Origin of the sequence: Phormidium sp. FACHB-1136, from assembly GCF_014697375.1 — a bacterium.
In the GTDB taxonomy this organism is placed as follows: Bacteria; Cyanobacteriota; Cyanobacteriia; order Phormidesmidales; family Phormidesmidaceae; genus Nodosilinea.
Genome location: NZ_JACJRS010000003.1, coordinates 1 through 57671, shown reverse-complemented (window position 1 = coordinate 57671; position 57671 = coordinate 1). Strand labels below are relative to the sequence as shown.

At 56.7% G+C, this 57671-nt stretch carries 51 protein-coding genes (1 of these 51 running past the window's edge); 21 read left to right on the top strand and 30 right to left on the bottom strand.

Going from position 1 to position 57671, the window contains the following annotated elements; genetic code table 11:
• Positions 1 to 1272, bottom strand: partial view of a class I SAM-dependent DNA methyltransferase gene (locus tag H6G62_RS01875; protein WP_190492416.1) — the 5' portion only. It extends 882 nt beyond the left edge of the window; only the first 1272 of its 2154 coding nucleotides appear in the window; its start codon is at positions 1270 to 1272; its stop codon lies off the left edge, out of view.
• 296 nt (positions 1273 to 1568) lie between these two features.
• On the opposite strand from H6G62_RS01875, the gene ftsH4 reads away from it, so the two are divergent.
• Complete coding sequence (gene ftsH4 / locus H6G62_RS01870; protein ID WP_190492415.1) at positions 1569 to 3467, top strand: ATP-dependent zinc metalloprotease FtsH4; 1899 nt, start codon at positions 1569 to 1571, stop codon at positions 3465 to 3467.
• 166 nt (positions 3468 to 3633) lie between these two features.
• Here the strand turns inward: ftsH4 and H6G62_RS01865 are convergent, their stop codons facing one another.
• Complete coding sequence (locus H6G62_RS01865) at positions 3634 to 4314, bottom strand: Uma2 family endonuclease (RefSeq protein WP_190492414.1); 681 nt, start codon at positions 4312 to 4314, stop codon at positions 3634 to 3636.
• Positions 4315 to 4602: 288 nt separating this feature from the next.
• On the opposite strand from H6G62_RS01865, the gene gatA reads away from it, so the two are divergent.
• Positions 4603 to 6054, top strand: coding sequence for an Asp-tRNA(Asn)/Glu-tRNA(Gln) amidotransferase subunit GatA (gene gatA, locus H6G62_RS01860; RefSeq protein ID WP_190492413.1), 1452 nt, complete (start codon positions 4603 to 4605; stop codon positions 6052 to 6054).
• Between the two features lie 36 nt (positions 6055 to 6090).
• Here the strand turns inward: gatA and H6G62_RS01855 are convergent, their stop codons facing one another.
• The gene (locus tag H6G62_RS01855) at positions 6091 to 7233 is read right to left on the bottom strand and encodes a radical SAM protein (protein WP_190492412.1); all 1143 of its coding nucleotides are present in this window, start codon (positions 7231 to 7233) and stop codon (positions 6091 to 6093) included.
• Between the two features lie 254 nt (positions 7234 to 7487).
• Positions 7488 to 9428, bottom strand: a complete 1941-nt coding sequence (gene sir, locus H6G62_RS01850) for a sulfite reductase, ferredoxin dependent (RefSeq protein WP_190492411.1) — start codon at positions 9426 to 9428, stop codon at positions 7488 to 7490.
• A 317-nt stretch (positions 9429 to 9745) separates the two neighbouring features.
• Between sir and H6G62_RS01845 the strand changes: the two genes are divergently transcribed.
• From H6G62_RS01845 to H6G62_RS01835, 3 genes are all read left to right on the top strand, one after another.
• Complete coding sequence (locus tag H6G62_RS01845; protein ID WP_190492410.1) at positions 9746 to 10315, top strand: Uma2 family endonuclease; 570 nt, start codon at positions 9746 to 9748, stop codon at positions 10313 to 10315.
• Between the two features lie 73 nt (positions 10316 to 10388).
• On the top strand, positions 10389 to 10733 hold the full coding sequence (locus H6G62_RS01840; RefSeq protein WP_190492409.1) for a nucleotidyltransferase domain-containing protein: 345 nt from the start codon (positions 10389 to 10391) through the stop codon (positions 10731 to 10733).
• Positions 10730 to 10909: a hypothetical protein gene (locus H6G62_RS01835; protein WP_190492408.1), complete on the top strand. Its 180-nt coding sequence runs from the start codon at positions 10730 to 10732 to the stop codon at positions 10907 to 10909. Before H6G62_RS01840 ends, H6G62_RS01835 begins: the two co-directional genes overlap by 4 nt.
• Positions 10910 to 11579: 670 nt before the next feature.
• On the opposite strand, the gene H6G62_RS01830 is transcribed toward H6G62_RS01835, so the two are convergent.
• The 8 genes from H6G62_RS01830 to H6G62_RS01795 form a co-directional block, all read right to left on the bottom strand.
• Positions 11580 to 12449, bottom strand: coding sequence for an ABC transporter permease (locus H6G62_RS01830; RefSeq protein WP_242051783.1), 870 nt, complete (start codon positions 12447 to 12449; stop codon positions 11580 to 11582).
• 107 nt (positions 12450 to 12556) lie between these two features.
• Positions 12557 to 13405, bottom strand: coding sequence for an ABC transporter permease (locus tag H6G62_RS01825; RefSeq protein WP_190492407.1), 849 nt, complete (start codon positions 13403 to 13405; stop codon positions 12557 to 12559).
• Between the two features lie 386 nt (positions 13406 to 13791).
• Positions 13792 to 14931 carry an ABC transporter ATP-binding protein gene (locus H6G62_RS01820; RefSeq protein WP_190492406.1) on the bottom strand — a complete coding sequence of 380 codons (1140 nt, stop codon included), beginning with the start codon at positions 14929 to 14931 and terminating at the stop codon, positions 13792 to 13794.
• A gap of 62 nt (positions 14932 to 14993) precedes the next feature.
• Positions 14994 to 15641: a flavin reductase family protein gene (locus tag H6G62_RS01815; RefSeq protein ID WP_190492405.1), complete on the bottom strand. Its 648-nt coding sequence runs from the start codon at positions 15639 to 15641 to the stop codon at positions 14994 to 14996.
• A gap of 93 nt (positions 15642 to 15734) precedes the next feature.
• On the bottom strand, positions 15735 to 16847 hold the full coding sequence (locus H6G62_RS01810) for an extracellular solute-binding protein (RefSeq protein ID WP_347239267.1): 1113 nt from the start codon (positions 16845 to 16847) through the stop codon (positions 15735 to 15737).
• A gap of 126 nt (positions 16848 to 16973) precedes the next feature.
• Positions 16974 to 17441 (bottom strand): nuclear transport factor 2 family protein, encoded by a 468-nt coding sequence (locus tag H6G62_RS01805; protein WP_190492404.1) that lies wholly within the window; start codon positions 17439 to 17441, stop codon positions 16974 to 16976.
• Between the two features lie 103 nt (positions 17442 to 17544).
• A complete protein-coding gene (locus H6G62_RS01800; protein WP_199324676.1) occupies positions 17545 to 18678 on the bottom strand; it encodes an acyl-CoA dehydrogenase family protein in 1134 nt (377 codons plus the stop codon).
• Between the two features lie 264 nt (positions 18679 to 18942).
• Positions 18943 to 19464 (bottom strand): OsmC family protein, encoded by a 522-nt coding sequence (locus H6G62_RS01795; protein ID WP_190492402.1) that lies wholly within the window; start codon positions 19462 to 19464, stop codon positions 18943 to 18945.
• A 396-nt stretch (positions 19465 to 19860) separates the two neighbouring features.
• Between H6G62_RS01795 and H6G62_RS01790 the strand changes: the two genes are divergently transcribed.
• The 4 genes from H6G62_RS01790 to H6G62_RS01775 all read left to right on the top strand — a co-directional run bounded on the left by H6G62_RS01790 (position 19861) and on the right by H6G62_RS01775 (position 23674).
• On the top strand, positions 19861 to 20901 hold the full coding sequence (locus H6G62_RS01790; RefSeq protein ID WP_190492401.1) for a Nit6803 family nitrilase: 1041 nt from the start codon (positions 19861 to 19863) through the stop codon (positions 20899 to 20901).
• Between the two features lie 155 nt (positions 20902 to 21056).
• The gene (locus H6G62_RS01785; protein WP_190492400.1) at positions 21057 to 22145 is read left to right on the top strand and encodes an MSMEG_0568 family radical SAM protein; all 1089 of its coding nucleotides are present in this window, start codon (positions 21057 to 21059) and stop codon (positions 22143 to 22145) included.
• A gap of 200 nt (positions 22146 to 22345) precedes the next feature.
• Positions 22346 to 22954: a TetR family transcriptional regulator C-terminal domain-containing protein gene (locus H6G62_RS01780; RefSeq protein WP_190492399.1), complete on the top strand. Its 609-nt coding sequence runs from the start codon at positions 22346 to 22348 to the stop codon at positions 22952 to 22954.
• Positions 22955 to 23005: 51 nt separating this feature from the next.
• Positions 23006 to 23674: a DUF3782 domain-containing protein gene (locus H6G62_RS01775; RefSeq protein ID WP_190492398.1), complete on the top strand. Its 669-nt coding sequence runs from the start codon at positions 23006 to 23008 to the stop codon at positions 23672 to 23674.
• 111 nt (positions 23675 to 23785) lie between these two features.
• Here the strand turns inward: H6G62_RS01775 and H6G62_RS01770 are convergent, their stop codons facing one another.
• The 9 genes from H6G62_RS01770 to H6G62_RS01730 all read right to left on the bottom strand — a co-directional run bounded on the left by H6G62_RS01770 (position 23786) and on the right by H6G62_RS01730 (position 33331).
• Entirely contained in the window at positions 23786 to 24175 is a 390-nt protein-coding gene (locus tag H6G62_RS01770; protein ID WP_190492397.1) for a glycosyltransferase, read from the bottom strand.
• A gap of 124 nt (positions 24176 to 24299) precedes the next feature.
• Positions 24300 to 25289, bottom strand: coding sequence for a sll0787 family AIR synthase-like protein (locus H6G62_RS01765; protein ID WP_190492396.1), 990 nt, complete (start codon positions 25287 to 25289; stop codon positions 24300 to 24302).
• 13 nt (positions 25290 to 25302) lie between these two features.
• On the bottom strand, positions 25303 to 25821 hold the full coding sequence (locus tag H6G62_RS01760; RefSeq protein ID WP_190492395.1) for an MSMEG_0567/Sll0786 family nitrogen starvation N-acetyltransferase: 519 nt from the start codon (positions 25819 to 25821) through the stop codon (positions 25303 to 25305).
• A gap of 102 nt (positions 25822 to 25923) precedes the next feature.
• Positions 25924 to 27405 (bottom strand): CmpA/NrtA family ABC transporter substrate-binding protein, encoded by a 1482-nt coding sequence (locus tag H6G62_RS01755; protein ID WP_199324675.1) that lies wholly within the window; start codon positions 27403 to 27405, stop codon positions 25924 to 25926.
• Positions 27406 to 27933: 528 nt separating this feature from the next.
• The gene (gene cynS, locus H6G62_RS01750; protein WP_190492393.1) at positions 27934 to 28377 is read right to left on the bottom strand and encodes a cyanase; all 444 of its coding nucleotides are present in this window, start codon (positions 28375 to 28377) and stop codon (positions 27934 to 27936) included.
• Between the two features lie 141 nt (positions 28378 to 28518).
• Positions 28519 to 29403 carry an ABC transporter ATP-binding protein gene (locus H6G62_RS01745; protein WP_190492392.1) on the bottom strand — a complete coding sequence of 295 codons (885 nt, stop codon included), beginning with the start codon at positions 29401 to 29403 and terminating at the stop codon, positions 28519 to 28521.
• Complete coding sequence (gene ntrB / locus H6G62_RS01740; RefSeq protein WP_190492391.1) at positions 29400 to 30242, bottom strand: nitrate ABC transporter permease; 843 nt, start codon at positions 30240 to 30242, stop codon at positions 29400 to 29402. The genes H6G62_RS01745 and ntrB overlap by 4 nt, the downstream gene beginning before the upstream one ends.
• A 216-nt stretch (positions 30243 to 30458) precedes the next feature.
• Complete coding sequence (locus H6G62_RS01735; protein WP_190492390.1) at positions 30459 to 32096, bottom strand: CmpA/NrtA family ABC transporter substrate-binding protein; 1638 nt, start codon at positions 32094 to 32096, stop codon at positions 30459 to 30461.
• Between the two features lie 392 nt (positions 32097 to 32488).
• Positions 32489 to 33331 (bottom strand): response regulator, encoded by an 843-nt coding sequence (locus H6G62_RS01730; protein ID WP_190492389.1) that lies wholly within the window; start codon positions 33329 to 33331, stop codon positions 32489 to 32491.
• Between the two features lie 456 nt (positions 33332 to 33787).
• Here H6G62_RS01730 and H6G62_RS01725 point away from each other — a divergent pair, with 456 nt between their 5' ends.
• The 9 genes from H6G62_RS01725 to H6G62_RS01685 all read left to right on the top strand — a co-directional run bounded on the left by H6G62_RS01725 (position 33788) and on the right by H6G62_RS01685 (position 42382).
• Positions 33788 to 35056, top strand: a complete 1269-nt coding sequence (locus H6G62_RS01725; protein WP_190492388.1) for an ATP-binding protein — start codon at positions 33788 to 33790, stop codon at positions 35054 to 35056.
• Positions 35057 to 35271: 215 nt separating this feature from the next.
• A complete protein-coding gene (gene rdgB, locus H6G62_RS01720; protein WP_190492387.1) occupies positions 35272 to 35850 on the top strand; it encodes an RdgB/HAM1 family non-canonical purine NTP pyrophosphatase in 579 nt (192 codons plus the stop codon).
• A 363-nt stretch (positions 35851 to 36213) separates the two neighbouring features.
• Positions 36214 to 36669, top strand: coding sequence for an NUDIX hydrolase (locus H6G62_RS01715; RefSeq protein ID WP_190492386.1), 456 nt, complete (start codon positions 36214 to 36216; stop codon positions 36667 to 36669).
• Between the two features lie 27 nt (positions 36670 to 36696).
• Positions 36697 to 37455, top strand: a complete 759-nt coding sequence (locus tag H6G62_RS01710) for a SprT family zinc-dependent metalloprotease (protein WP_190492385.1) — start codon at positions 36697 to 36699, stop codon at positions 37453 to 37455.
• A complete protein-coding gene (locus tag H6G62_RS01705; RefSeq protein ID WP_190492384.1) occupies positions 37455 to 38711 on the top strand; it encodes a tocopherol cyclase family protein in 1257 nt (418 codons plus the stop codon). The genes H6G62_RS01710 and H6G62_RS01705 overlap by 1 nt, the downstream gene beginning before the upstream one ends.
• 302 nt (positions 38712 to 39013) lie before the next feature.
• Positions 39014 to 39205 (top strand): DUF2949 domain-containing protein, encoded by a 192-nt coding sequence (locus H6G62_RS01700; RefSeq protein ID WP_190492383.1) that lies wholly within the window; start codon positions 39014 to 39016, stop codon positions 39203 to 39205.
• A 503-nt stretch (positions 39206 to 39708) separates the two neighbouring features.
• Positions 39709 to 39888 carry a hypothetical protein gene (locus H6G62_RS01695; protein WP_190492382.1) on the top strand — a complete coding sequence of 60 codons (180 nt, stop codon included), beginning with the start codon at positions 39709 to 39711 and terminating at the stop codon, positions 39886 to 39888.
• A 77-nt stretch (positions 39889 to 39965) separates the two neighbouring features.
• Positions 39966 to 40901 (top strand): methyltransferase domain-containing protein, encoded by a 936-nt coding sequence (locus H6G62_RS01690; RefSeq protein ID WP_190492381.1) that lies wholly within the window; start codon positions 39966 to 39968, stop codon positions 40899 to 40901.
• Positions 40902 to 40996: 95 nt separating this feature from the next.
• Positions 40997 to 42382, top strand: coding sequence for an alkaline phosphatase family protein (locus tag H6G62_RS01685; RefSeq protein WP_190492380.1), 1386 nt, complete (start codon positions 40997 to 40999; stop codon positions 42380 to 42382).
• Positions 42383 to 42788: 406 nt separating this feature from the next.
• Here H6G62_RS01685 and H6G62_RS01680 read toward each other — a convergent pair whose 3' ends face one another.
• The 8 genes from H6G62_RS01680 to ychF form a co-directional block, all read right to left on the bottom strand.
• The gene (locus tag H6G62_RS01680) at positions 42789 to 43280 is read right to left on the bottom strand and encodes a hypothetical protein (RefSeq protein ID WP_190492379.1); all 492 of its coding nucleotides are present in this window, start codon (positions 43278 to 43280) and stop codon (positions 42789 to 42791) included.
• Positions 43281 to 43586: 306 nt separating this feature from the next.
• The gene (locus H6G62_RS01675; RefSeq protein ID WP_242051782.1) at positions 43587 to 44762 is read right to left on the bottom strand and encodes an LptF/LptG family permease; all 1176 of its coding nucleotides are present in this window, start codon (positions 44760 to 44762) and stop codon (positions 43587 to 43589) included.
• Between the two features lie 114 nt (positions 44763 to 44876).
• On the bottom strand, positions 44877 to 45605 hold the full coding sequence (gene lptB / locus H6G62_RS01670; RefSeq protein WP_190492378.1) for an LPS export ABC transporter ATP-binding protein: 729 nt from the start codon (positions 45603 to 45605) through the stop codon (positions 44877 to 44879).
• A 96-nt stretch (positions 45606 to 45701) separates the two neighbouring features.
• Positions 45702 to 46277: an LptA/OstA family protein gene (locus tag H6G62_RS01665; protein ID WP_190492377.1), complete on the bottom strand. Its 576-nt coding sequence runs from the start codon at positions 46275 to 46277 to the stop codon at positions 45702 to 45704.
• A gap of 105 nt (positions 46278 to 46382) precedes the next feature.
• Positions 46383 to 47774 carry a trypsin-like peptidase domain-containing protein gene (locus H6G62_RS01660; RefSeq protein ID WP_242051781.1) on the bottom strand — a complete coding sequence of 464 codons (1392 nt, stop codon included), beginning with the start codon at positions 47772 to 47774 and terminating at the stop codon, positions 46383 to 46385.
• 369 nt (positions 47775 to 48143) lie between these two features.
• Positions 48144 to 51158, bottom strand: coding sequence for a diguanylate cyclase (locus tag H6G62_RS27620; RefSeq protein ID WP_190492376.1), 3015 nt, complete (start codon positions 51156 to 51158; stop codon positions 48144 to 48146).
• Positions 51159 to 51774: 616 nt separating this feature from the next.
• The gene (locus H6G62_RS01650) at positions 51775 to 52881 is read right to left on the bottom strand and encodes a metallophosphoesterase (RefSeq protein WP_190492375.1); all 1107 of its coding nucleotides are present in this window, start codon (positions 52879 to 52881) and stop codon (positions 51775 to 51777) included.
• A 77-nt stretch (positions 52882 to 52958) separates the two neighbouring features.
• Positions 52959 to 54050 (bottom strand): redox-regulated ATPase YchF, encoded by a 1092-nt coding sequence (ychF, locus tag H6G62_RS01645; RefSeq protein ID WP_190492374.1) that lies wholly within the window; start codon positions 54048 to 54050, stop codon positions 52959 to 52961.
• A gap of 174 nt (positions 54051 to 54224) precedes the next feature.
• Here ychF and H6G62_RS01640 point away from each other — a divergent pair, with 174 nt between their 5' ends.
• A complete protein-coding gene (locus tag H6G62_RS01640) occupies positions 54225 to 54833 on the top strand; it encodes a hypothetical protein (protein WP_190492373.1) in 609 nt (202 codons plus the stop codon).
• Between the two features lie 276 nt (positions 54834 to 55109).
• Positions 55110 to 56171 carry a class 1 fructose-bisphosphatase gene (gene fbp / locus H6G62_RS01635; protein WP_199324673.1) on the top strand — a complete coding sequence of 354 codons (1062 nt, stop codon included), beginning with the start codon at positions 55110 to 55112 and terminating at the stop codon, positions 56169 to 56171.
• 114 nt (positions 56172 to 56285) lie between these two features.
• On the opposite strand, the gene H6G62_RS01630 is transcribed toward fbp, so the two are convergent.
• Positions 56286 to 56846, bottom strand: a complete 561-nt coding sequence (locus tag H6G62_RS01630) for a hypothetical protein (RefSeq protein WP_190492372.1) — start codon at positions 56844 to 56846, stop codon at positions 56286 to 56288.
• Between the two features lie 457 nt (positions 56847 to 57303).
• Here H6G62_RS01630 and H6G62_RS01625 point away from each other — a divergent pair.
• On the top strand, positions 57304 to 57671 hold a 368-nt coding region (locus tag H6G62_RS01625), incomplete at its 3' end, for a helix-turn-helix domain-containing protein (RefSeq protein ID WP_190492371.1).

Here is a 57671-nt window from a genome sequence, read left to right as displayed (position 1 = left end):
TTTACCCTGGCGTTCTGGCGTTTTGCGGTTCGTTACCACCCAAATAAACGTGCCAATGCCCGTGTTGTAAAACATCTGCTCTGGCAGGGCCACAATGGCCTCTAGCCAGTCGTTTTCAATAATCCAGCGACGAATCTCGCTTTCGCCCGATCCCGCCCCGCCCGTAAATAGCGGTGACCCATTAAACACAATGGCAATGCGGGTGCCGCGCTGGTTTTGCTGGGGGTCATCCGAGGGTTGAAACGCCTGCCGCTTCGAGAGCATATAGAGCAAAAACAACAGCGCCCCATCATTCACGCGGGGCAGCTTGCCCGTGTAGCCATTGAAACCCTTCCAGCGGCTAATCTCCTTTTGTTCCGCCTTCCAGTCCACCCCAAAGGGCGGATTCGCCAACAGATAGTCAAACCCTTCAATATCCTCAAAGGGGGGCGCGGTGAGGGTATTGCCAAACTCAATGCGGCTGTCTTTGTGGCCTTTAATTAATAGATCCGAGGCCGCCACGGCGTAGGAGCGAGGGTTGTAGTCTTGGCCAAACACCTTCACAATGGCGTTTTCATTGTGGGATTGAATCCAGTTTTGGGCTTCCGCCAGCATCCCCCCGGTGCCACAGGCCGGGTCGCAGACGGTGACAATAGGGCGACCCCCGGTCAGCACCTCCCCATCCGGCTCCATTAGCAAATTCACCATCAGGTGAATCACCTCGCGGGGGGTGAAGTGATCCCCGGCAGTTTCGTTGGCCAATTCATTAAACCGCCGAATTAGATCCTCAAACACCAGGCCCATGGTGATGTTATCGACCCGGCTGGGGTGTAGGTCGATTTCGGCAAAGCTGGAGACCACCAGGTAGAGTCGGTTGGCCTCCTCCAGTTTTTCGATCTCTTTGTCAAACTCGAAGCGCTCAAAAATTTTGCGGATATTCTCCGAGAAGCCGTTGATATAGTCTTGCAGGTGCCGCCCCACATTGTCGGGGTCGCCCTTTAGCGCCTTAAAATCGAGCTTGCTGTGGTTGTGGAATCCCAGGGAATTGCCGTTCTCGTCCTTGGCAACGGCATTCAGCGTGGCATCGACGTTTTTAATTTTGCCGCTGGCCTCAAGCAGCTCGTGTTTCTTCAGCACTTGGGCCTTAGAAAACGCTAGCACACCGTCAAACCGCCGCAGTACCGTCATCGGCAGCATCACCCGCTCGTACTGGGGCGGACGATAGGGGCCGCGCAGCAGATCGGCCACCGACCAAATGAAATTGGCTAGGGATTGGAAGTTGGCAGGGCTCATACAATCCTTCGGCGGCTACAGACGGCGATTGTTCCCTATTGTGGCAGCGATGGCCCGCAAAAGGACAGCCGATTCACCTTCTTGTAACGGATCAACGCCATCAACCCAAAGGAGGCTGTCAACAAAACCCTGGCTGAGGTGAAGCGCCCCGGCCTGCAAAACGCCAACGTGAAGCGGGTGCTTCAGTAAGCCCCCGGCCATCGTCTACGCGTTCCCTAAGGATGGGTGGGTTAGCTAGTCTAGCCCACCCATTTTTTGCGTTGTATCATTTTTCTAGTACGTTTTCCTTGTGTACCATGCCTGTTAACAAAGATCCCCAACCTAGCCGTGCCCGAATCGTGGCCAATGTGGTGCTGTGGGTAGCCACGGGGCTGCTGTTTCTCAACCTAGTGTCGCCCTTTTTATTTGGTAGCCAAATTGCCAAAGAACCCTACAGTATGTTCATTCATCGAGTGCAGGATCAGGAAGTGCTGCGGGTCTCGGTGGGGCAAAATGAAATTCGCTATCAGTTAAAGGACGCCGAGGGCCAGCCCGGTGAGGTGTATGTCACCACGCCTATTTTTGACCTGCAACTGCCCCAGCGATTGGAGGATAACGGGGTGGAATTTGCCGCCGTGCCGCCGCCCAAGGGTCAATGGTTTGGCAGTGTGCTGAGTTGGGTGATTCCGCCGCTTATCTTCATTGCGGTGTGGCGATTTTTCTTGGCGCGGGGCAATGGTGGCCCCCAGGGAGCGCTGTCCATCGGCAAGAGCAAGGCCAAGGTCTATGTGGAAGGGGAGGACGGCAAAATCACCTTCGACGATGTGGCCGGGGTGGAAGAGGCTAAGGCCGAACTGGTGGAAATTGTGGACTTTTTGAAAACTCCCAAGCGCTTCACCGACCTAGGCGCAAAAATTCCCAAGGGGGTGCTGTTGGTTGGCCCACCGGGAACGGGCAAAACCCTAATGGCCAAGGCCGTGGCCGGGGAGGCCGGGGTGCCCTTCTTTAGCATTTCCGGCTCGGAGTTTGTGGAGTTGTTTGTGGGGGTGGGTTCCTCCCGCGTGCGCGACCTGTTTGACCAGGCCAAAAAGCAAGCCCCCTGCATTATTTTCATCGACGAATTGGACGCCATCGGCAAATCCCGTGCCTCCAGCAGTTTCTATGGCGGCAACGACGAACGGGAGCAAACCCTCAACCAGTTGCTGACAGAAATGGACGGCTTTGAGGCCGGAGATACCACGGTGATTGTCCTCGCCGCCACCAACCGCCCGGAAACCCTCGACCCCGCCCTGCTGCGTCCGGGCCGTTTCGACCGTCAGGTGTTGGTAGATCGTCCCGATTTGAAAGGGCGTGAGGCGATTCTGAATATCCACGCCAAGGATGTAAAACTGGCGGACACGGTAGATCTCAAGCAAATTGCCACCCGTACTCCCGGCTTTGCCGGAGCCGACTTGGCCAACCTGGTCAACGAAGCCGCTCTCCTCGCCGCCCGCCGCAATAGTACCCAGGTGGAGCAGCAGGATTTTGCGGAGGCCATCGAGCGGGTCGTCGCCGGACTAGAGAAAAAGAGCCGCGTCCTCAACGACAAGGAAAAGGAAATCGTTGCCTACCACGAAGTGGGCCATGCCCTGGTGGGGTCAGTGGTGCCGGGAACGGATGAGGTGGAAAAAATCTCCATCGTGCCTCGCGGTATGGCGGCTTTGGGCTACACCCTGCAACTGCCCACCGAAGATCGCTTCCTGCGCGATGAGACCGAGCTGAAGGGCCAGATTGCCACCCTGCTGGGGGGGCGTTCCGCTGAGGAAATCATCTTTGGCCACATCACCACCGGAGCCGCCAACGACCTGCAACGGGCCACGGACTTGGCCGAACAAATGGTGACCTCCTACGGTATGAGCCAGGTACTTGGCCCCCTGGCCTACGACCGCGCCCAGCGGAACGCCTTCCTCGACAACGGCATGGGTAGCGCCCGCCGCCCGATCAGCGAAGACACCGCCAAGGCCATCGACGAGGAGGTGAAAGCCCTGGTGGAAGCGGGCCACCAGTACGCCCTCAGTGTGCTGCGCCACAACCGCGACCTGCTGGAAACCCTCTCCAAGCAACTGCTGGAATCCGAGGTGATTGAAGGGGAAGCCCTACGGGAACAACTCAGACAGGTGCAAATCCCCGCCAGCGAGGCCCAGTTCCTCAACGGCGCAGAACTGACTACGGTATAGCCCGCCCGGTTCTGGTTGTTGGCCCCCATCACTCCTAGGCATCCTGGGGGTGATGGGGGTGCTAAATCTCAATGGGACAACATCCCGTCCCAGGGATTGTCCACCTGTCTATCCTGCCGAAACAAGTCCAGGATTAGCTTTGGTCGCAGGCGGTGGTGGGGCTAGGTTAGGGTTGAAAGGTTTGGATGAGCCAGCGGGCAATGGTTCCATCGTCCTCAGTTTGGCTGCGGGCCATGGCGGCCTCCACGGTATCGAGAACCAACCCCGGCAGCACCAAGGACTCGCGAATTTCTCGACTGCCGCCATTCTCCACCGCAAAGGCCAGCACGGTTTGGGCTGCAACGTTGACGACCCAATATTCCTGAACGCCCAGCCGTTCGTAGAGCAGCCGCTTTTGGCCCAGATCATCGCTGAGGGTGGTTGACGCTATTTCTACCACCAGATGGGGGACGCCGTAGCGCTGAACATCCACAGGCTGGTTACTTTGGGGCGGCAGGGTAAAGCGGCTTCCCAGGTAAAAGGCGATATCGGGCTGGCCCTCTCGCTCACCCGGTTTGCGAAAGGAGGTATTCGTCAGTTCCACCATGCGAATCATGCGAAGGGTGGCAAATAGCGAGATCACCTTAGAGACAATGGAATTGCTGCGACCGTGCCCAGGGCCTAGTGCTGCCATTTCAATGCGCATCCATCCGTTGTCGTAGTAGTAGCGGGCTTTTTCCAGGTCAAGGCCCTCTCCGTTAGGATCGTGCTGTCGATCACAGATCGCCCCATAGTCCTCCCACCGGGCGGGCACCCAGACATCCGTTTCCATGTCCTGGGGCCGGGGTCGTAACGCTGTATTGACCATGCCAGAACCCAAATTCCTGCCCCTATCCTAACGGCTCAGGCCATAACGGCGGTAGCCCAGAACGACCCAGCCAAATCATTGATCCCAATTGCCTCTGGTTCTGATCGCCCCACCCTCGTTCTGTGGAGTAAGGCCGCAAAGCCACCGTGAACAACGAATTGGGAGCGAGGGATCAGTCAACCTGTGGCCGTTCAGGCAACGGTTGCCCTGGCGAAGTTCCGGGCAGAGATTGGGCCAGAACCCGCCTATACTGGTACTTTAGTGTTTGTGGCAAATCCGAGGAATTCCATGTCTGTCATCCGCGAACTGCATCAACAGTTAGTCAGCAAAGAGCGCTCTGCGGTGGAGATCGCCCAGGGCTACCTCGACCGGATGACCGCCCTAGAGCCCCAACTTCGTAGCTATTTGACGGTGACGGCGGATGTGGCCCTGGCCCAGGCGGCGGCGGTGGATGCCAAAATTGCCGCTGGAGAAGCGCTTAGCCCCCTGGCGGGGATTCCCATCGGCCTCAAGGACAACCTCTGTACCGAGGGCATTCGCACCACCTGCGGATCGAAGGTGCTGGAAAATTTTGTGCCCCCCTACGAGTCCACCGTTACCCAAAAGCTGAAAGAGGCCGGGATGGTAGCCCTGGGCAAAACGAACTTGGACGAGTTTGCCATGGGTAGCTCCACGGAAAATTCCGCCTACCAGATCACGGGTAACCCCTGGGATGTGGAACGGGTGCCCGGTGGATCCTCTGGCGGGTCGGCGGCGGCGGTGGCAGCGGGGGAATGCGCCGTGGCCCTAGGCTCGGATACGGGCGGTTCCATTCGTCAGCCCGCTTCTTTTTGCGGCGTGGTGGGCCTAAAGCCGACCTACGGCCTGGTGTCTCGGTTTGGGCTGGTGGCCTATGCGTCGTCGCTGGATCAAATTGGGCCGCTGACCCCCACCGTGGAGGATGCCGCCCTGCTGCTGGGGGCGATTGCGGGCCATGATCGGCGCGATTCCACCAGTTTGGATGTGCCCGTACCGGACTACACCCAGTTCCTCAAAACTGACCTGAAGGGCCGCAAAATCGGCATCATCACCGAAACCTTTGCCGCCGAGGGCATCGACCCCGCCGTGAAGGCCGCCACGGAAAAGGCCATCCAGCAACTCAAAGACCTGGGGGCCGAGATCCAGGAAATCTCCTGCCCGCAGTTTCCCTACGGCCTGCCCACTTACTACATCATTGCCCCCTCGGAGGCCTCCTCCAACCTGGCCCGCTACGACGGTGTGAAATACGGTGCCCGTAAGGACAACGACAGCCTGATGACCATGTACACCAAAACCCGCGCCGAGGGCTTTGGGGACGAGGTGAAGCGGCGGATTATGATTGGCACCTACGCCCTATCGGCGGGCTACTACGATGCCTACTACCTGAAGGCCCAAAAGGTGCGTACCCTGATCAAGCAGGACTTCGAGAAAGCCTTTGCCAGCGTGGATGTGCTGGTGTGCCCCACCGCCCCCACCACCGCCTTCAAAGCCGGGGACAAGGTGGACGATCCCCTCAGCATGTACCTCTCTGACCTGATGACGATTCCTGTAAACCTGGCGGGTCTGCCGGGGATGAGCCTGCCCTGCGGCTTTGATGACCTGGGCCTGCCCATCGGTCTACAACTGATCGGCAACGTGCTGCGGGAAGACCTGCTGTTTGAGGTAGGCTACGCCTACGAACAGGCCACCGACTGGCACAAACAGCGTCCCTCCTTGTCGTAAATGTCCTGGGTCGGTCGGTCGGCAGTGTAGGTCGTCTTAATGCCCTACTTGCACGGTTTCTTTTTGGAGAAATGCTGAATCCTTGACCTTGCAGCCGCCCCATTTAGCCTGGGCAAAATCGGGATTACTACTCAGTCGTTGCCACACTTTCCACAGCGGTTCTTCTAACACGTTGCCAAAGGTGGCGTGGTTAAAGTCGCAGGACATCACATCGCCGTAGGGGGAGAGGTAAAAATAGCTGGTACCGCAGGAACACCCCACACTGCGATGGCTGCTCATGTAGGCGAAAAAGACCACGCCAGGGTAGCTGGCATCTTGGTTATAGGGCACGGCGGATTGGATCATCGCCTCCACCCAATCGCCATTGTCGATGAGGTCGTCTCGGTGCTGAAGGCGTCCGCTGGGCAGGGCATCGAACACCAGCACTTCGTGAATCCCAAGGGACTTGCCCAGTTCCACTAGGCGCTTCAGTTCGCCGGATTGGTAGGCTTCTGGGGTAATCGTAGCCGAAATGCCAACGGAGAAACCCAGCTTTTTCGCTGTTTTCACCCCCGCCACGGCCCGATCAAACAGTCCCGGCGTTTGTCGTAGGCTATCGTGGCGACGGGGATCCGCTGCATCCAAGCTGACGTAGACACTATCCAACCCAGCCCGCCGCAGTTCCGCTGCCCGTTCTGCCAAGTGCCAGCCATTGGTAAACAGCAACACCGTGGATCGATCCTTATCCACAGCGCGAATAATCCCCGCCAAGTCAGGCCGCAGCAGGGGTTCGCCGCCCACGATATTGATCACCGAAACCCCCAAATCCTGGGCCGCACCAATCGCCTGCTCAAACTGAGGTAGCGTCATGGGCTGGCGGTGGGGATTGTCCACGCCCTCGTAAAAACTACAGTGGCCACAGTGGGCATTGCAGGCATCGTTCACCGCAAGGCTCATCAAATTCGGCAAATTGCGATTTTGGATGCCTCGATACAGGGTGCGGGCGATGAAGTGGGCGGCAGGTTTGCTAAAGAGGGCTGGCGTAGACAGGGAATAGACCGGATAGCCATCCCGAAAGTGAATAATTTTGCTGTGGTTGAGGTAGATGCGGTACAGCACCTCCACAAAATCTGTGCCGTAGCCCAGAGCCTTGGTGGCCATAAACCAGCGAAGCCGCAGTTGGTTCAGCCAAGAGTCCATACGCCCATCCCGCTAGCTAAGGTTGAGCCCCATTGTAGGTAGCACCACCGAGCTAGCGGCAAAACTTCAATAAGTCTTCGCGTTTACCAGGCATTGGAAGATGTTTGAAACGCTCGATTGACGATAGTAAAAGTGGGAGTTCTCCTACCCGTTTCACCCTGCGGGAATTGGCAAGTGTCCATAGATAAGGCGTCCTTTTAGAGGCCAGCGCCCTCTAGCATCAGTGAGCGTTGCACCGATGCATTGATGACGCCTTATTCCGCCGTTTGTTGCAGATACAGCGCCAAGGCATCGCCAATTACTTGCCCCATGGATCGGCCTTCCTTATCCGCCGTCGCTTGCAGGGTAAGGAAGAAATCGTGGGACACACTGAGGCGATGGCGGCCTTCCTTGGTGTGGCTGGGGGTATAGCGCAGGGGGTCGTAGGTTTCGGCAAACTGGCGCAGGGCTTCAAACCCCACCCGGTCGCAGAAATCCCCGAAGCTTTCGCCCTTCTTGCGGCCATCCCGGAAGAACACAAACAGCGGTTCTAGGGTGGTTTCTAGGTCGTTGTCGTGCAGCCGCTCCAGGTAGGGACGGGCCAGCCGAGTTTGGTCGGGGGAACCGCCCAGCCACAGTTGGTAGGATTCGGGCGCACTGCCCACAAAGCCCAGTTCCGCCATGTAGGGACGGGCGCAGCCGTTGGGGCATCCGGTCATCCGCACCACAAAGTGTTCGTCGGGCAGGCCCAGTTTGGTCAGCAGGGAGCGAACTCGGCCCAGGATGGTGGGCATGATCCGCTCGGATTCGGTAATCGCCAAGCCGCAGAGGGGCAGGGCGGGGCAGGCCATGGCGTAGCGCACCAGGGGATCGAGGTCGGTTTCCTTTTGGATGCCGCAGCGGGTCAGGATTCCTTGCACCGCCTCCTTGTCTTCGGGCTTGATGTCGTAGAACAGAACGCTTTGGTTGGGCGTCACCAGCATGGGCAGGTTGAACGTCTGCACAATTTCCCGCAGGGCGGTTTTGAGTTGGAGACCGTTACAGTCGAGGATGCGGCCATTTTCAATAGGCACCCCCACAAACCAGTTGCCGTCGCCCTGTTCGTACCAGCCCAGGTAATCGTAGAACGTCCACTTGGGCAGCTTTTTGAAGGGCTTGAGGGGCTTGCCAAAGTAGGTTTCCACCTGCTGTCGGAAGCGCTCCACACCCCAATCGTGGATCAGGTACTTCATGCGGGAATGGCGGCGATTGACACGGTCGCCGTAGTCCCGCTGGGTGGCGACGATGGCCTTCATCAGGTCGAACACGTCGTCCTTATCCACATAGCCAATCTCATCGGCCACACGGGCAAAGGTTTCTTCCTTATTATGAGTGCGGCCCAGACCGCCCCCGGCCAGCACGTTAAAGCCCTTCAGCTTGCCCGCCTTGTCGGTGATCACCACCAGGGTCACGTCATGGGTGTAGGCATCAATGGAGTTGTCCCCCGGCACCGTGACGGCGCACTTAAACTTGCGGGGCATGTAGTGGGTGCCGTAGATCGGCTCCGGGCTATCGGGGAACAGGGTGTTGTTGACGTTGCGCTGCCGAGCTTCCACCACCTCCGGGTGCTCCTCAGAAGTGAGGAACTTCTCCCCATCCAGCCAAATTTCGTAGTAGGCCTCGGTTTGGGGCCGCAGCAGGTCGGCGATGTGGTTGGCGTAGTCGCGGGCGATCTGGTACTCAGGCCGATTTTTGAACGGGGCCGGAGGGGCCATCACATTCCGGTTCAAATCGCCGCAGGCCCCCAGGGTCGATCCTAGGTTTTTCACAATCGCCGCAATGGTGGCCTTCAGGTTTTTCTTGAGAACGCCATGGAGCTGAATGCCCTGACGGGTGGTGGCCCGCAGGGTATGGTTCCCGTATTCATCCGACAGCTTATCCAGAGTCAGATACAACTCTGGCGCAATGAAGCCCCCCGGATTGCGGGTACGCAACATCATCTGATAATCCTTCTCCTGGCCCTTGGTGCGGGTATCGCGGTTGTCCTGCTGATAAGACCCGTGGAACTTGAGGATTTGAATCGCCGCTTCCGAGAAGAAATTGGTATCGGTCAACAGCTCGCTGGCCAAAGGCTCGCGCAGAAAGTTGCTGTTTTCCTTGATGTCTTCAACCTTAGAACGCTTGGCCGAAGCAGGATTGGGGCCGGATTGGGCGGGCTTGAGAGGAGTCTGAACCATGGCAGCAGAAAAGGTAAACCGTGATGAGCAGGGCCGTAGGCCGAGGGACATAACCTAAATCCACCAAACTTCAGGGAGAATCGAGCTTGCATACCCCGGTAAGTCGGTCGGGATTTAGGTGAATCTCTCTGTATCCTACCATCGGATCCAACCAATCCGGTACCCAGGCTATAGAAGTTCACGCGGCGTTACGGTGCTAGCTTGGCGGCAGTAATGGTTACTTAGGGAAGCTACCTAACTGAATGGTTACCCCCCTAGGATGAACTGGGCCTGGTTTTCGCTATGGTAAAAACAGCCCAATCATTGAGGCTTCCGCAATGACTCCTGCAACGAACCGCGTTCGATGGACAACGGCAGATCTAGAGCTGTTCCCCGACGATGACAGGCGCTACGAGATTATTGATGGAGAACTCATCGTGACCAGAGCACCCAGATGGAGTCATCAGGAAGTGACTGGCCGAATCTTTGCGGCCCTCGATAACTGGTGCCAAGATACTGGGCTGGGGCGAACGGCCATCAACCCCGGCATTATTTTCACCGATGAAGACAATGTGATTCCCGATGTGGTGTGGGTCAGCAATGCACGATTAGATGCCCTGATGGATGAGGCGGAACACCTTACCGGAGCACCAGAACTGGTGGTGGAAGTGCTCTCCCTCGGCAAAAAAGATGAGCAGCGAGATCGCCAGCTCAAACTCAAGCTGTATTCTCAGCAGGGGGTGCAGGAATATTGGATTGTGGACAACACCCTCGGAGAAGTGCAGGTCTATCGTCGCGATCAGGCGGTGCTGACCCTGGCCATGACCCTACAATCGACCGATAGCCTCACCTCGCCGCTGTTGCCGGATTTTTCCTACCCCCTCAGTCGTATTTTTGTGAAGCGTTAGTGGGCTGTGAGTCCATCTCCTTACCTACCCTAGGAGGGCTGAAATCCCTGTGCAACCCATAAGCCCGAAGGAAATGGCGGTGTTCAGACACCATCTGGCCCTGCGCCAGCAAGCGGATCAACAGCGCCTTGCCCAACGGTTTGAGGCGGCGATGCAGGTCGTTCAAGCGGCCAATACCCTACTCAAGCAAGACTTTCAGGCCCAGGAAGTGGTTCTGTTCGGGTCGCTACTACACCGGGAGCGGTTTCATCTGTCCTCAGATGTTGATCTGGCGGTGCGGGGACTGGATTCGCTGGAGTACTTTACCGCTGTGGCTCAACTACAAGATCTATCCCCCTTCAAAATCGATTTGGTGCGGCTGGAACGGTGCAAACCCAGCTTGGCGGCGGTGATCGCCATGGAGGGGCAACCGCTATGAACGGGACTTATCTGGCCACGGCGGGCCGCATTTGGCAAGAACTGGCTGAACTGGATCAGGTTGTGGCGCGGATTGAAAACATTTGGACTCGTCGCCGTCAGGAGCCTTTACCCGCCGATCAGGCTTATGGGTTGGTTGGTAGCACGGTTGCCCTGAGGGGAAAACTAAATTGCTAGTGCCAAGGCTAAGCAGCGTTAGGAGAGTCAGGATGCTAATCAATCTAGTTTTCGTGTTTTTGTTCGGCTTTTTGCTCCTAGCGCTAGTGTTCTTATGGCAGAAGCAGCGCCTTTCTCGGCCAGTCCAGTCCCCACCCCGGCCCACGTATCCAACGAGACAACCAGCCTATCCCAAGGCACAATCCGTTCAGCCACGCCCCCGATCCGTCCAGGCAGAACCCCGTCCCAAGATTGATCTGCGTCGGAAGCCTACTCCTCAAGCGGCGGCAGACGGTATACCAGAGGCAGCTATCAAAGCGGTAACGGTTTACACCCACGACCGGGCAACAGCGAAACGGTTGATCCAAAGTTATCGCCGTAATCACAGTGGCCAGGATTGGAACGAAACGGCTAACCAAGTAATCCAGGACTTGATTCGAGATCGACGTTGATCTGGCTGACGGGGTGCCATAGGCTGGAAAGGTAGGGAGCGCTGTCGGGAATTTGCAGAACCAGCGTTTGCAAAGGGAACGCCATAGTAGGGATATCCAGTTATCAACCGCTTTACCTTAAGGGTTTGGCACAGGGAAGACCTCTGTCGTCCTAGCGAAATTCGCAGGGTCAGGGTTCTATCTCAGGGAGGACATGGTGCGCTGATAGCCCGACCTGGGAATAGCCTAGGTTGAGTGGATTAGGCTTTGCCGTTGATGAGTGCTTTAGAGAGGCCAGAGAACCGTTCCATGGCAATCATTAGCAGGGCGGTGAGGAAAATCAGCACCCCGGAGATGGCGGCGGCACGGACATCCAGGTCGTTTTCGATCATCGACCACATGCGGATGGGTAGCATTTCGGTGCGGGCATCGGACAAAAATAGGGTCACGGCCACGTTATCAAAGGAGGTGAGGAAGGCCATGAACGCTCCAATCAGCACCCCCGGCTTGATCAAGGGCAATGTCACGTTAAAGAAGGTGTAGGTGGGGCTGGCCCCTAGGGCGCTGGAGGCTTCCTGGAGGGAGGAGCCAAGCTGGGTCAAACTCGCCAGCACGTTCCGTACCACGTAGGGAGTACAAATCACGATGTGGCCAATGATCAGGGTGAACAGGGACAGGCGTACCCCCACCATGGCAAAAAAGGCCATCATCCCCAAACCTAGGGCCACACCGGGCAGGGCCAGGGGCGACATCACTAGGGCATCCATAACGGCGACCCAGCGGCCCCGGCTATTGATCATCGCTAAGCAAGCGGCCACCCCCAGCACCACGCAGACAATGGCGGTGAATAGGGCCACCTGGAAGCTATTCAGGGCGGCGGCACGAAGTTCTGGGAAATTAAACAGCGACAGATACCACTGCAAGGAAAATCCGGGGGGCGGAAATTGTAGGGTGGCCGAGGAACTGAAGGAGGCCAACAGCACAATAATGGTGGGGGCTGTGAGCATGATCAGGCCCAGGATGGCGAGGATGGGCATCACCATCGCAAAGGACATCTGATCCAGCTTGCGGAGGGAATAGGCCGACTCTGAGGGCAGTTGGGTGGGCGGGTTGAGGGGAGTTGAGGACATGGCGGTTTCTAGGGAGTCTGAGGTTTGGTGATCTAGCTGAGGACATCACATGGCGCGGAGTCCGGGGTGCTGGGTTCCGCTGTCGCTACGCCCAATACAGGTCTGCGTTAACGGATATAGCGGCGGCTGCGCTTGCCAAAGGCTCCTAGGAGCAGCACTACAGCTACCACCATGATCAGCAGCAGGGTGGACACGGCGGCGGCGAAGGGCTGGTTCAGCAGCACAATGCCCTGTTGGTAAATCAATGTCGGCAGATAGATGAGCTGGCCCCCGCCGATGATGGAGGGCGTGACGAAGGAGCTAACCGTGAGAGCAAACACCAGCAGCGCCCCGGAAATCATTCCCGGCAGGGTGAGGGGAAAGGTGATTTGCCAAAAGGTGCGCCATGCCCCACCGCCCAGGCTTTTAGAGGCCGCCGCCAGACGCGAGTCAATTTGCGATAGGGAGGCCACGATGGGCAGCACCATCATCGGTAGCCAAATTTGGGTCAGGGCAATCAGCACCCCGTTGTGGGTGAACAGCAGGCGGATGGGTTCCTCAATCAGCCCTAGCTTCATGAGAGCCGTATTGATTAACCCCTGCCGTCCCAAAATCACTACCCAGCCAAAGGTACGCACCACGGCACTGGTGAGCAGGGGCAGCATAATCAAAAAGGTGAGTACGCCCTTCCAGCGGGCATGGGCATTCACATAGAAATAGGCGACGGGGTAGCCAATGATCAGGCAGGCAATGGTGACTTGAATGCCGAGCCAAAAGGTATCGGTGAGGGCTTTGACGTTGACCGCATTGCCAAAGAATTTCAGGTAGTTATCTAAGGAAATACCGCCATCGGCCCCCGCCTGAAAACTAGAGGCAATCAAAATCACCAGGGGCACAATGTAGAAAAGCTGCAAAAAAATGGCCAGGGGCAGGGCCAAAAAGTCCTGTTTAGGCCGCAGCAGTTGAGTGATGTTCATGGGTTATGGCTGGTGGGGGTGGACATTCGGACAATCCTGAAAACTCACTTTCGCAGACTAGGCTAGAAACCCGATTGTTTAATCTTAGTGATCACCGCAAAACGGTCGGTTTGCGCCATAAACTGGGTTTTTGAAGAGGGCTTTCTAAATACGACGGCTAAATTGAAAGGATCTAGATCTCGCCACGAAATCAAACTCCAGCAACAACCAACAAACACTTGTGCCAAATCTGACCTGTATGCCCCGGTATCCAATGGGCGAGGAGACCTCACCCCTACGGTTGGTTGGTTGGGGAATCAGGGTGTGCTAGATCGGGTTAGGCACCATTCCTGAGCCCAAAGACCACGCTTGGGACTGATGTGTACCGAGTCGCTCCATTGACCGACCTAGGCGGGGAAGACGGAACAGGCGTCGGAGGAGACCAGATCGAGGTGAATCTGATCGCCGGGGACGAGGGGCTGGGTGCCGAGGGTGCGGGGCTGGGTGAGTTTGATGTGGAGGTCGGAACCCAGGGCGACATCGTAGGTCATCATCGCGCCGAGGGGGAGGCACATGGCCACGGTGCCCGCTAGGGTGTGGCGGTGGGACTGGCTTTGTACCCGCAGGTTTTCGGGACGGATGGCGACGGTGATCTGGCCTTGGGGCGTGAGGGCATGGTCAGAGGCGACCTCTAGTTCGCCACCGGGCACCTTGACCAAATAGCCCTTATCCACCCGACCCAGCACTTCCCCAGGCAAGTGGTTACAGGTGCCCACAAAGGAGCTGACAAACTGAGTGGCGGGACGGTCATAGAGGTTGCTGGGGCTGTCGAACTGGTGAATTTCGCCCCCAGAGAGGACGGCAATGCGGTCAGACATGCTCATGGCCTCCTCCTGGTCGTGGGTGACCATGATGGCCGTAATGCCGCGAGCGCTGAGGATGCGGCGAATTTCAATCTGCATATCCAGGCGCAACCCTTTGTCGAGGGCGCTGAGGGGTTCGTCTAGCAGCATAATCCGAGGTTCCACCGCCAGGGCGCGGGCAATGGCCACCCGTTGCTGTTGCCCCCCCGACAGCTCACTGGGTACCCGCTTGGCCAAATGGCTGAGCTGCACCATATCCAGCATGTCCCCCACTCGGTTGGCGACTTGGCCTCGGGACATTTTCCGCCCCGCCCGCAGCCCGTAGGCGACGTTGTCCCACACGGTCATGTGGGGGAAGAGAGCGTAGTTTTGGAACACAATGCCCGTGCCCCGTTCGCTAGGGGAAAGCCCCTTAACGGACTTGCCATCGATCAGCACATTGCCCGCCGTGGGGTCGAGGAAGCCAGAAATAATCCGCAGCAGGGTGGTTTTGCCGCAGCCGCTTGGCCCCAGCAGCGACACAAATTCCCCCGGCTGAATCTCCAGGTTGATGTCCCTCAGCGCCATAAAAGACCCAAACTGGTGCATGACCTGGGACAGGGTGAGGCTATGCCCCGTCGCATCGGCTAGGGTAGCTGTGGCCGCGAGGTGGGCGGGCGATGGGGTGGTTTGTACAGACTGCATGGGTTCTGTCTCTGCTATGGATAGTCGGGAACGGACGCGATAGCCGCAGGAGCAACGGCCCCCTACTCTGGGTTCGTAGGAATGGAAAGATGAATGAGTTCGCCAATCTTGGTGTATTCCACCGGGCCACCCAGGCGGGTGACGGGCTGCATGTGTACTGTATCCACCAGACCTAACGGACTTCTGTATAAATCTTTGCGAATATGGAAGCGCAAAACTTGTCCCAGCACCATGACGCTGGTGGCCTCCGCCACGGGCACAATCTGCGTCACCCGACATTCCATCGCCACCGGGGCACCCTCAATCCTGAAGGGCTTCACGTCCATGGCCGGAATCGCCTTTAATCCGGCCACCTCAAATTCATTGGTGCCGTGGGGCAGTTCCATCGCCGTTGTCACCATCGCCTCAGCCAGGGCTTCATCCACCACATGGCAGACAAACTCCCCCACCTCCCGCACATTGCGTAGGGTGTCCTTTTCCTGGGGTTCGCGACGGCGCAGGGCCACCGAAAACATCAGTGTGGGCGGAAAGCCCGACACCGCATTAAAAAAGGAATAGGGGGCGAGGTTAGGCTGGCCCTCGGCGCTGATCGTAGACACCCAGGCAATGGGGCGCGGGGCCACCACGCTGGTCAACAAATGATAGGGGGCGGGCACCGCCATCTCCGCCGTGGCCAGGGTGATCATCTCCGGGGGATCGAGGTCGGGCATGGTTGGTCGGGCACTGTGGACTCAATGTGGAAGAAGGGCGAGGAGACCTCGCCCCTACGGTGTAATCCATCCATTGGGAGGCTAGACGTTAACCTAGGACTGCACCGTTTGGTTGAACCGTTCGATCCAGTCGGCCCGCTGGGGGTTGATGGTGGGCCAATCGAGGTTGTGGGCCATGGCGATGAAGTCATCCACCGACTCGATCCCCATGGACGCAGCCAACTGGGGCGGGAAGTCTACGGTGTTGTTGGATGGGATATAGAAGTAGGGCGCACCGACCACCTGCGCCTGGGCCGCTACGCTCAGCATGGCATCGACGTAGGCCACAGCCCGATCCAACCCAGCGGAGGGATTTTTCACAATGTTGAGGCTGTAGCGGGCGGCGGCAATGCCCGTTTCCAGGGATGCAATCCCCACCGGGACACCCCGTTCCGCCAGGGTCAGCGCGTCGTTGTGCCACATGGGAGACACGTCAATCTCGCCCTGCTGGAAGAGGGTGAGCAATGCCCCAGGGTTCGCCGCCACACCATTCACACGGGGCAGCATTTCCGCCACCGCCTCAAAGGCAGGTTCAATGTTAGATTCATCGCCCCCCAGGGTCTTCGCCAACTCCACCATGAAGGAGGTACCCAAGATGCTGTTGAGGCTGACCAGCCCCAGTTGAGCATTCAGATTGGGGTCAAGCATGACTTCCCAGGAGGTGGGCGGCGTTTGCACCCGCTCGGTGTTGTAGGCCAGCACAATGCCCTGGGCATAGAAGATCGGTGCGAGCCCCTGATCGCTAAGGAAGCCCGGGTTCACATCGCTGCTGTTGGGGCTTTTATCCATGGGGAAGGGCTGGAGCAGGTCTTCCGCGATGGCCACAGCATTCTGCCCATCGTCTAAAATCAGCACGTCAAAGGGCGGGTTCTCTGGGGAAGCCTTCACCCGTGCAATTTGCTCAAAGGCCAGCAGGGGTTGGGCGCTGACGGCCACCCCAGTTTGATCCGCCACCACCGGGGCCAACGCTTCCCGAAACAGGCTGTCCGTGGTGCCAGGGAAGGAGGCCACGATCAACTCACCCGCCACATCGCTTTCTGCGGTCACGGTGGTGCCCCCCTGGGGAGCCGAGGCATCGCAGCCCTTCAGCGCCCAACTGGCCCCCAAAAACAAACCCGCACCCAACACAGAGCGACGGGAAACTCGCTGTAACGACCGATGATTCACGGTGTGGATACCTCTCTAGATAACGCCGGGACAGAAGTTTGCGTACTGCATACAAGTTAGGCTTCTTGTATACAAATAAGTGCCTAGGGGAATCCGTAATATAAGCTACCGTTTAGCCAAGTGTGGTTATTCCGGCGAGTTCATCAACCCTGGGTGATCCTGGGGCCGGGGGCCAGAAGCATCCCAAAAGAAACGACGGTCTTCGGCGGCAATGGGGCGGTCGTTAATGCTGGCTTCGCGGCGACGCATTAGACCATTCTCGGCAAATTCCCAGTTTTCGTTGCCGTAGGCCCGGTACCACTGCCCCGCATCATCGTGCCATTCGTACTGAAAGCGCACGGCAATGCGGTTTTCGCCAAAGGCCCACAGTTCCTTCACTAGGCGATAGTCCAGTTCCCTATCCCACTTGCGGCGCAGGAAGGCCCGGATGGCTTCCCGTCCTTGGAAAATTTCGGCCCGATTACGCCAGTGGCTATCTTCCGTATAGGCCAGGGCCACCCGGTCGGGGTCGCGGCTGTTCCAGGCATCTTCTGCCATGCGGACTTTGGCGATGGCGATGTCATGGGTGAAGGGGGGCACAAGGGGCGTAGACATAGGGACAGTATTGGATAAGGAGACCTGGCCCCCGGATACTGGGGGTAAGTAAGCCGGATTTAGGATGAGATGTTGCTGGCCGGACAACAAGGCTACCAACCAACTAGGCTACCAGGGCGGGTTCGGGTAGGGCGTGGAGCATCTTTTTGAGCTGTTTCAGGGCGGGGGTAACGATGGCCACAAAGTAGGCTTCCCGCAGTTTGCGTTCTGGGGCGCTGCCGTGGACATAGGCACGGGCTCCGGCGTGGAGCATCGCCGACTGAGCCGTCCGCAGAGAGAGTTCTGATCCCGCAATCCGGGCCTGAATCACTTCACGGATGAGGGCGATGTCTTCCACCGCCCCCGTGCAGGCATCGAGGCGATCCGCTAGGGCGTAGGTACGCTCACGGGCCATCTGCAAATCCAGGGCCAGGTCGTCGGCTTGGTCGTCCAAAAATTGATTCACATGGCCGAGACGCTGGTTGGAACGGCGGATTAGCTCAATGCAGTTATCCACTAGCCCCAGACCCATGCCCACCTGGGTGAGGATGAACCCAGGACGAATGCAGCGCACATAGGTTTCGCAGGGGGCGGCCAGTACGCGGTCGTGGGGCACAAACACCTGGCGGAACACACAGCTATAGGTTCCGGTTCCTTCCAGGGCGATAAAGTGGGCGTTGCAACGCAGGGTCAGCCCCTCCAGGGCATCGGACACCACTGCCATGAGATACTCATCGCTGTCGGCAATTTTGGCAGCCACACCAAACTCGTGCCCCGGCCCCAGGTTAGAGACCCAGGGCAGCATCCCGCTAATTTCAAAACCACCCTCCACAGGCACAGCCGTCAGGGCAATTTTCTCGATGTCAGCAAAGTGCTTCATCGGGTTAGACAGCCCCGTCCCGGCTAGTTTCTGTCCAGTGACAATATCTGGCAGCAGGGTTGAGGCGAGGGCCGTATTGTGGGTTTTTTGCAAATACCAGGTACAGGCCACCTGGCACCAGGTCATAAATCCCGTAGAGACACAGACCTTGGACACTTCTTCAATAGCTTGAATGGTGGCCCGCAGCCCTAGCCCCGTGCCACCAAAGTCAGGAGATACGGCATGGGCAAAGGCTCCGGCTTCTCCCAACTGAGTCAAAATATCCGCCGGATATTCGCCCTTGAGATCAATATCTTGCACCTTAGGGGTTAGAGCTTCCTGAACCACTAATCGAACAGCAGCAACGGCTGATTCGTGGGTCAGTAAGGTGTTTTTCAAAGGTGCGGTTTGGAGTGTTTGCATGGGTCAAAAGGATAATTTTGGCCTGAGGTTATCGTGACGTATTGTGAGGCGAAAAGTCCATAAAAATCAGACTCCTAGCGCACAGTTTGGGTAGGGAAGGATGGATGCGGCTAGCGCACAAGGGCACAAACAAGCTGGGGTTCAAGGTTTGGGGACTGGCTAGGACAAAGGCTAGCTGGGACAAAGAAACAAGGCTGGTCAGGCCATCTCTTTTGTCTCAACATAGCCAGTCCCATTGGCCTAGGCCATTTCCACGGAAACGGGCATGGGGTTGCGCAGGGTGGCCGAAACGGGCGACCACTCGTTAGCATGGGCCACCATTTCCGCCAGCACTTCCTTGGAAGCATCGCCGTCGATGTCTACCTTAACGCGCACATCGGTGAAGCCAATTTGGGGTTTGGCCAGTTCCCCGGTGCCCCAGGTGCTGGTGATGTTGATGTCGCCTTCCAGGGAAATTTCCAGCTTGGTGAGGGTGATGCCCCGCGCCGCTGCGTTGGCCTGAAGACCCACCGCCAAGCAAGATCCAAAGGCTCCTAACACAATTTCCGAGGGGTTGGGGGCGGTGTTGTCGCCCAGCAGACCGGGGGGTTCGTCAACCACAAAGGCGTCTAGGTCGCGGGCATAGTTTAGGCTGCGGAACTTGCCTTCGCAAACGGTTTTCACCTTCAGGGTCTTGTCGGCGGGGTTGGCCCGATTTTTTTCCCCCAGTTCCTTCAAACCGTCTACGGAAATGGGCGCGAGGGTCGTTGTTACGTCTGACATAGCTCTACCAAATAGAAAAGTCTATCTAAATCAAATTTAGGCAACCCATCTCCGATAAACTGTATTCCTAGATACGAATTCAACGGTATCGGAGGGGTAATGTCCTATATCAAGACGTTACTGAGTATGGGAACGTCACGGTTTTGGCCTGGTGGGCTGTTCATGGGGCAGATATTTTTGGGGTCAGGCGTGTTTGTTTATCGCTGAGTCGGGTTAGCCGTTGGATACTGGTCATAGATGACGACTAGCCCTGCATTAAGCCCTGCATTAAGGTTCTGAATTGGCAACCCACGGCTCGCTCAATGGGAAGCGTGTCGAGCTGTGGTGATGGTTCCAAATATTTTGCCAACTTGCCTATTTCCCTAGGGCATTGCTGTTCACAGGTATTGATAAGCTATGGATTATTCCCAAACGGTTCGGGCCGCTGCCGCGCAAATTAGCCCCGTATTATTCAGCCGAGAAGGGACGACGGAGAAGGTTCTGGATGCCATTGCTTTGGCGGCGAAAGAGGGCGTTCAACTGATTGTTTTTCCAGAAACCTTTATTCCCTATTACCCCTATTTTTCCTTCATTGAACCGCCAATGAAAATGGGTGCCGCTCACCTCAAACTCTACGAAGAAGCGGTAACGGTACCAGGGCCAGTGGTGGACGCGGTCAGTCGGGCAGCGCGTTCCTACAATATGGTGGTGGTGCTAGGGGTAAACGAACGGGAGGGTGGCTCGATTTACAACACCCAATTAATTTTTGATGCCGATGGCACCCTGTTGCTAAAGCGGCGCAAAATCACCCCGACCTATCACGAACGCATGGTGTGGGGCAATGGCGATGGGGCCGGGTTGCGCACCGTGGATACCGTCGTGGGACGAGTCGGTGCTTTGGCCTGCTGGGAGCATTACAATCCCCTGGCCCGCTATAGTCTGATGGCCCAGCAGGAGCAAATCCACTGTAGCCAGTTTCCGGGGTCAATGGTGGGCCAAATTTTTGCCGACCAAATGGAAGTCACCATTCGCCACCATGCCCTAGAGTCGGGTTGTTTTGTAGTGAATGCCACGGGCTGGCTAACACCGGAACAAAAGCAGCAAATCACCGCCGATGAGGCTTACCACAAAGCCCTAAGTGGCGGCTGTTTTACGGCCATTATTAACCCCAAAGGCGAAATCATGGGCACCCCCTTAACCGAAGGAGAAGGCTTAGTAATTGCCGATTTAGACCTGCGTGACATTTGGGTACGCAAGCGCATGATGGACTCCGTTGGCCACTATGCCCGCCCCGATTTGCTTCAGCTTCAGGTGAATCAAAAAGCCTGGTCAGTTATGCAGCCCATGGCCCAATCGCTAGATTTTGTTGTGACCAATTCTTCCGAACATAATTCTTCAGAAGTCCCTGCATCCATAGTGCCGTTCCCGCTGCCGGAATCTATTTCTCCTGAGTCTTAACCAATGTAGGTTGGGTGCAGCGAAGCGAAACCCAACACTCACTGACACATTGGGCTTGTTGGGTTCTACTATCGCGCCACCCAACCTACGAAAGATTCATTTTTTGTATTACGTCAGCTATTTCAGAATCGTTTTATTCATTTTTTGTGATCCCCATGGAACCCCAACGGTTAATGACGGAACTTCAAACCCGTGGCCTAAAATTGCCCGACCAAACTCCCGGTGTGGCCGGACGTAAAGGCGGCGCAGGGCCATCGGATCACCGGGCCGTAACCATTGATGGCCGCACGATCATGGTGCCGATCTACACGGATACGGCTCACCAGTCGCCCTATGCGGTGGAAACCTGCGGGCCAGATCAAGAAAATTTGACCTACGATCATCAGCCCATTGGGTCGATTTCCTTTCCCAAAGTGCCCCAGTTCTACGGCCTTTCCACCGCCGATGGCATCCCCTACTGGAAAATTGCCCTGCTCCACAGCCATGATGTGCTGGCCACCACCGTCCAGCAAACCTGTATGCGCTACCGGGATGAAACCACCGCCTGCCAGTTTTGTGCCATCGAAAAATCCCTGGCGGGAGACCGCACCATTGCCCGCAAAACCCCCGACCAACTGGCGGAAGTGGCCGAAGCCGCCGTGCGATTGGACGGGGCGACGCACATGATTATGACCACCGGAACGCCCAATTCCAGGGATCGCGGAGCCGCTTATTTGAGCGAATGCGCCCGTGCCATCAAAGCCCGTGTGCCCCTGCCCATCCAGGCCCAGTGCGAACCCCCCGACGATTTTGCCTGGTTCCAACGCATGAAGGACGCAGGTATCGACAGCCTGGGAATGCACCTAGAGGCGGTGGAGGAATCCGTGCGGGCGCGGATCATGCCCGGTAAGGCCGAGGTGCCCGTATCCTACTACTTTGAAGCCTTTGAGGCCGCTGTGAAGGTCTTTGGCTGGGGCCAGGTCAGCACCTACCTACTGGCGGGTTTGGGAGACAGCCTGGAAACTCTGGTGAACACCAGCGAACGCCTGATTCGCCTGGGGGTCTACCCCTTTGTGGTGCCCTTTGTGCCCATCTCCGAAACGCCCTTGGCCCACCACCCCGCCCCCAGCGCCGACTTCATGTTTGCCCTCTATCAACGGGTAGGCGACATGCTCCAAGCTGCCGGGATGACCTCGGACACCATCAGCGCGGGCTGCGCCAAATGTGGAGCTTGTTCCGCCCTATCCACCTTCGAGCGTTCCTAGTTATCTGGTGATGCCCATTTGGCGGGGCTTGATCCCCCCTAGCCCCCCTTATCAAGGGGGGAATCGGAAGCAAAGTCCCTTTGGCTAAGGGGGAAATCGGAGTCAAAGTCCCCCTTGCCAAGGGGGATTTAGGGGGATCTCCGGGGTGTTGTTGAATTTAGGATATCGTTAAGCGAAACCGACGTTGTATCGGGTGAACTATGGTAAACCTCAAGCGTACACGGGAAGATATTCTAGAATCGGTGATCAACACCGTTCATCGCAATGGGTTAACAGCTACGGGATTGAGTAAACTGTTTGACCTCAGTGGGGCATCGTCGGGCAGTTTTTATAACTACTTTTCCTCCAAACAAGAGCTTGGCCATGCCCTCATTGATTTTGAGTGGGAAAAGTTGAAAACTAACATTCTTGAGCCTTCACACCAACAGAGTGATTCCCCTATTGATCAACTACTTTGGATTATAGATGTTCTAGAGAAAAAACAGCATAAAGAACCCTTCTGTGGTGGATGTTTGCTGGGCAATTTAATTGTTGATTTAGCTGAACAAGATCCCAGCTTTCGGGAACACCTCGCCCAGATTTTTAGCCAGTGGGAAGGGGCCATTGCCGAACGCTTAACCCAGGCGCAGGATCAGGGACACCTCAAACCGAGGGTTGATCCGCAAATTCTGGCGAGCCAAATTATGACCGTCCTAGAGGGGGCCATGCTGATGGGCAAACTCTACCAAGACACCGACCGCCTGCGCCAGGGGTTTGACGTGGCCCGTCATCTCATCACCCTTGCCCTCCAAACCGTCGAGCCTTTCTAAGGCTTCAGTCGTTTTACAATAGAGGCAGAGTAGGCGATATCAGATAGACCGATGACTACCACAGCGGACGACGTATGGCGACTCCTGGCCGAACTGGCAGAGGCGCAAAAAGAAACGAAACAAATGTTCCAGGAGACCGACCGTCGATTCCAGGAAACAGACCGTCGGTTCCAGGAGACCGACCGCAAGTTTCAGGAGTCGGATCGTAAGATCCAGGAGTCGCGCCAGGAACTGGGTCGGGTCATTGCGGAAACGCGGCGGGATATGGCGGAATCTAACCGTCAGTTGAACCAGCAACTCGGAGCCTTGGGCGGCAAATGGGGGCTGTTTGTGGAAAATATGGTGGCTCCGGCCTGCAAAACGTTGTTTCTCGATCGGGGTATTCCTGTCCATCGAGTTAGCCAACGAGTACAAGTTATTCGTGATGGCGACACGATGGAAGTGGATGTGCTGGTGCAGAACCAAAACCACGTTCTGGCGGTAGAAGTAAAAAGCAGCCTCAGCGTTGATGACATCAAGGAATTTGTAGAGGATTTGCAGCGATTCCATCAGTTCTTTCCAGAACATGCCGACCGACAACTCTATGGCGCGGTAGCTGGCATTGCCTTTGACCAAGGCGCAGATCGCTATGCCTATCGTCAGGGGTTATTTGTATTAGCCCAGTCGGGGGAAACCATGCAAATTCTTAACGACGCTAGCTTTGAACCCAAGGCCTGGTAATCAACAGCCCTAATCCAGCAAAGAACGGTAGGCCGCGAGGTGTTGCTGGGCGGAGATTTGCCAGGTGTATTGAGACAAAATTGTTTGACTATTTTGCACTAGGGTTTGGGCTTAGTCAGGCTGGGCGGCGGCGAGCATCGCCTGGGTCAAATCTGTAACGGATTCTGGCGGTATCAACAGTGCTTGATTGGGTGTCAGAAATTCGGTAAAGGGCGGTTGGTCGGCGGTGATGACGGGCAACCCCGCCGCAATGGCTTCCAACACCACCAGCCCCCAGCCCCCTTTCACAGAAGGAAAGCAAAACACAGCGGTACAGCGGTACAACCCCGTTAGGTCGGCATCGGGAACGATCCCCGGCAGGTTGTCCTGACACTGGCGTAGGTAGGGGCTGGCGTAGTCCTCCACATGGTGAACCGTACGCACCACATGGGAGCACCTTGCCCTGCGGCCTGAGACGCTGCCACGGGGTTTGGTGGAGTAGGTCAGCAGCGCAATTTTCATCCTATGAGGCCACGTATCACGACAAATTCTAGAGTTTGAGAAGGTTGAAGCGTGATGAGTAAGGTCATCATGATGTCTGTCCCCGTCTGGTCATGGGGATGTCCTAGGATGGGCTGAAGAGGGGTTAAGGCTCGGTGATGGCAGCATTTGAGGGAGAGAATCCGGTGAGGGGCTGGGTGGAGAAGTCCCAGAAAACAGCGGTTTCGTCGCCGTAGGTGAGCGTCAACTGGGGGGCCGCCACAATTTTTCCCATAGCCACACAGGTGATGCCCACTGCCTGGAATTGTTGTTGAACGGGGGCGAAATCCTGGGGTTCAACCGTCAATAAAAAGCCGTAGCTGGGGAAGCACCGCAGCCAGGTTTCCAAAGGCACCGAGTCAGGACAAGGAATTGCCGCCACATCCACCACCGCTCCACAGCCGGAGGTTTCCAGCAGCATCAGCGTGGTGCCCAAAATGCCGCCCATACTGACATCTTTACCTGCCGAACAGAGTCCTTGGTCGGCGATGGCGGGCAGCACCGCCAATTGACGCTGCAACTCTGCTGGGTCAGCCTGGGTGGCTCCATCCCAAAAGGGATACTGAGGATGGAGTTGCCCGTTGAGCTGAGTGGCCAGCACGAGCATCTGACTGGGCTGGGCCGCGAAACTGGAAATGAGCTGGTTGGCCCGTCCCAAAATCGCCACAGACAGCGCATTGTAGGGGCTGTGGCAATTGGTATGCCCCCCCACAATCGGGACATTAAAGGCCTGAGAGGCGGCCAGCATACCTTGCCAAATCGCATCCGCATGATCCGTAGTCGGACTCCACAGAGCATCCACCACCGCCAAGGGACGGCCCCCCATAGCGTAAATGTCGCTCACATTCACCAGCACCGCCGACCAGCCCGCAAACCACGGGTCAGCTTCCACCAGGGGCGGCCACAGCCCCTCCGCCGCCAGCAGCAGATAGCCCTCGCCATCGGGAATGGCGGCACAGTCGTCCCCCAAAGCAATGGGTTCGCTGGTTTGATTGTGCGGCACAAATTGCCCTAAATGACGGGCAGCGATCTGAATATCCTGCTTTTGTGCCAGCCCCAGGGCTGGAAGAATTTGGGCGATCAACTCGGTTAACATGGGCGAAGTTTCGTTAGGACACCTGACGCGCAGACATTGCCAGGGCAGGACGCCTTTCGTCACTAGGGGGATAGAATTCCAGGTCAGCTTCCATCAGGTGATGGGGATGATCGCGCACCTGAATTTCATCAATGCTAGCCCAATGCAACCGCTGAAAGAACCGAACATTTTGAAGCTGCACCGTGGCCAAAAATCGGTCGCAGCCCCAGCCGTTGGCGGTAGTCACCGCTTTGTGAATCAACCCTTTGCCAATACGCCCCACCCGTCGATAATCGGGATGAACCCCTAGGCGTCCACCATACCAAAGACGAGGTTGATTTTCGTAAATACGCACAACGCCGACCACATTTTGACTCGCCGGAACCTCGGTATCAATGGCAATAATGGGATAGGAAACGGAGTCCAAATCATCCTCATCATTCCCCGCAAAAAGCCCTTGCTCTTCACAGAAAATAGCCTTTCTAAGCTGATAATAGCTGGTGACCTCTTGGGTAGAACGTGCCAACTCAAAGCGATATCGACTGTCGGACATCACCATACCTCCAATAGATAAATTGCGGAACCCAAGTTTAGGGTACGGTTAGGTTCCGCCTTGCTATACCCAATCTACGGGGATTTTCTTGTCTAGGATTTCCTAACGACCAAACTTATCCACCTGAGCCTTGAGGTAGCCTTCAGGATCGGCGGGATCGAAGGGAGCCGTTTTTAGGTTTTCAACGCGGGTTAATTCCTGGGGGGCATCCACACCTAATTCCTCCGATAGTTCTCGCGCTAAGTCCGTGAGAAACACTTGTTCAGCGATTTCATCGTAGTTGGCCTGATCCGTAGGCATATAGCCCCACCGCACTAGTTGGGTGGAGATCCAACCAGAAAAACTCTTCCAGGGGTAGGGATCAAAGTAAATCCGATCCGGCACTTCCAAACTGTTACCTTGGCCATCGTCAAAGTTGCCCGTCATCACCGCTTCCAGCACTTCAACGGGTTGGTTGAGGTATTCGCGGGGAGCAATGGCGGCGGCAACTTCCGCCCGATTGGCTGGATCGTTAGCGTAATTAGCTCCGTCAATAATGGCCTTATTGACCGCACGGAAAGTATTCGGATGTTGATCAATCCAATTCTGAGAGGCGGCAAAAGCACAGCAGGGATGACCGGGCCACAGATCTTTGGTCAACATGTGGATAAAGCCGATATCCTCAAAAACAGCTCGCTGGCCAAAATTATCTGGCAGAATAAAGGCATCAATTTGGCCTGCCGACATTTGTGCAATGGCATCTGGGGGCGGCGTAACTAACAACCGCACATCTTTATCGGGATCGAGTCCACCCGAAGCCAGATAGTAGCGAATCAGCAAGTTATGATTGGAATAATCAAAGGGAATGGCAATACTCATGCCTGCAAAATCAGCAGGGCCATTCACCTTACCTAGGTGCTTTTTCGCGACAACGATTCCCTGGCCGTTGTTATTTTCAATGCTGGCTAACTTAAGCGGAAAGGCGGTTGATCCTAACCCAAGGGAGATCGAAATTGGCATGGGCGCTAGCATGTGATAGGCATCCAGTTCCCCGGCAATGGCAGCATCTCGCACCAGTGCCCAACTCGCATATTTCATCAGCGTTACATTGAGTCCCTGGCGCTCATAGAAGCCCAGGGGCTTAGACATAATGATTGGCGTGGCGCAGGTAATCGGCAAAAAGGCAATGCTGAGATCGGTTTTTTCTAGTTCCCTGGTGCCGCTAGAGGTGGATTCTTCGGTGGCCTCCTGATCCGGTTGTTGGGCACAGTTGGCTAGGGTGACTAGGGCTGCACCCACCGCCACGTTCTGTAAAAACTTGCGCCGAGTAAACTGGCTTTTAATTTGAGCGTCGGCAAAAAACTCGCCTGCTTTTGGCCCAAAGGTAGCAGAAAAAGCCTGATCTAATCCCCCCGCTAACTTGATTAAATCTAGGACAAGACGCTCCCGTTTGGGATCATTTTGGCCCGCCATTTTTACAAACAAGGCCGTGCGTACCTCCGCCTGACTCATGGCCTCTGCCACCGCCAAAGTCTGAGGACGATAGAATCCCATTTGGGTTAAATCTGCGATCAGATCTGCCGGATCCTGGGGCATATCCACCATGACATTGGCATGATCAGAGGCAGAATGAACGCGCCCGCACATTGAACAGGGCGTACTCAAAACACTATTTCCACCCAAGGAATAAGTTCTTTGGACTGGACTAGCCAGAGAGACCGAACGATAAGCCATAGATTTCCCTCATGATGACATTCAAATTAAGCCAGAAAGTTCTTCCCTAGCCATTGTTTCTATCCAGGATAGGTATTGCCTCAGATTCCCATGGGTTATCCCCCGTGGGGAAGCAACACCACCCATAAAAAACGAATCTCTCTAAGCTCCATTGCAGGCTTAATTCAGAGATGAATTCTTCATGCTTTTGCCAAGGTTTTATTTTCCTGTCTCTATTAGAATGTTTATTCTAATAGTTTTTTGTAATGGGATATACTTTTCCTCGATTTCCGGCCAAAAAACGGACACCCGATAACCGTAATGGTTCCTGATGTCCGTCAATGGGTTAAGTCAGTCGGAGGAATGTCGAGGGAAATCTGGGCGCAGTCTAGGGCTGAGAACCCGTTGAGTAGTCGCTTTTTACCACTTCTTGTAGGGCAGGAATTTGCCGCACATCACCACCTTGACCCGATCTCCCTTGGGGTCTTCAACCTTTTCGACATCCAGGGTGAAATCAATGGCGCTCATGATGCCATCGCCAAATTTTTCGTGGATGACTGCCTTCATGGGCATTCCGTAGACCTGCATGATTTCGTAGAAGCGATAGATCAGGGGGTCGGTGGGAATTACCGGGTCAAGGCTACCTTTCACCGGAAAATCAGCCAGGGCGTCGATGAGGGAGGCATCGGCTCCGATGGCTTCAATCAGTTGGGTGGCTTCTTCCACCGAAGTGCTGGCCTGACGATAGAAAACCGAGGCAATCCATACCTCGTCGTAACCCGTTTTAGCTTCCAGATCGGCAAAGCTCAAACCAGCCGCTTTCTTAGCCGCTAACAGCGTTTCGGTAATGGCAGAAATAGTCATGACAAGAACCTCTTAATGATGTCGAATAAATTACGTTGAAATGCTGGCCCTCACCCCCAGCTCCTCCCGCTGGGAGAGGGGAACCGGAATGGACTTTTTTCAAAGTCTCTCTCCCACAGGGAGAGGGATTTAGGGTGAGGGCTATCTTTGAATTCGGGCCTCTTCTACGGCGCGGGTTTCGCGGTAGAGGTGGCTTTCCATTTCGGCCTTGAGGGTGTGGTAGGCGGGGTGTTGCTCGATGGTTTCGCGGTTGCGGGGGCGGGGGAAGGGCACCTCCAGGATTTCATCAATGCGGGCGGCGGGGCCACGGGTCATCATCACAATGCGGTCGGAGAGCAACAGAGCTTCTTCGATGCTGTGGGTAATCATAATCACCGTTTTGCGCTGCTGCTCCCAAATCCGCTCGACCTCCTCCTGCAAGAAGCCGCGCGTCAGGGCATCGAGGGCACCGAAGGGTTCATCCATCAGCAGAATTTGCGGGTCGATGGCCAGGGCGCGGGCAATGCCGACCCGCTGCCGCATTCCGCCGGAAAGTTCGTGGGGATGTTTGCGTTCGGCCCCCACCAGGCCCACAAGTTGAATGTATTCCTTGATGATGCGGTCGCGCTTTTTGTCGGAGATTTTGGGGTCAACGGTTTCGACGGCAAAACGTAGGTTTTCCTCCACGGTCATCCAGGGCATCAGGGCGTAGTTTTGGAAGACCATACCCCGGTCTGGCCCTGGCCCGGTGATGGGATGACCATTGAGCAAAATTTCGCCGCCGCTGATGGGGCTGAGACCCGCGATCATGTTCAGCAGGGTAGATTTACCGCAGCCGGAGGGGCCAATAATCGACACAAAGGTATTGGGTTCGATCTCCAAGTTAATGTCTTGGATGGCGACAAAATCGCGGCTGGTTTTGCCGGAGAGCTTGTTAATTAAGCCCCGCTTACCGGGAAATACTTTAGAGACTTGGCGGATGGATAATTGAGCCGTATCTGAGGGCGCATCCGCTGAGAGATAACTGTTCACAGGGGCTGTTCTCATGAGTTTCGACCAAAGGCAACAAATTTTTCCAGAGCGGCAAATAGGCTATCCAATAACAAGCCGACGAGTCCGATAATAAAGATGGCGACGAGGATATTGGCGATGGAGAGGTTGTTCCACTCATTCCAAATGAAATAGCCTAACCCAGTACCCAGCAGCATTTCCGCCGCCACAATCACCAGCCAAGCAATGCCCATGCTGATCCGCAAACCCGACACAATATTGGGCAATGCAGCGGGAATAATCACTTTCCAAATCGTGCGAAGTCTGGAAGCTCCTAGGGTGTTGGCGACATCCAAATAGTCCTGATTGACATTGGCCACCCCAAAGGTGGTGTTGATCAACGTGGGCCAAATACTGGAGATAAAAATGATGAAGATCCCAGTTTTTTCGGAATCCCGCAGCAGGTAAAGACCTAGGGGTAACCAGGCCAAAGGCGAGACGGGCTTCAGTAACTGCACATAGGGATTAAAGGCTTTGTAGGCCACGGGCGACATGCCAATTAGAATCCCCACGGGAACCGCCACTAGGGAGGCTAAAATGTAGCCAATTGCCACCCGCCGGAGGCTGATCAACAGGTTCCAGCCGATGCCTAAATCGTTGGGGCCATTGTTATAAAATGGGTTGGTTACCCACCACCAAAATTCTCCAATGGTTTCGGTGGCGGTGGGCACGCCCTTCACAAACCAGCCTGCCCTCGCACCAATTTCCCAAAACAGCAGAAAGATGCCCAGGGAAAGGGCAAACAGGGCCGCTGCCTTAAGGTTTTCGTTTTGCCACCAGGGATCCTTTTTCACGGTGGGGGCAAGGCCCACTGGGGTTGATTGACTCAATGCCATGGTGAAGATCTCACATTATTGTTCAGAGCGATTGTTGTCGATGGGCGATCATCGTTGATGGGTATCCAGTCCGAAGTCAATGCTCCTAATGTCCAGGAATTTAATCCGTAGTGGCGAGATCTCCTCGCCCTTCTGAATTGGGGGACATCTAGCCGAACACCGAATGCGATCAAAGTGTTAGGGCAACGCATCAGAACCGATCCCATTTAGCCGTTCCTAGAATCCAAACTTCTCAATCTGAGCTTTGACGTAGGCCCCAGGATCGGCGGGATCAAAGGTATCGAAGGCCAACTTTTCTACGCGAACCGTTTCGGTGGGGGGATTTTGTCCCAACTCCTGGGCCAGTTCCCGCGCCAGATCGGTCAAAAAGATGCTCTCGCCCACGCTGGCAAAGGTGTCGTCGTTCAATTCCTGGGCGGCCTTGCCATCCCCCTGCAAGTCCCAGCGCACGAGCTGCGACGAAATCCACTTGGCAAAGCTCTGCCAGGGGTAGGGGTCGAAGCCGATCCGGTCGGGCACGCTGAGGGTGTTGCCTTGGCCGTCCTCAAAGTTTCCAGTCAGAACCGCTTCCACCACTTCGGTGGGCTGGTTAAGGAAGGCCCGGTCGGAGATCGCCGCCGCAATTTCAAGGCGGTTAGCCGGGTCTTGGGCATAGCCCGTCGCTTCGATGATGGCCTTGTTCAGCGCTCGGAAGGAATTGGGGTTAGTATCAATCCAGGTGTCGCTGGCGGCGAAGGCACAGCAGGGGTGGCCGTCCCATAACTCTTTGGTCAACATATGGATGTAGCCCGCCCCTTCGTAGACCGCCCGCTGGTTAAAGGGATCGGGCATCAGCATGGCGTCGATATCCCCCGCAATCAACTGGGCGATGCTGTCCGGAGGCGGCACCGGGCGGATTTGCACATCGGTATCTGGGTTGAGCCCACCGGAGGCCAGGTAGTAGCGAATCAGCAGGTTGTGCATGGAGTAGGGGAAGGGCACGCCAATCACAAAACCCTTGAAGTCGGCGGGGCCGTTGACGTTGCCCTTGTGGCGCTCGGCGATGGTGATGGCTTGCCCGTTGATGTTCTCAATGCTGGCCAGCTTCACTCCAAAGGCGGCGGAACCGAGGCCGAGGGTCATGGCGATGGGCATGGGAGCCAGCATGTGGTAAGCGTCGAGTTCCCCAGCAATGGCGGAATCGCGCACCGCACCCCAGCTCGGCATCTTCACTACTTCGGCGTTAAAGCCGTACTTTTCGTAGAAGCCCAGGGGCTGAGACATGATGATTGGTGTGGCGCAGGTGATGGGGATAAAACCCACCCGAATGTCGGTTTTCTCTAGGCTGCTGGTGTCCACGGGTGCTTCAGCCGCATCCTCCGCTGGGCCACCGCCCCCCGCGCAACTGGCCAGGGTCACCAACGCGGCCCCCACCGCCATGTTCCGCAGAAACTCCCGTCGAGTCGCGCCGCTATTGCGCACGGAATCGGCAAAGAACAGGCCCGCCTGAGGCCCAAAGGCGGCGGCAAAGGCGTTTTCTAATCCGCCTGCCTGTTTACACAGGGCCAGGATCAGCTTTTCTCGCTGGGGGTCATTACGGCCCACCCGCTTCAGGAATAGCGCCTTCCGCAGTTCGTAGGCGTTTACGGCATCGGCAGCCCGGAGCTGGTTTTCCTTGTAAAGGCCCATCTTCACCAGGTCATCCACCATATCCACCGGATCTTGGGGCATGGTGGCCATAAACGACGAGTGATCGGCGGAAAAATGTACCGTGCCACAGGTGCGGCAGGGCTGTCCTAACCCCATCAAACCAGGGGCCGCACCGCTTAGGCGTCCCCAATCACTGAGCGACTTTGCAACGGCTGAAATCACCATAGAAGAAATCCATTGAACGCGACAAAAACCTGTTCCCAATCCGCCCAAGGGCGCAATTAACGTTGAAGTGGACAGTGGACGACCGTGGAGTAGAGGTTAGGGCTAAACGTTAAAACTCAGACTGCCTAACTCAAATCCTTTATCAAAGTCAACCCTTTCCCATCCTGTTTAGAATGCCTGTGCACATCGGCTGTCCTAAATTCACGAGATCTCGCTTTAATCTCGCTTTATTTAAGCCTATCAAGCTCTGACAAAAATCCGATGGGATCGTTTTTGGGAGTTTATGGGACTTTCTTTAGGAATAATTCTATTCCATTAAATTCACCCCTATTTTGTTGGATTAGCTACAGATTCTTTCCGAACTCCTGTGAAGTCGATGTAGATGATATAGTTTATATTTTTGTTATTTCTGTTACAGATTCCTGTCTCCAAAGCTGTGGAGAAACGCCATGACATTGGCGAAACTGCCGCGTAAAATAGCCCGCGTCGCCATAGCCCACCGTCGCCGCCACGGTACGAATCGACTGATTGGTCTGGGCTAATAACTGTCGGGCTTGGGCCATGCGCCGCTCAATGATCCACTGCTTCACGGTGCGTCCGGTGTGAGTTTGCACCAGGTTGGTCAAATAGGCGGGGGAATAGCCTGCGGCCTGGGCCACATCGTTCAGGCCGATGGGTCGCTGATAATGGGCCTCGATGAACTGAAACACTGGGGCCAGTTTGGGGTCAGTGGGAAAAAAGTCGGGCTGGTTTTCGGGGCCGGAAGCCTCGGTGGGATCCCCCCTGCCCCCCTTGGGAAGGGGGGTGTTGAGTTGCCCTGGGGGGGAGGTTTTGCCAGCGTTCAACAGGGCGGAAAGCTGTTCCTGGCGGTGCAATCGGGTGTTGATGGCGGCGAGGAACTGCTCCACGGTGCAGGGTTTGGTGAGGTAGTCGTCGGCCCCCAGATCCATGCCCCGGCGCAGGTCGGCCATGGCGACCTTGGCAGTGAGGAAAATCAGCGGAATCCCCGCCGTTTGGGGAACCTTTCGCAGGGTAGATAGCACGGCATAGCCGTCCATGTCGGGCATCATGATGTCGCACACCACGAGGTCGGGCTGGTGCTGTTGGGCCATGGCTACCCCGGTGGTGCCGTCACTGGCCCCCACGGCTTGGAAGCCTTCAAACTCCAAACACCTTAGAAAAATGTTGCGCGTTTGAACCTCATCTTCAATCACTAAGATCGTTTTTGCAGGCATGAACTTTCCTAATGTCATCCAGCACGGCTACCCATCGCAAATCAACAAGGTATGACGGGGATAATGAAGGGATTCGCAACGCAATCAGATAGCGATGATGATCGTTTTGATGGGTGCCTTGCTTCGCAAATACACCCTACAGCAATCATGGTTCCGCTACGTTATTGGGATGTGCGGCCCTAATTCCCTCCTAGTTAGGTTTTTAACGAGGTTTTAGTAACATCCATGGCAAATCAAGATCGAACGGTGACCTGTGCTACATTAATCTTGTTTTCAACGACCTTGCTGACCATGGTCTATCTTGATTAATCGGAATTTGAAACAGATAGAACGATTTGTTTCACTATTCTTTAGTAAACCTTAAACCGTTTCCCCGTTGTGTAAGGTGATACATTCCCCCGCTTCCCGTCCCGGCCCTGCGGCCTCGATCTGCTGCTGCATTCATCTAGAATTCCGATGACCCAAACCTATTGGTTGCCGTCCCGCACGGTTCCCACCGCCGCTCCCCTAGGCCAAGAGCTAGAGCATTTGCGCCGCCAGCATCACCTCATCCTCAATGCCGTGGGTGAGGGGATCTATGGCCTAGATTTGGCGGGTAACGTTACCTTTGTGAACCCAGCGGCGGCGGAGATGATCGGCTGGTCGGTGGAGGATTTAATCGGCCAATCTATGCACGCGGTAATGCACCATTCCCGCGAGGACGGCCAGCCCTACCAGCGGGAGGATTGCCCCATTTATGCGGCGTTTCAGGATGGCAGCGTGCGGCGCATCACCAATGAAGTGTTTTGGCGCAAGGATGGCACCAGTTTTCCGGTGGAATACATCAGTACGCCCATGCGCGATGAGGAGGGGCGGCTCATCGGCACAGTGGTCACCTTTCGGGACATTACTCAACGGCGCTGGGCTGAGCAGATTCTCCAACGGGCCAACGAGGAACTAGAGCAAAAGGTGCAGGAGCGCACTGCCGAATTGCAGGCCGCCAACCAACAGCTTCAGCAACTCAGCGAGATGCGTTCCCGCTTTGTCTCCATGGTGTGCCACGAATTTCGCAACCCGCTGAACACCATTGCCCTGTCGGTGTCCTCCCTCAACCGCTACGACACCCAACTGCGCCCAGAGGAAAAGACTGACTACCTGCGGGCCATTAACACCAATGTGGAACGCATGACCCAGATGATCGACGACATTCTGGTGATTGGCAAAATTGAAGCCAAGGTGCTGGAGGTGAACCCGCAGCCGCTAGATTTGGTGGCCTTTTGCCAAAGGCTGCTGGCGGAGCCGGACTATCGCCGCCCCCTGGATCCCATTCAGTTCGCCTGCCGATCAAAACACCTGTGGGCCGAGGTGGATGAACGGCTGTTGCGGTCGATTTTGGGCAACCTATTGTCCAACGCCATCCGCTATACGCCGCCCTCCGGTGTTATTACGCTGAAGATCTCGCGACGGCAAAACACGCTCACCTTTCGGGTGCAGGATGCAGGCATGGGCATTCCCCTCAGCGACCGTCGCGACCTGTTCAAACCCTTTCATCGGGGTCGCAATGTCAGCAACATCCCCGGCACCGGGCTAGGGCTGAGCATCGTGAAACAATTTGTGGATCTGCAAAACGGCACCATTGGCGTCACCAGTCGCCAGGGCCAAGGCACCACCTTTACCGTGCGTCTACCCTGGATTCCGGCGCGGTTGACAGCTACCCATTGTCCTAAGCCGACGCTCCAACTCTAGGGTGTGTCATCCATTGAGATACAGTGGGAAGGCCATGATCAAACCCACCTGACTCAACCATGATGACCCGACGCTACACGATGCCCCGTGGGAACACACTCAGGATCTTCGACCTGGTTCCCACGGCTGGGTCGGCGTGACGGCCCAGGACAATGGCGGCATACGTCATCTAACTGATTTGATACAAGCCCACGTCTAACCGCGACGAAACCCCCATGCCTACCGTTGTTGTTGCCACCGGAAATCCCGGTAAATTAAAGGAAATGCAAGCCTACCTAGGCGATCTGGCCTGGGATTTGCAGCTTAAGCCCGATGCATTAGAGGTTGACGAAACAGGGATAACGTTTCTGGAAAATGCCCGACTGAAAGCCTCAGAGGTGGCTAAGGCGTTGGGACAATGGGCCATCGCCGATGATTCTGGCCTAGAGGTGGATGCCCTAGACGGTGCCCCTGGCCTATATTCCGCCCGCTATGCCGATACCGACCAGGCCCGGATTGAACGAGTGCTGCGGGAACTGGAAGGACAGCCCAACCGGGGAGCGCAATTTGTCTGTGCCCTGGCCCTGGCCCGTCCCAATGGCACAATTGCCCTAGAAACCCTAGGCATCTGCCGGGGCGAAATTCTCACCGATCCCAAGGGCGATGGCGGCTTTGGCTATGACCCGATTTTTTATGTGCCGGAACTGGGGCGATCCTTTGCGGAACTCTCCCCCACCGAAAAAGCGATCCACAGCCACCGAGGCGTAGCTTTTCGGCAGTTCATGCCCGATCTAAAAAGGCTGGAGTTATCGTAACTTTCACCAGGGTCTTGACTATCTAGCCCGGCTAACGATCAAAGCGGATCGACGACTCATACAAATCCTAATTGGATAACGGATAACCCCGATTCCCAGCCCAGCAAACCCTAGGGGTGAGGTCTCCTCGCCCGCTGATACCGGGGGCCAACAAGCCGGATTTAGTATGATTGGATCTTGGGCCAGGAGCATGGATTTGGCTGGCGTTCAATCGTGAGACGGGCGCAAGGGATTCAGGGTTTGCCGTTCCTGGGCCAACTTGGTATAACTCAGAGGGCTCGTCTTTGGGAGTAGGTGGTGGCGATGGTCTCGCCCTATCTCTGGCCCAGCAGCCCAGCAGCCCAGTATCTGTAGCAGACGGCCATGACAGACCAAACGGCAGAAAAACCTGAAGTGGCGGTGGCCATTCTGTACCAAGGGGATCGCTTTTTGCTGCAACTGCGGGATGACATTCCCGGCATTCTCTATCCTGGGCACTGGGGCTTTTTTGGCGGCCATATCGAACCAGGGGAAGACCCGCCCACGGCCATGCGGCGAGAGCTACTGGAGGAAATTGGCTACACTCCCTCCGATCTCGATCTGTTTCAGCGGATGGAGATGGATTATGTGGTGCGCCATGTATTCTATGGGCCGTTGTCCGTGGCGGTGGACTCCCTGGATCTGATGGAGGGCTGGGATTTGGGCCTGTGGACGGTGGAGGAGATTCGCCAGGGCCAGCGCTATTCGGAACGGGCGGGGCAGGTGCGTCCGATAGGGCGTCCTCACCAAGAAATTTTGCTCTCGTTTCTCGACCACCGTAGTATAGAAACCGTAGGATAAAACAGGCAACGTGATCGGGCCATTGGCATGACCGAGCCTTCTCAGCAGCTTGAATTATTAGAAATGCTCCCCCCTGGGCTACCGGACTACCGGATTCGGGAGAGCCACCGCGCCCGCCATGTGTCCATCAAGGTGCATCTTAATGGCGACATTGAAGTGGTGATTCCCCCAGGGTTTGACCCCGTTCAGGTACCGGACATTTTGCACAAGCGGCGATCTTGGCTGTGGCAAACGGTGCGACAAATTGAGCACAAAACCGCTACCCTTGCCCAGGATCACTTTGAGGCCAAGCCCAGCCAGATTGAACTGCGATCCCGTCATCAAACCTGGGAAGTCCTCTACAAAGCCAGTCGCAGTCAGCGCATCACCCTCACCCAGCCCAGCCCCCTCACCCTGCAAATTCGTGGCGATGTGGACAATGAGGCCGCCTGTGTGGATCTGCTGCGCCAATGGCTGACTCGCAAAGCCCGCGCCGAGTTTGCCCCCTGGCTACGGGAACTGAGCTTTGAGGTGGGTCTGCCGTTTAATAACGTCTCCATTCGCGGCCAGAAAACCCGCTGGGCCAGTTGCTCTAACCATAAGGACATCAGCCTAAATTACAAACTGCTGTTTTTGCCGCCGGAGCTGGTGCACTACGTCTTTGTCCATGAGCTGTGCCACACTGTCCACATGAACCATTCCAAAGCCTTTTGGCGGCTGGTGGGAGATAAGCAATCCGACTACCAGCACCACCGCAACCATATCCGCGATGGCTGGCGCTACGTGCCCCGCTGGGTAGAGTCCTAATGCCGACCCCAAATCCTCCCCAAGTCCCCTGGGCGCAGTTTTCTTGGGGAGCGAATCCCCTAAATTGGCAATCCTGGCGCGGATCAGACCCCGCTCGTCTGCATCCCCTCCAAACGCCCCACAGCGGCTACCACTGGACAGGCACCCGTCGCCGTTTTTTTGAGGGCTGGTACTTCCGGGTCACCCTACCGGAGGTGGGCCACAGTTTCGCCTTCATGTATTCCATCGAAGATCCCGGTGGGGGCCAACCCCATAGTGGCGGTGCAGCCCAAATCCTTGGCCCCCAAGATCGCTACCTGTGCCGCACCTTCCCCAACCCCCAGTTGTTCTGGGCCTGGAAGGAGGGGCTTGGCCTAGGCCACTGGCGCTATCCCATCGGCCCAGCCTCCACCGATCCCCCCCCGCCCGATCCCAGCATCCCGTCCCCCCGTCCCCCCGTCCCCCCGTCACCCCCTCACTCCCTCACCCCACCCCAATTCCTCCTGCCGGGGGAATTTGATCGCCAGATCCAGGAGGGCTACCAAGTTACCGCCACCTGGCACCAGGGCCAACTCTACGACCCCAGCAGCGGTGACACCGTGCGCTGGCAATATGCCACCGAACCCGTCTATGGCTGGGGAAACCCAACCCAAGCCCAGCAATCCACCGCTGGTTGGCTGTCCCAGTTGCAAATTTTTGAACCGGGCTGGCAGGTGTTGATGGCCCATGGGCTGTCCACCGGATGGATCGAGTGGCAGGGGCAGCGCTACGACTTTACCCAAGCCCCCGCCTACAGCGAAAAAAACTGGGGCGGATCCTTCCCCCAAAAGTGGTTTTGGCTGCACTGCAACGCCTTCGACCAACCCGACCTTTCTCTCACCGCTGGGGGGGGCCGTCGTCGGGTGATTTCCTGGATGGAGGAGGTGGCGATGATCGGCATCCATCACCAGGGGCAGTTCTACGAATTTGTGCCCTGGAATGCCACCGTGCGCTGGCACATTGCCCCCTGGGGTTCCTGGCGCTTGCGGGCCGAACGCCCCGATTACGTAGTGGAACTCTCCGGCCACACCGATCATCCCGGCACTCCGCTGCGTGCGCCCACCCAAAGCGGCCTCACCTTCCGCTGCCAAGAAACCGCCCAGGGACACCTCAGCCTCACCCTCTGGCGTAAGCATGGCCACACCCTCACCCTGTTGATCGCCGCCCAAAGCACCCTCGCCAGCCTAGAAACCGGGGGTGGCCCCTGGGATGAGGACTGGATTTCTGCCGATGGTTGAGGCGGTTGGGGCAAGAAGGGGGGATATTCCCCATGCCAAAGGCGGGTTAACCCGTTGATCTAACCAGGACAATGGGGATCGCGGTGATCTACATTGAGGCGAAGCCCCTGAGAACGAAGGTTGCCCTGCCCTCCAACCGCCCATTTCTATGTCTATGGGCGTAATCTTTCCCAAAAAGTGGGCGGGACATCAAACATTCGCTACCCTAATCAAAAATTGATGTTGCCAAGTGGGCATCCTTGTGTACAATCGTGGGCAACATCCTGCCACCCTATCGTGATTCAACTAAGGAGGTGATAAAAATGACGGTTAATACGACCCCAAACTTGCTGCAATTCCTGCAAGATGATTTAGCCATTTCAACGGCTTCGTTGCAGGTAGCCCTCAAGCACAGTGAACAGGATCCAGGGCCACTGCCGATGATCCTATGGCAATACGGTTTAGTTACCCTAGAGCAACTTGAGCAAATCTATGACTGGATGGAAGCCGCCTGATGTCCGCCTAGCCGTTCTAGGCCGATGGTCAAAGGCGCAGCTCAGACTGCGCCTTTGTTCGTTTTAGGCTACTCCTAGGGTGGCCTAGGCAGGCTTCCTGGCACCGCGTTAGGGCAACGGTTGGCCCTAAAACAGTGCGTTCTTAGCCATCCTCACCTACGGCTTTACAAACTTTAAAGACCATTGTGTCATTTCCGTAAAACCACGGTCTTTTTAGTCCTAAGCTCACGTCTTTCGTTAAGCTACGGTGAAACGTTGAAAGGGCGGCTTAGCCTTTGAGCTTACGCGTCAGATAGGCGTCTCCTGATGGGATTCCCCGGTGGTTTACTGGGGGATTTTTTTGGGCGTTGTTCCCCTAGACAGTCGCTTCAGCGGGCACAAAGACAGGTCGCAACGGCCAGCACCGTCCTATGATGGTATGGGTTTGACGGGGGGCTTTCCCAAACATGTAACCCCTGGGCCAATGCCCTGCCCCCTAGACATTAGTTAGGTTGAACACGCGCATGAGAGATTACGTCGAGTGGCTTGGGTTAATGGCCGTATCGGGCGGTTTGGCCGTGCTGCTGAATACCGTCTTGCTGAACGGTGTCGCCCATGCTCAGATTCCCGCCCACGGATTGGCCCCGTCCTCCGCGCCCCCGGCGGAATTGTGCCTTTGGGTGTCGGCTCCGTCCCAGCCCTAGCCCCGCATCGTTGCGCCGATCCCCCAACCTTGCCACAATGAAAGGCAAGATTGTTAAGTGTTGGAAACATTTCTAGTATGGGATTTCTGTCGATTCTGGGGCTTCTCGTGGGGCTGCTGGGGCTAGGCTTAGTAGTTTATTTCTTCACTGCCCGCCGCTACCAGTCGTCTAATTCCGTAGCCAATGCCTACGACCAATGGACCCAGGACGGCATCCTCGAATTTTACTGGGGCGAACATATTCACCTAGGGCACTACGGGTCGCCGCCGCGTCGCAAGCCGTTTTTGGCCGCCAAGGCGGATTTTGTCCACGAAATGGTGCGCTGGGGCGGGTTGGATCGCTTGCCCGCCGGGACGACGGTGCTGGATGTGGGTTGCGGCATTGGCGGCAGCGCCCGAATTCTGGCCCGGGACTATGGCTTTGCGGTCACAGGCGTCACTATCAGCCCCCAGCAGGTGCAGCGGGCCACGGAACTCACCCCCGCCGGAGTCACCGCCCAGTTCCAGGTGGATGACGCCATGAATCTCTCCTTCCCCGACGCTAGCTTTGATGTGGTGTGGTCGGTGGAGGCTGGCCCCCACATGCCCGATAAGGCCATCTTTGCCAAAGAACTGATGCGGGTGCTGAAGCCCGGTGGCCTTCTCGTCGTGGCCGATTGGAACCAGCGGGACGACCGTAGAAAGCCCCTGAATACCTGGGAAAAGCCCGTCATGCGGCAATTGCTAGATCAATGGGCACACCCTCAGTTCGCCAGCATCGAAGGCTTCTCCGAACACCTAGAAGCCACGGGCCTCGTTGATGGCACCGTCACCACCGCTGACTGGTCGAAGGAAACCCTGCCCTCCTGGCTCGATTCCATCTGGCAGGGCATCGTGCGGCCCAAGGGATTAATTAAATTCGGCTTCTCCGGCTTCATCAAATCCCTACGCGAAGTGCCCACCATTCTGCTGATGCGGTTGGCCTTTGGGGCAGGGCTGTGTCGGTTTGGCATGTTTCGTGCGGTGCGGGGTTAGGGAGTCGGGCATCGGGAGTCGGGGATAGGGTTGTGCGTCCGCACAGATGCGCCCGTACAATGGAAGCGTCCAGGATGTGTCCTAAAAGCTTTGCCATGCCTACGCCCCGCCTGATTATTATTGGCCTCGACTGCATGGAGCCGTCTCTGGTGTTCGAGCAGTGGCGGGAGGATTTGCCGAACCTGAGTCGGCTGATGGCCCAGGGCATGTATGGCCGCATGGAGAGCAGCATTCCTGCCATCACCGTACCCGCCTGGAGCTGTATGATGACGGGGCGCGATCCCGGAGAACTGGGCATCTACGGTTTTCGCAATCGGCGGGATCGGGACTATCACTCCATGGCGATTTCTGACGGGCGGGCCGTGAAGTTTCCCCGTCTGTGGGACATTTTGGGAGAGGCAGGCTGGTCGGTGGCGGTGCTGAGTGTGCCGGGAACTTCGCCCCCCTACGCCGTCAACGGTTCCCTGCTGTCTTGCTTTCTCACCCCTAGCACGGAAGTGCCCTTCACCTATCCGCCGGAACTGGGCGACCAGATTAAAGCCTGGATGCCAGACTTCATGATGGATGTGCCCAACTTTCGCTCCGACGAAAAAGACCGCATCTTAGGAAACCTCTACAGCCTGTGCGACCAGCGCTTTACGCTGGCTGAGAAACTGATCAACCGGGATCAGCCCGACTTCCTGATGCTGGTGGATATGGGCGTAGACCGTCTGCACCACGCCTTTTGGAAACCGATGGATCCGCGCCATCCCCAGTACGAGGCCGATTCCCCCTTTGCCACCGCCATCCACGACTACTACGTCCATGTGGACAAACGGGTGGGCGAGTTGCTGACCCATTGCGACGACGAGACTGCGGTATTGGTGGTGTCCGACCACGGGGCGCAACCCTTGATGGGCGGCATTTGCATCAACGAATGGCTGATCGCCCAAGGCTACCTCACCCTAAAAGAATCCCCCGACCAGGTGATCCCCCTCGACCAGGCGGCGGTGGATTGGGGCCAAACCCAGGTGTGGGGAGCCGGGGGCTACTATGCCCGCATTTTCTTCAACGTTAAGGGCCGCGAACCCGAGGGCACCGTGGCCATGGCCGACTACGACGCCCTGCGCCAGGAACTCACCGAAAAGCTCAAAACCCTGACCGACCCCAGCGGTAATCCCCTGCCCATCAAGGTCTTCAAACCCCAGGACATCTACCAAAAGGTACGCGGACGGGCTCCTGATTTGATTGTGTACTTCGACGATCTAGCTTGGCGTTCCGTCGGCAGCGTGGGCCTCAACAGCCTCTACGCCGTAGAAAACGACACTGGCCCCGACGACGCCAACCACGCCCCCTTCGGCCTCGCCATTTTCCACGACCCCGCCCAGCCCCAAAACGGTCGGGTGATGGAAAGCGCACAACTCTACGACGTGCTGCCCACCCTGCTGCGCCGCTACGGCATTACCCCTCCCGATGGCCTACGAGGCAATGTGTGGGAGTAGTGCCAGGGTGGCTTTGCAATCGGGCCAGTTCACGCTCCCGTTTGGATTCGTGTTTGAAGACGTGCAACGACCTCTGAACTTAGATTTGCTTCTAGCTCAGTTTGTTCGCGTGCCGCTAAAACAGACTGAATCTCAGACGAAGCTTGCCCTAGCGGCTTGATCAATAACTAGAACCGACATTCCGCAGGTTGACGTTTATTTGTTCTTGTGAATCGTCTGAGTCAAGAGATGAAAACCTTGCTATCAAAGGGTTTCAGAAATGGAGTAATTATCGACTCAGCAGTATTATTACTCAGTGATTCCCCGGCTGGATTAGTTGTCCATCGCGTTAGTGGGCATACTCTAAGCCTTCGCGATGACGGGGTTTCACGATGACAGGCTAGCACAGCACATTCAACTGATCCAATTAAAACGTAGCGTCGTGGTCGTAGTCGAGGCAGTGATTATCTTGCCAGATCCGACCGCTTTCCCGGCAGCTTTCGGCATCGGCCTTGAAGGGGATGGCCGCTGGAGCCACCGAGGGAGTCACCAGCTTAGACAACTGCTTCTCGTTGACCTGGAGTAGCCCCATGAACACAGCAATGCCAGACCCCATGACTCCCAACAAAATGGCGAGGGCGAGGGGCGTCCACAGGGGATGGGGTGCAGTTTCAGGATGGCGGAGGCTGTCGCGATGTTCTTGACCTGCCAAAACCACTAGATAGCCACGCCCAAAACCATAGGGGAAGGAAAGCCGCAGGTTGACGGCATGGCGACGGGGGGCCAAGACCGTTGCGAGGGCTTGGCGCTGGTTTTCGCTGAAGGAAGCCGCTATTTCTGGATCCATACGAGCGAAGGCATAGTCCACAATGGTGGGTTGGGTGGGTTGGGGGGCAGATTGGATGGTGGGGCGAGTCATCAGTAGGTCCTCAATGGGATTCTCAGGGTGGGAGCGTAGATGATTCCAGTATATGGTGAGGGGAAAACTGGCCTATACCCTATACAGTAAAGGCTTCTCTTTCTAATTCAATCAGGGTTTCTCTAGCTTTTCAGAACTGATCACCTAAGGATTTACCGAAATAGGCACCCCCATAATTCTACGCAAGATTACGTAGAGCCCAACCCTAGCCCGCCGCTTTTTCGGTGCAATGGAAGGCGCTGCCGTGAGCCCAACGCCCTATAGGCGTCACCCAGCAGGAGGCTAGATCTGTCCCTAGTCTGGCCCTCAGCGGGAGGCCCGCAGGAGCAGATAGAGTCCGATGGCCAAGCCTAGGAAGGTGGGAATCCAGGCGGCGGCAAAGGGAGATACCAGACCCACCTCGCCCATGGCATTGGTGATAAAGGACAGCAGATAGTAGCCAAAGATAATGACGATGCTGATGCCGAAGCTGGTGGCGCGGCTGGTGCGCTGGGGCAGCACCCCAATGGAGGAACCCACCAACCCAAACACCACGCAGACGAAGGGCAGGGCGTATTTCTGCTGAATCCGAATTTGCCAGCGACGGATTTTCTTTTCGTCGCCGCTTTGGCGCACCAGGGCGAGCTGCTGGGTAGCCTCGGCAATGTTCATTTCGGTGTCGTTTTTGGTACGGCTGGCTAGGTCTAGGGGGGTGCGGGGCAGTTGTAACGCCTGGGTTTCAAAGGTGACAATATTACGGAAGGAGCCATCGGGGGCAACTACGTAGATGGTGCCGTTGTAGAAGGTCCACACATTATTTTTGACATCCCAAACGGCGCTCTCGGCACTCACCACCTGGTTTAGCCCCACCTGGGAAAAATCGAGAATCGTGAGGCCATGCATGGTAGTGCCGTCAAAGCGGCGGGCATAGAACTGGCGCTTGAGTTCCTGGGCTTCGGGGTCATCGGCGGCGGGCTGAAATTCTTGGTAGAAAATGTTGCGCTCTTGGAAGGGAGGGCGCTCGGAGTTCAACGCCTGCTCTAGGGTAACGGCGGCTCGGTAGTTGGCGGCGGGGGTAATCAGCTCGTTGAACAAAAACGTCAGCCCCGTGACCAGCAGGCTGAGCACCATGGCCGGGGCAATAATCCGCCGAATGCTCACCCCCACCCCCTGGAGGGCAATCAACTCGCTATCACTGGAGAAGCGGCTGTAGGTCATCATGGTGGCCAGCAAGGTAGACATGGGAAAGGCCAGCACGATAAATTCCGGCAGTTTGAGCAGGAAAATTTGGCCCGCCAGGGTGATGGAGAGGCCCGACTCGGTGATGCGACGAATTAGCTCAAACAATGCCCCCACGGAAATGCCAATGGAGGAAAATGCCCCCACCCCAAACAAAAACGGTAGGGTGAGTTCCTTGGCGATGTAGCGATCCATCACGGCGATGCTGGGCCACCAAGGGCGAGGCCGAGATAGGCGCTGAGCGGGAGAAGAGACCGTTGCCATGGTAGGGAGATCAAGACCGAGAACGTCAGGGAAAAATCGGGCGGCGAAATCAATCAATGAAATCAAGCTAAAGATACGGAGTGGGCCAAGGGGCGGGGCTAGTCCAGAGGCCCCCTAGAGGGAAAAGTCTTGGCCCAGATAATGTTCCCGCACCAGGGGATTTTGGTAGAGATCGTCGGCACTGCCGGAGGCGAGAATCTGGCCGTCGCTCATAATGTAAGCCCGGTCGATAATCCGCAGGGTTTCGCGCACATTGTGGTCGGTAATCAGAATGCCCATGTCCCGATCCCGCAGTTTGGCCACAATGTCCTGAATTTCCGCCACGGCGATGGGGTCTACCCCGGCAAAGGGTTCATCGAGGAAGAGAAACCTTGGCCCATCCGTCCCCGATGCTAGGGATCGGGCCAGTTCCGTCCGCCGTCGCTCGCCCCCGGAAACCTGAATACCCAGGGTGTTGGCCACCCGCTCCAGCCGAAATTCCTTCAGCAGGTGGTGCAACCGATCTTCGTGTTCCTCCACGGGCACGCGGGTTTGCTGAAGCACCAGGCGAATGTTATCGGCCACGGAGAGGTTACGGAAAATACTGGCCTCCTGGGCTAGGTAACCGATCCCCAACCGAGCCCGCTGATGCATGGGCAGGTCGGTAATATCAATTTGGTCGAGGCAGACTTTCCCTCGGTCAGGGCGCTCTAATCCGGTGGCCATGTAGAAAGTAGTGGTTTTCCCGGCCCCGTTTGGCCCCAGCAGGCCGACAATTTCCCCCTGGGCCACGGACAAGCTCACCCGGTTCACCACCTGGCGCTTCCCGTAGGTTTTTTGTACGTTATCCAAAACAATTTTCAAGGGAGCCTGGGCAAGTAAAGGGCAAACAGCGCTGGAGTGATTGTATCAAACGCCCCCTAGCCATGGGTGTAGGGCGACCTCAACCCCGGAGTCCCGCTAAGGCCGGAGGGGCTCACTGTTTGAGTTGTCTGAGTTGCCGGGGTTGGGGGTCTGGTCTGGGGAGGTGGGCTCTCGGTTGCCGCGCTGATCCACGGGGTTCACCTCGAGTACGGCGGCGGGCGGCGTGGGCGACACGCGGGGGGGAGTGGGTGCGGGAACGGCCATGGCTGGAGCCTGGGAGGCCGGAATTTGGTAAATGGTTTCCACCTGTTCCCTGGGGCGGGGGGCCGCCACAAAGCGTCCTTCGTCGATCAGGTAGGTGACCACTTCGGCCCGCAGGATATTGCCCTCCTGGGTAACCAACACATTGCCACTGAGGACGATGCGCTGCTCGTTGCTGTAGTAGTCGGCCTGGGCAGAGGTGGCCCGAATTTGCTGGGAGGGATAGTCAATTTGCACGTTGCCCCGCGCCGTGATGACGCCCGTGTTGGTGTTAGCTTCCTGGATGTCGGATCTCAGGGTGATGGTATCTTGGGCCTGGGCCAGGGGAGCCCAGGGGCGCAATCCACCCACCAAGGACAGCACCGCCGCCAAGGGCACCATGAACCACCGTCGATTTAGGCTGTGCCTCATCCTCTCCCCCTGCTTTCCTGACCTGATCATGTCAGCTTACCCACGCTTGATCGGTTGATCTGTGTTCCGTTGGTGTCGCTGTCGGTTCTGTAGACCGAACTTAGTCTAATCCACCGTGAGCAGGAATGGCCCCTGCCCCGTGCGGTCAAAGGCGTTGACGAGGACACGATAGGATCCATTGCGCGGCAAGGTGATGACCAGTTCCGAATTGGTATCACTAGGACTACGGTCGTCGTTTTCCCCTAGGCGATTGCCTTGATCGTCCAGCAGAATTAGGTAGGTGTCAAACACATCGCTACTGAGCCTAACGCGCACGGTTTGGCCCGCCCGCCCCTGGAAACGATATTCCTGGTAGAAGGATCCATCATTGAGGGTGGCATCGCCGGGGCCAAGGGTGCCCTGCTGGCGTAGGACGGATCCACTACCCTGGGGAGCGCTGGGGGGTGTCCCCGCATTGCCGCCATTGCCACTGAGGCGCAGTTGGTAGCGTCCGGTTTCGCCCTCGGCGTAGGCATTGGCAAAGATCAAATAGGTGCCCGTATAGGGTAACTGCACCGACAGCCGTGCATTGAGGTTGCCACCGCTGTCGTCATCCTGCACAAAGAACTCCTCATCCCCCGCCGCCAGCAAAATTAGGTAGGCATCGAGTTCGTTGCTGACCATGTCAATGGTGATCCGCTGCCCCGCTTGGCCCTCAAAGCTGTAGGGGTTGTAGTAGCTGCCATCGGGCAATACGTTACTGCGGCTATCAAGCTGGCCCTGCACCGGGGATCCATTCAAGGCGATGGCGGTGGGTTCTCGGTCGGTGCGTCCACCCTGGGCGGTGGTGCTGGCCTGCCCAGACCGCACCGAGGCCAGAAATTGCTGAACGGCATCGGTGGGGATGGCAAAACCGATGCCCACGTTGCCCCCAGATTGCCCGGTGGTGAAAATTGAGGTGTTGACGCCAATCATTTGGCCATCGCGATTCAGCAGTGGCCCACCGGAGTTGCCCGGATTGATGGCGGCGTCGGTTTGAATCAGGTTGCGCTCGGTGTCGATGCGGCTGATGATGCCTACGGTGAGGGTGCCCTGGAGGCCAAAGGGGCTACCAATGGCCAGGGCGCTTTGGCCTACCCGTACCGAGTTGGGGGGTGCAATGGTAACGGTTGGGAGGTTGCCGGGGTTGCCCCGCAAGCGCACAGCGGCCAAATCCAGCCGATTCTGGCCATAGCCCACCACATCCCCCTGGAAGGTACGACCATCGGCGAGGCGCACCGTTACCACCCGATCTCGACCCACCACATGGGCATTGGTGAGGATCAGCCCACTGGCATCCAAAATACTGCCACTGCCGCCGCCATCACGGGTTTGGATGGCTACCACCGCCGGACTGACGCGGTCGTAAACGCGAACCGTGGTGGCTTCATCCAGGGTGGACTGGGCTAGGGCGGCCTGGGGGCCAAGGCTGCGAACACCGGGCCAGGGAGGTGTGCCGGGAAAAACACCTAGCAACATACCCAGGACTAGGGAGCCCGAAGCCAATCGTGCGAAGGCCAATCGTGGAAAGACGGGGTGTGCCATAGCGATAGGGTTGACGGGGATGAGGAGAGGGGAGGGGAGGGGAGAGTAGGGGCGAAGTGCAATCTGGGTAACGGAGGATCGGGTTAACTGGGGGAACCGCGATTGGATAGGGTTTACACCCCTATTCTCCTAGGGTCAGGATAACCCTGGTCAAGGGTCGTTATTCCAGGCGGTTAGGACAGTTTGCCCACAGGCACGATAGCGGCATCAACCCAGGTACCAATCCAGACATTCAGAGGGCCGTTGCTAGGGGGCAGTTGATAGGGGGGCAATGGCTAGGGGGCAATGGCTAGGGGGCAATGCCTAGGGGGCAATCTCAACTCGGTTGCGGCCTTTGGCTTTGGCTTGGTAGAGGGCGGCATCGGCGGCTTTAATCAGGGCGCTGGTTGTGGCTCCATGGTTGGGGAAGCAGGCCACCCCCAGGGAGGTGGTAAAGGGTTTCATGGTGATGCCCTGGTAGTTCACCCGCAGGCGTTCGATTTCGAGGCGAATGGCCTCGGCCCGCATCTCCGTCACCGCCAGGGTCGATTCGGGCAAAATCAGAGTCATTTCCTCGCCCCCGTAGCGGCAGGCAATATCCGACCCGCGCACCCGTTCCCGCAGAATTTTGCCCACCGCCTGAAGGGCCAGATCCCCGGCATCGTGGCCGTAGGTGTCGTTGACGGTCTTAAAGTAGTCAATATCCAGCATAATCACCCCGATGGGATGGTTGTGGCGCTGGGCTCGCTGGATTTCCTGATGCAGGGATTCCTCTAGGTAGCGGCGGTTAAATAGGCTTGTCAGGGGGTCTCGAATGCTTTGGTGCTGGAGGGTTTCGCGCAGGTGCAGGTTGGCGATGGCCAAGGATAATTGCTCGGCCACGGTGCGGGCCAGTTGTCGCTTGGCCTCCGGGAAGTGGGCGGGGGTCTCGGCACAGAGGTAGAACAAGCCCAGGATTTCCCCTTGGGCCTGCATGGGCAAACATAGGGTGATGGCGGAGTCCGGGGCATGGCTGTGATGGCAGCGCAGCCCTGCTTGATCAGGGTCTATCAGGTGGCTGCGGCCCCGCCGCAAGGCCCAGCAGTCTTGGGGATGAAACTCGGTCATGGAGGTGAGATGTTGGCCCCAGGTGGCCACCAGTTCCGCGTAGTTGCGGGAGGCATTGATGATGAAAAGGCTACCGCAGCAGTTGGGGAACATCGGAGCCACCAGGGTGGCCATGGCCTCGTAGGCTTCCTGCACCGTCAGGCAGGACTGGATGAACTCGTTCATTTCGCCCAGGCGCAGCATTTCCTCCTGGCGCTGTTGTAAATCCTCCACGTTGTCCTGCAATTTCTGGTTCGATTGATGCAGGGCCAACTCCGACCGCTTCAGGGGGGTGATATCTCGACAGGTGACCGCCAGCCCATCCCCCAGTATCACGGCGGTCACCTCCAGCCAAAAGTCTTGGTCTTGATGGCGATAGTGAACCGACTGCTGGGCGGGCTGTTTTGTACTCACCACCTGCTGACAGAGGGCAAAGAGGGTATCGATATGGCGATGGGGGCGAATATCCAGCAACCGTCGTCCCAGGATGACTTGGGGATCCTGGTCTAGAAGTTTGGCCGCAGTGGGATTGCACAGCAGCCATTCAAAGTCGATCACCAGGTTATCCTCGCGCACCGACCGAAAGGCCATGATGCCATCGAGAGAGCTATTTAAGACGCCGCTAAGTTGCATTTCTGAGGTTTGCAGTGCCGCCTGCATTTCCACCGTGGAGGTTACATCCAGGTGGCTCCCCACCATCCGCACCACCCGCCCTTCGTCATCCACCACATGGAGCAGGCGGGTCAGCATATGCACCGTTGACCCGTTTTTGTGACGATAGCACTGCACGAGGGAAAAGTGATCGGTGCGTCCCGCGTTGTAGTCCTCCGTGAGCCGCTGGGAGCGTTGGCGATCCGCCTCAAACACCACCGACTCCCACATGGCCAGAGAGTTTTCCAGTTCGTGGTCTTCGTAGCCGAGAATGGCCTTCCATCGGGGGGAAAAGTAGATTTCGTTGGTGAGTAAATTCCAGTCCGAAAAGCCCTCGGAGGAGGCTTGGAGAACTAGTTCGAGCTGTTCCTTGGTGGACTTGAGATCCATCTCAGATTGTCGCCGATGGGTGATATCGCGGGCGGCGGCATAGACCACCGTACCCACCGGAACAGATCGCCACTCAATCCAGCGGTAGGAACCATCCCGGCAGCGGTAGCGGTTGACGAAATTAAGGATTTCCTGCTGATCCGAAAGGGTGGCTAGCGTGGCGGTGGTGGCTTCTACATCGTCGGGATGGACGTAGTTCATAAAGGGTTGGCCCTCTAGCTCCTCTAGGGAGTAGCCCAGGGTTCTTTCCCAGGCGCAGTTGAGGCGGCGAAAGTAGCCATCGGTGTCGGCAATGCAGAGCAAATCCAGGGAGACCGAAAAGAACCGATCCAACTCATCAATTTTGGTTTTGAGGGCCAGTTCCGTCTGTTTGCGCTCGGTAATGTCCCGCACAATTACCAGGCATTCTTCATCGCTACAGGGCACCAGACGCACCTCTTCGTAGCAGATTTTGCCATGCTTGGGCACCTGCTGTTCCCACACCTGAAGCTGCCCCGTGGCCAGGGCTTGGTCAATGCGCTGGAGCTGGTAGTGCAGAATATCGAGGGGCAGCACCTCCGAGAGATGGCGCTGAATCGGCAAAAAACTGCTGGAGGTCTCATCCTTGGGCGGCAACACCATAAAGCAGGTGCCATCGCGCCCCACCCGCAGCAATAAATCCGGCATGGCCGACAGAATCGCCTGGTTGGTGGCCTCGCTTTGGCGCAGAATAATTTCCATCTGCTGCCGCTGCATTTCCTCCCGCTTACGTTCGCTGATGTCGGTATGGGTGCCAATCAACCGCTGGGGCTGGCCCTCGGCATTCCATTCAATCACCTGGCCCCGGTCAAGGATCCACTTATAGCTGCCGTCCTTGCAGCGCATCCGGTGTTCGTTTTGGTAAATCGGGGCTTCCCCGCGCAGGTGAGCTTCTAGGTCAGCGTAGCACTGGGCCTTATCGTAGGGATGCACCCGGCTGTCCCATTCCTCTAGCCGATTGCTGATCTCGTGGTCGTCGTAGCCCAACATCATTTTCCACTGGGCCGAGAAAAAAACCTCATTGGTGATCGGGTTCCAATCCCATAGGCCATCTCCGGTGCTCTCTAGGGCCATTTGCCAGCGCCGTACCGTGGCTTGCTCGGCCACCAGTTGCTCTCGCAGAGATTGGTTAGCCCGGTTTAACGCCATTACCTGTGCCCGCAGGGCGTCCATGGTTTCCGCAGGGCTCACCATAGACTCGGTTGAGAACCCCAGTAGATTTACGCTAGGGCTATCCGTCCATATGCTCTCACCAGCCACAACATCACCTTAGGAACAAAACGGGAGCACAGAAAAAAATGATGCACTACACAACCCTTGCCCTCAGATAAAGGCAAGATTAACCACTCATCTCTAATCTTTGTGTGCCCATTCCGAGGGGATAACCACAACCTAAGCCGCCGTTCTTTAACCTTACTTAAGAAAAGCATCAAGCGCTGATAGAGGTAACCATGGCTACTCCTATCTTTACGTATAAGGAATCAAATCGTCTTATCGATCACATTTTATTTAAGGTTGTTAGGGCTTTTACGGAAGCGATGCCTTGTCCCAGCCCTAGGGAATTACTGAGGCATCGCAGATCGTCGGATCGCGAACCGGGCCAGCGGGCCAAGCGCCCAGACCTTGGGCTACCCCTAGGGCCAAACTACGGCTTGTACACATTTCATCGCTATCCTTGAGCGCCTGGGAGATCCCCCTAAATCCCCCTTTCCAAGGGGGACTTTGAATCCAGTTCCCCCCTTCCCAAGGGGGGCTAGGGGGGATCAACCCTCAGCGCAAGGCGAAATCGAGATTTCTGGATCAGCGGGGGCTAGGGCCAAAGGAGGGTGGTGGCATTGTCCAGGGTTTCGGGTTGGCCCTGGGCATCCACGGCATTGAACCGCTCTAGGATGGGCCGCACCGCCGGGGGCAGGTAGGAAAAGTCAAACTGGGGATCGCCGTTGGCAATGGTGGGCCAAAAGTGGCTGAGGCTGGGGGCAAGGGCTTCGGCCTCGGCCTGGGAGAGGTTAATGGGCGGAGCCGCCAGAAACTTGGCCATAAACACCCCAGCCCGGTCGCACATCCATGCGTAGGACATGGTTTGCAGATCATCCCAGGGGTTGACCGCCAGCAGCCGATGGGATTGCACCGCCAGCCGCAGGGATTGGCCCCGCTCCCAGTTCCCCTCCAGCACTCGGTAGGGATGGGGATAGCTGACCAGGGAACCCGTCAACACTTCACAGAGCGAACCCTGGCGGGCAATGTTTTGCACATGGAGGTGCCCGGTGAACAGCAGCGGCACCTGGGCGGCGGCTAAAGGCTGGATCAAAGCCTGCCGATTATGCACCATGTAGCGCTGGCCCAGGGGGCTTTGGGCCTGTCCCCACAGGTGTTCTAAGACGTTGTGGTGCAGCATCACCAGCACTAGGTCGCCTTGTAGACGGGGCAGCAGATCCGCCAACCAGGCCAGTTGTTGATCATCCACATAGCCCACCCCCAATTGCCGCCCCGCCCCATCAAAGGCGTTGGAATTGAGGCCAAGCAAATGGATGCCGGGGAGAATCTCCCGGTGATAGTAGGGGGCGGGGCCATCGTAGCCAAACCCCTGGTAGAGGCGGGGAAAATCGGCTAAGCCAATGGCCTGGGGGCTGGCGTCGTGGGCAATGATGTCGTGGTTGCCGGGAACCACGTAGGCCGGAAAGGGGAGGCGCTTGAGCCGCTGGATCAGCCAATCGTGGTTTTCCCATTCCCCATGCTGGGTCAGGTCTCCCGGCAGCAGCAGAAAGTCTAAATCCAGGGTTTCCAGGTGGGCAAAAATTTGCTCTAACCCCGGAATACTGACCTCAACCAAATGAAAGCGGTGGGGGTGGTCGGGGATGGTTTCTGGGAGGGCGACGTGGGGGTCGCTGACGATGGCAAAACGAAAGCGCTGTCCCATAGGGTGAGATGGATGGCGTCAGACTCCTACCAGCCTACCCGCAAAGGGTGGCCCCCGTGTCAGTCGATTCCAGTGCCCTATACGTTAAAGCGGAAGAGCATCACGTCGCCCTCCTGCACCACATATTCTTTGCCCTCGCTGCGGACCAAGCCCTTTTCCTTCGCCGCTGGCATCGATCCGTTGTCCACCAGGTCTTGGTAGGCGACGGTTTCGGCCCGAATGAAACCGCGCTCAAAGTCGGTGTGGATGACGCCCGCCGCCTGAGGGGCCAGCATTCCGGCTTTGATTGTCCAGGCGCGGGTTTCCTTGGGGCCAGTGGTGAAGTACGTCCGCAGGCCCAGCAGTTCGTAGGTGGCGCGAATCAGGGTCATCAGCCCCCCTTCGGTGACGCCTAGGGCATCCAAAAAGTCCCGCCGTTCTTCGTCGTTGAGGTCGATTAGCTCCGATTCCACCTGGGCCGAAATCACCACCACTTGCGCCCCTTCCTGAGCCGCCACTTCGCGCACCTGTTCCACCCAGGCGTTGCCGCTGGCGAGGTCATCTTCGGAGACATTGGTGGCGTAGATAACGGGCTTGCGGGTGAGCAGACCGAGGGGTTTGATGATGGCCTCGGCCTCTTCGTCGAGTTCTACCTGGCGGGCGGTTTTGCCCTCGTTGAGGACGGGCAGGATTTTTTCCAGGATAGCTAACTCCGCCTGGGCCTCTTTGTCGGCGCGGGCCAGCTTGCGGACTCGATCCACCCGACGCTCTAGCTGGGCCAAATCCGCTAGGGCCAGTTCCAGGTTAATCACCTCCATGTCGCGCACGGGGTCTACGGAACCGGACACATGGATAATGTCATCGTCCTCAAAGCAGCGCACCACATGGACGATGGCATCGACTTCGCGGATATTGGCGAGGAACTGGTTGCCCAAGCCTTCCCCTTGGCTGGCTCCTTTCACCAGTCCGGCAATGTCCACAAATTCTACGCGGGCGGGCACAATGTCGTCGGAACTGGAGAGGTCGGCCAACACCTGAAGCCGAGGATCGGGCACCGCCACGACCCCCACGTTGGGCTCGATGGTGCAGAAGGGAAAGTTGGCGGCTTGGGCCTTGGCGTTGGCAACCACGGCATTGAAGAGGGTCGATTTTCCAACGTTGGGCAGGCCCACAATTCCGGCTCGTAGCATGGGTTTAGGTCGTCAAATAAAGGGGCAAGGCATACCATCATACCCCTTCAGCATAGGGGAGGACGCCCCCAATTCAGCTACCTGTTGCAAGCGCCGAGGGTTGCTATACCCTTAGAACGACATAGGTCTTAAGCAATGGCCTGGAGACAACGTGGGTAGGGGAGGACAGGCGCAATGGTGAGGGCAAGGTGGCGGGCGGGGTGGATTAGCCTAGGGCTGGGGCTAGGGGTGCTGCTGTCGGGGTGTCAAACCCTGGGTCTAGCCGGGTCTTCCCCCGATGCCGATACGGAAACGGGCAACCAGTACGTCAGCCGTTCGGTGCGAGGCAACCGACTCGTTAGCCGCAACGTTCCCGCCAGTTTGGGCCTGCGGCGAGGCTGGCAACCCGCCCCCTTTCCTTCCCTCCACCCCAGTTCCGACCTGCAAGCCTATCACCCCGGACAGGCCATTTTTGTGGTGGTGCTGGCGGAAAGCAAGGCGAACGTTCCCCCCGGAACGCTGGAACAACAGGCCATTCAATACCTACAACTGATGCGACTCAGCTTTGACCGAGTCACTAGCCCGGAATCGCGCACGCAGATCAGCCAAATCAGCAACTATCCGGCGGTGCAGTACGCCCTCCAGGCCGATGTGCGGGGGCAAGCCGTGGCCTACCTCCATACCACCGTTGAAATGGGGGAGCACTATTACCAAGTGGTGACCTGGACAGATGCCAACCGCTACCCCGTCAACACCGACGAAATGCGGGCCATGGTGCAAGAGTTCGGCCCCGAACAGCGCTGACCAAGGGTTTGGATCACCCAACCGGACGCCCGATCCACACCTCGACCCGTTGGGGCATGGGCGGCGCGGCCTCCTATGGACGCCTGGTTCTCTTGCCTAGGATGAGGCGTGGTGGCTGGGGACGGGTGATGAACAAGCCAACTTGTGAAGCCAGTCTAAAGGTTGAGGATAGTTGGGCCTGGGGCTTCCTACCATGGGTAAAGGCTAGGGAAGAGGCGTTTGGAGCCCGAACCGATCCCTCTTCTGGCCCTGTTTCCGACTTACCAAGGTATACCCATGACGGACATGACGGACTATCAACCCACCGATGCGGCCTTTGCGGTGGATCGGGATTGCAAAACCCTGTCCCGCCACGTCCTAGAGCAGTTGCAGAGCTTCAGCCCCGATGCCCAGGATCTCAGCGCCCTGATGAATCGCATTGCCCTGGCCGGAAAGCTGATTGCCCGCCACCTCAGTCGGGCGGGGCTGATGGAATCGGTCTTGGGCTTTACCGGAGAGACCAACGTGCAGGGCGAGGCCGTCAAAAAGATGGATGTCTACGCCAACAACGTCTTTATTTCGGTGTTCAAACAAAGCGGCCTGGTCTGTCGGCTGGCTTCGGAGGAGATGGATCAGCCCTACTACATCCCCGAAAACTGCCCCATTGGCCGCTACACCCTGCTCTACGACCCCATCGATGGATCCTCGAATATCGACATTGATTTGAGCATTGGGTCTATTTTCTCCATCCGTCGCCAGACCGGAGACGATCTCGACCAATCCGCCCAGGATCTCTTGCAGGATGGCCATCAGCAATTGGCGGCGGGCTACATTCTCTATGGCCCTAGCACGATGCTGGTGTATACCCTCGGCCAGGGCGTTCATGCTTTTACCCTCGATCCGAGCCTAGGGGAATTTATTCTTGCCGCAGAGAATATTAGGGTTCCCAGCCACGGCCCCACCTACAGCGTCAACGAAGGCAACTTCTGGCAGTGGGACGACGCCATCCGCGACTTCACCCGCTATGTCCACCGCCATGAGGGCTATTCGGCCCGCTACAGTGGGGCACTGGTGGCGGATTTTCACCGGATTTTGCTCCAGGGCGGTGTGTTCCTCTACCCCGGCACCGTCAAAAAACCGGAGGGCAAGCTGCGGCTGCTCTACGAAAGTGCCCCCCTTGCCATGCTGATTGAACAGGCTGGAGGCCGTGCCAGCACCGGAATTCAGCCCATCCTGGATGTCGTACCCACGGAACTGCACCAGCGTACCCCGCTGATCATCGGCAGCACCGAAGACGTGGCCCTGGTGGAATCCTTTATCTATGACCACAGCCGTCGGCAAAACCGGGATGACGGATAACCCTAAATTCGGCAATCCCGTAGGGGTGGTGGCAATGGCGGCAAAGCTAGACAAAATCAGCCCTCTCCAAAGCTACTGATCCTATTATTCCGATCCCGGCCTCAGGGAGGTTAGTCAGGGCGCGGGACTTGGGTTGATCGGAAAAACCTGATCGCCGACCAGCATTTCCCATGGTTGGACATCAGGGATCGCTCGGAAAACTATTACCGTCTCTACCGAGGTCTTAGGGGGAATCAGATCTCTAGGGTTAAACAACCCTCTATCCTCAGCCCACAAACTGATAATAAAATCCTCATGAATGGTCTGCACTCGTTCAAACATTCTACCTTGGTTATCTCGTAGATGAATCTCTAGGGAAGAGAGCTGATTAGAATTGATATTCATGTTTTTTAGGGTAATATAAACAACAATGAATTTACCCTCGTTTCCAGCATCTACGAATTGAGTGAAGTGGGTTTTATCGCGTTGAATAACATCCATAGAGACACTACCATTTACCCGGATAGCTAGGCCATTTTGAACCGCCGTTAGGGGGCCATCATGGCCATTCTCAACACCTAAGTTTGCGACGATAGGCACTGGTGGATTGTCTAATGGATCGACTGCCTCAGTATCTGTGGGTGTGGGGCTGATCTGGCTGTGGTTTGAACCTTGAGTCGCTGGAGGCGTTTCCAAGCAGCCTCCTAGGGTCACGGAAAAGCCACCGATGATCCCTAGGATCACGAATAGATGCTTATTATGCATGAGCTTTAAGTTTCCATAATTCGTCAATGAGATACATCTCGCCATAGAACTATGGTGAAAGCCATCAAAATGGAGACTTTCATTGCCGAATAGAATATTGGGTTAGCCCAATACTAAATTTTTATGCTATGAGCGCATCAAGCCTAGTCAAACTAAATCTGGCTTAAAAACCTGATTCAAAGATTTACATTGACTGACTAATCACTCACAAAAACGGCTAAAATGACCAACCTGTTTCAAGATCGTAGCGAATTTAAGGATGAAAATACCAGAGAAATATTGCGGGACATGGTTAGGGATGAGTCTAGGAAATAATTACGAAGGGAACTCTCAGTAAGCTGTTAGTCATCTAAACTGCGTATAATACATTAAAATTCTGGAATAAGCCATGGGAGTCAGAAACTATCTAACGTCAGAGGAAAAGCAAGAGCTTCAGAAGCAGTTGAAGTTCCATGAACACCCTGACATTCGAGAGCGCATTCTAATACTACTACTGCGCAATGACGGCAGGACTCAACAAGAGATCGCGGACTTAATCGGATGCTCCTTGCGGAAGGTGGCCTACTGGAGCACCCATGGAGATCCGAGCAAGTTAGATAGTTTGATCGATGACCGAATGAAAGGCAACTATCATAAGGCAACGGATGAGTATATTGACTTACTGATAGAAGTCATTGATAAAGAGCCTCAAGATTACGGTTATGCGTTTGGGACATGGACCGCCGAGAGATTGGCATCTCATCTTGAGAAAGAGAC

What these genes read in the sequence shown, in the direction of transcription:
- H6G62_RS01685 (WP_190492380.1), top strand. Translation starts at nt 40,997, where the DNA reads ATGCCTACGCCCCGCCTGATTATTATTGGCCTCGACTGCATGGAGCCG.
- H6G62_RS01790 (WP_190492401.1), top strand. Translation starts at nt 19,861, where the DNA reads ATGGATTATTCCCAAACGGTTCGGGCCGCTGCCGCGCAAATTAGCCCC.
- H6G62_RS01675 (WP_242051782.1), bottom strand. Translation starts at nt 44,762, where the DNA reads ATGGCAACGGTCTCTTCTCCCGCTCAGCGCCTATCTCGGCCTCGCCCT.
- H6G62_RS01715 (WP_190492386.1), top strand. Translation starts at nt 36,214, where the DNA reads ATGACAGACCAAACGGCAGAAAAACCTGAAGTGGCGGTGGCCATTCTG.
- H6G62_RS01710 (WP_190492385.1), top strand. Translation starts at nt 36,697, where the DNA reads ATGACCGAGCCTTCTCAGCAGCTTGAATTATTAGAAATGCTCCCCCCT.
- H6G62_RS01830 (WP_242051783.1), bottom strand. Translation starts at nt 12,449, where the DNA reads ATGTCCTCAACTCCCCTCAACCCGCCCACCCAACTGCCCTCAGAGTCG.
- H6G62_RS01695 (WP_190492382.1), top strand. Translation starts at nt 39,709, where the DNA reads ATGAGAGATTACGTCGAGTGGCTTGGGTTAATGGCCGTATCGGGCGGT.
- H6G62_RS01805 (WP_190492404.1), bottom strand. Translation starts at nt 17,441, where the DNA reads ATGTCTACGCCCCTTGTGCCCCCCTTCACCCATGACATCGCCATCGCC.
- H6G62_RS01775 (WP_190492398.1), top strand. Translation starts at nt 23,006, where the DNA reads ATGACTACCACAGCGGACGACGTATGGCGACTCCTGGCCGAACTGGCA.
- ntrB (WP_190492391.1), bottom strand. Translation starts at nt 30,242, where the DNA reads ATGGCATTGAGTCAATCAACCCCAGTGGGCCTTGCCCCCACCGTGAAA.
- H6G62_RS01780 (WP_190492399.1), top strand. Translation starts at nt 22,346, where the DNA reads ATGGTAAACCTCAAGCGTACACGGGAAGATATTCTAGAATCGGTGATC.
- H6G62_RS01855 (WP_190492412.1), bottom strand. Translation starts at nt 7,233, where the DNA reads ATGGACTCTTGGCTGAACCAACTGCGGCTTCGCTGGTTTATGGCCACC.
- rdgB (WP_190492387.1), top strand. Translation starts at nt 35,272, where the DNA reads ATGCCTACCGTTGTTGTTGCCACCGGAAATCCCGGTAAATTAAAGGAA.
- H6G62_RS01730 (WP_190492389.1), bottom strand. Translation starts at nt 33,331, where the DNA reads ATGCCTGCAAAAACGATCTTAGTGATTGAAGATGAGGTTCAAACGCGC.
- ychF (WP_190492374.1), bottom strand. Translation starts at nt 54,050, where the DNA reads ATGCTACGAGCCGGAATTGTGGGCCTGCCCAACGTTGGAAAATCGACC.
- H6G62_RS01835 (WP_190492408.1), top strand. Translation starts at nt 10,730, where the DNA reads ATGAACGGGACTTATCTGGCCACGGCGGGCCGCATTTGGCAAGAACTG.
- H6G62_RS01785 (WP_190492400.1), top strand. Translation starts at nt 21,057, where the DNA reads ATGGAACCCCAACGGTTAATGACGGAACTTCAAACCCGTGGCCTAAAA.
- H6G62_RS01680 (WP_190492379.1), bottom strand. Translation starts at nt 43,280, where the DNA reads ATGACTCGCCCCACCATCCAATCTGCCCCCCAACCCACCCAACCCACC.
- H6G62_RS01705 (WP_190492384.1), top strand. Translation starts at nt 37,455, where the DNA reads ATGCCGACCCCAAATCCTCCCCAAGTCCCCTGGGCGCAGTTTTCTTGG.
- H6G62_RS01760 (WP_190492395.1), bottom strand. Translation starts at nt 25,821, where the DNA reads ATGTCCGACAGTCGATATCGCTTTGAGTTGGCACGTTCTACCCAAGAG.
- H6G62_RS01665 (WP_190492377.1), bottom strand. Translation starts at nt 46,277, where the DNA reads ATGAGGCACAGCCTAAATCGACGGTGGTTCATGGTGCCCTTGGCGGCG.
- H6G62_RS01865 (WP_190492414.1), bottom strand. Translation starts at nt 4,314, where the DNA reads ATGGTCAATACAGCGTTACGACCCCGGCCCCAGGACATGGAAACGGAT.
- H6G62_RS01640 (WP_190492373.1), top strand. Translation starts at nt 54,225, where the DNA reads ATGGTGAGGGCAAGGTGGCGGGCGGGGTGGATTAGCCTAGGGCTGGGG.
- H6G62_RS01820 (WP_190492406.1), bottom strand. Translation starts at nt 14,931, where the DNA reads ATGCAGTCTGTACAAACCACCCCATCGCCCGCCCACCTCGCGGCCACA.
- H6G62_RS01840 (WP_190492409.1), top strand. Translation starts at nt 10,389, where the DNA reads ATGGCGGTGTTCAGACACCATCTGGCCCTGCGCCAGCAAGCGGATCAA.
- H6G62_RS01745 (WP_190492392.1), bottom strand. Translation starts at nt 29,403, where the DNA reads ATGAGAACAGCCCCTGTGAACAGTTATCTCTCAGCGGATGCGCCCTCA.
- ftsH4 (WP_190492415.1), top strand. Translation starts at nt 1,569, where the DNA reads ATGCCTGTTAACAAAGATCCCCAACCTAGCCGTGCCCGAATCGTGGCC.
- cynS (WP_190492393.1), bottom strand. Translation starts at nt 28,377, where the DNA reads ATGACTATTTCTGCCATTACCGAAACGCTGTTAGCGGCTAAGAAAGCG.
- H6G62_RS01700 (WP_190492383.1), top strand. Translation starts at nt 39,014, where the DNA reads ATGACGGTTAATACGACCCCAAACTTGCTGCAATTCCTGCAAGATGAT.
- H6G62_RS01725 (WP_190492388.1), top strand. Translation starts at nt 33,788, where the DNA reads ATGACCCAAACCTATTGGTTGCCGTCCCGCACGGTTCCCACCGCCGCT.
- H6G62_RS01795 (WP_190492402.1), bottom strand. Translation starts at nt 19,464, where the DNA reads ATGTCAGACGTAACAACGACCCTCGCGCCCATTTCCGTAGACGGTTTG.
- H6G62_RS01690 (WP_190492381.1), top strand. Translation starts at nt 39,966, where the DNA reads ATGGGATTTCTGTCGATTCTGGGGCTTCTCGTGGGGCTGCTGGGGCTA.
- H6G62_RS01815 (WP_190492405.1), bottom strand. Translation starts at nt 15,641, where the DNA reads ATGCCCGACCTCGATCCCCCGGAGATGATCACCCTGGCCACGGCGGAG.
- H6G62_RS27620 (WP_190492376.1), bottom strand. Translation starts at nt 51,158, where the DNA reads ATGGTGAGCCCTGCGGAAACCATGGACGCCCTGCGGGCACAGGTAATG.
- H6G62_RS01650 (WP_190492375.1), bottom strand. Translation starts at nt 52,881, where the DNA reads ATGGGACAGCGCTTTCGTTTTGCCATCGTCAGCGACCCCCACGTCGCC.
- H6G62_RS01755 (WP_199324675.1), bottom strand. Translation starts at nt 27,405, where the DNA reads ATGGTGGATATGCCCCAGGATCCGGCAGATCTGATCGCAGATTTAACC.
- H6G62_RS01735 (WP_190492390.1), bottom strand. Translation starts at nt 32,096, where the DNA reads ATGGTGATTTCAGCCGTTGCAAAGTCGCTCAGTGATTGGGGACGCCTA.
- H6G62_RS01765 (WP_190492396.1), bottom strand. Translation starts at nt 25,289, where the DNA reads ATGTTAACCGAGTTGATCGCCCAAATTCTTCCAGCCCTGGGGCTGGCA.
- H6G62_RS01770 (WP_190492397.1), bottom strand. Translation starts at nt 24,175, where the DNA reads ATGAAAATTGCGCTGCTGACCTACTCCACCAAACCCCGTGGCAGCGTC.
- H6G62_RS01660 (WP_242051781.1), bottom strand. Translation starts at nt 47,774, where the DNA reads ATGTTGCTAGGTGTTTTTCCCGGCACACCTCCCTGGCCCGGTGTTCGC.
- gatA (WP_190492413.1), top strand. Translation starts at nt 4,603, where the DNA reads ATGTCTGTCATCCGCGAACTGCATCAACAGTTAGTCAGCAAAGAGCGC.
- H6G62_RS01845 (WP_190492410.1), top strand. Translation starts at nt 9,746, where the DNA reads ATGACTCCTGCAACGAACCGCGTTCGATGGACAACGGCAGATCTAGAG.
- fbp (WP_199324673.1), top strand. Translation starts at nt 55,110, where the DNA reads ATGACGGACATGACGGACTATCAACCCACCGATGCGGCCTTTGCGGTG.
- H6G62_RS01825 (WP_190492407.1), bottom strand. Translation starts at nt 13,405, where the DNA reads ATGAACATCACTCAACTGCTGCGGCCTAAACAGGACTTTTTGGCCCTG.
- sir (WP_190492411.1), bottom strand. Translation starts at nt 9,428, where the DNA reads ATGGTTCAGACTCCTCTCAAGCCCGCCCAATCCGGCCCCAATCCTGCT.